Origin of the sequence: Streptomyces chiangmaiensis (genome assembly GCF_036281785.1) — a bacterium.
GTDB classification, from domain to species: Bacteria; Actinomycetota; Actinomycetes; order Streptomycetales; family Streptomycetaceae; genus Streptomyces; species Streptomyces chiangmaiensis.
On record NZ_JAYWVC010000034.1, the window covers coordinates 1 to 53,103 of the forward strand.

The following is a 53,103-nucleotide window of genomic DNA, read 5'->3' on the forward strand; positions in this document are numbered from 1 at the left end:
TCCTCGGTGCTTTCCAGGATTCCGCTTTCGCGTTTACCTTTCCGGCGAACCCGACTTTATCAGAGTTCTTGGGGCCGATTGACCGGCGACCATTTCTGAATCATCGGGACGGGCTTCTCGGGATCAGTACCCCGGAAGCGGCTAGACGCTCACTGTTGCCGGTGGACCACGCCACCTCTAGGCAACTGTTCAAATCTACCTCCCCACTCGCTCCGTGTCAACGGCTCTCGTGGGGCGATGAGGAGACTAGCAGGCCAACGCAGGATGACGCACATCCGGCAGGACTCTCAGCGCGCTGATCGGGTCACGCCGCCGTCGGCACCGTCGCGCTGCGTTCGGTCTCCTCCAGGTCGCCGGTGTCGCCGGCCCGCGTCGCCCGCCCGCCGAGAACGAAGACATACGTGAGAAAGGCCAGCTCCGCGAGGATGCCGGTGCTGATGCGGGCCCAGGTCGGAAGGCCCGACGGGGTCACGAACCCTTCGATGGCACCGGAGACGAACAGCACCAGCGCGAGGCCCATCGCCATGCCCAGGGCCGCCCGGCCCTCCTCGGCGAGTGCGGCGCGCCGGGAGCGGGGACCCGGGTCGATGAGGGTCCAGCCGAGCCGCAGTCCTGTGCCGGCGGCCACGAAGACGGCTGTCAGTTCCAGAAGACCGTGAGGGAGGACGAGGCCCAGGAAGGTGTCCAGGCGGCCGGCGGAGGACATCAGGCCGATGCCCACCCCCAGGTTCAGCATGTTCTCGAAGAGGATGAAAAGGACCGGGAGGCCCAGGAAGATGCCGAGAACCAGGCAGAGCGCGGTGGCTTGGGCGTTGTTCGTCCACACCTGGGCTGCGAACGAGGCGGCGGGATGACTGGAGTAGTACGTCTCGTACTCACCGCCGGGGCGCGTCAGGCTGCGCAGGTCGCCGGGTGCCGCGATCGACGCCTGAACCTCGGGATGAGTGCTTATCCACCCGCCGAGGAGCGCCGCCACGAGCGTGGAGATCAGCGCCGTGGGTATCCACCAGCGGCGGGACCGATAGACCGCGGCGGGAAAGCCGTACGCGAGGAACTGCGTGACATCACGCCACGAGGCCCGGCGCGTGCCGGTGACGGCACTGCGCGCGCGTGCCACCAGTTGGCTGAGCCGACCCGTGAGCTGGGGGTCCGGCGCGCTGGACTGGATCACGGAGAGATGGGTGGCGGTGCGCTGGTAGAGGACGACGAGTTCGTCCGCCTCGGCTCCGTTCAGGCGGCGCCGGCGTCGGAGCAGGGCGTCGAGGCGGTCCCACTCGGCGCGGTGGGTGGACACGAACACGTCGAGGTCCATGGGATGGGCTGCTCCTCGTCCTCTCGTACTGCGTGTCAGCTTGTCGTACTGCGGCGCGATGTGCCCTCAGCTTGGCAGACTGGCGTACCTCGGGGCAGGCCAGGGGAAGGACGGCGGGCGTGAGTGAGCTAGTGACGGGTGAGGCGGTGGCGCTGGAGCTGCGCCCCGCGAAGCTCCCGAGCCGAGTGCTGGCCGTATTGCTCGACCTGGCAGTAACCATGACCGTCTACATCCTCGTGACGATCGCGCTGGTGGCGTCCACGTCCGGGTTGGACGAGGCCGCCCGGACCGCCCTTTCGATCGCGACCTTCGTCCTCGTGCTGGTGGGCGGGCCGATAGCGGTGGAGACACTCAGCCACGGTCGTTCGCTCGGCAAGCTGGCCTGCGGACTGCGGGTGGTGCGGGACGACGGGGGGCCGATCCAGTTCCGGCACGCGCTGGTCCGGGGTGCGGTCGGTGTGATCGAGATCCTGATGACCTTCGGAGTCATCGCGTGCATCGCCTCGCTTGTGTCCGCACGGGGCCGGCGGCTCGGTGACGTGTTCGCGGGCACGCTGGTGGTACGGGAGCGGGTGCCGGCGGGACGCGCGGGTCTCGTGCCCCCTCCGCCGCCCTGGTTGGCCGGACGGTTCTCCCAGCTGGACCTTTCGGCGGTTCCGGACGGGTTGTGGCTGGCGATCCGGCAGTACCTGACGCGGATGCAACAGCTGGACCCGCAGGTGGGCTGGTCGATGGCGGAACGTCTCGCCTCGGATCTCGGGGCGTGTACGGGGACGCCTGCGCCGCACGAGGTGCCGCCGGCGGCGTATCTGGCGGCGGTCATGCAGGAGCGGCAGGCGCGGGAGGCGCGGCGGGCGTTCGTCGCTCCGGCAGCGGGTCAAGTCGCGGGCTTGGATCCGACGGCCCCCGGCATCCCGGGCGGGTATGCCCCGGCGCCGCAGAAGGGGCCTGCACCCTCGCCCGGGAGCGCGCCGTGGTCGGCTCCGGTACCGGCGGTCGGGGGGAGCCCCTGGTCGGCTCCGGGCTCGAGCTCCGGGGACGATCGGTCCGGGGCCGCGGGGCACGTTCAGCCGTATGCGCATCCCGGGCACGGACCGTCGGCTCCCGACGCCCCGCAGGAGCGGGAGCCCGCGGCCTCGCGGACCGAGCCGTCGGAGCGCCGCGGCACCGGGTTCGTGCCGCCTGCGTAATCGACACGGGCACTGTCGGCCGGGGCCGGCGCGACCGTTCCCCGTCCGGATCCCGGTTTGGCCGAGGTGACACTCAGCGCCCCCGGACCTCCCCGTTCATTGCGTTGTTCGTTCTCCTGACCACCGCGGGTCCCACCGCGGCACCGGTTCCTGTCACGTGAACACGGACGGCGGCGACTCGAGGTGCTCCAGCTCGATGCCGGGCGCCTCGAGCACCACGTCGCCGGAGATGTGGACGGTGTGCTGCTCCCCCGTGTCCAGGGCTGTGACCTGGTATGCGTCCACGATCAAGGGGGCGTTGTCAGTGGCGTGTGCTTCTCTTTCGATCAGGGCCCAGGACTGGTCCACGGTGCGGGGGGCGAGGACCGGATCGGTGAAGGCGACGAGGCGTACGCGCGTCGTGGAGGACGAGGGGGTGAGGCGCAGCAGTCGGGTGGTGGCGACGAGGAACGCCGGAGACGTGCCGGTGAAGGCGTGGGCACTGACGTTGCCTTCGGTGGCATGGGTACCGGTGGGGTCGGTGCGGACCCAGGTGACGCCGTCGAGGGCGGCGCCTCGCACCTGCCAGCTCGCGGCGTGCAGTTCCAGGCGGATGGGGCGGCCGAGTTCGTCGAGGGCGAGATCGACGGAACCGGCGTGCTCACCCGAGGGAGAGATCAGCTGGGAGACATAGCGCCAGCCGGAGGGGCCGGGCGCGCAGTGGAAGTGTTCCTCGGCGAGGAGGGTGTGGTCGTGCGGGTCGTGAAGCGAATATCGGCCGCGGGGCATGGACGTCCTGGGTCGTGACGGGGTGGTCCGGCCAGTCTGCCTGGTCGGACCCAAGGGGCAGGCCCCCGGCACGGGGGTGCGGGGGCCTGCCTCGGGACCTGCTGCTGGAGGGGCGCGTCAGCGCGCGGATGTGCTCACCTCGTGGTGCGCGGCGGATGCGCGCATGACGGCGCCGTCCGTGTTCAGTAGCGGTAGTGGTCCGACTTGTACGGGCCGTCGACGTCGACGCCGATGTACGCCGCCTGCTCGGGGCGGAGCGTGGTGAGCTTCACGCCGAGCGCGTCCAGGTGGAGGCGGGCAACCTTCTCGTCGAGGTGCTTGGGCAGCGTGTACACGCCGGTCGGGTACGCGTCGGGCTTGGTGAACAGCTCGATCTGGGCCAGCGTCTGGTCCGCGAAGGAGTTGGACATCACGAACGACGGGTGACCGGTGGCGTTGCCCAGGTTCAGCAGGCGGCCCTCGGAGAGGATGATGATCTTCTTGCCGTCCGGGAAGGTCCAGGTGTGGACCTGCGGCTTGACCTCGTCCTTGGCGATGCCGGGGACCTTGGCGAGACCGGCCATGTCGATCTCGTTGTCGAAGTGGCCGATGTTGCCGACGATCGCCTGGTGCTTCATCTTGGCCATGTCCGCGGCCATGATGATGTCCTTGTTGCCGGTCGTGGTGACGAAGATGTCGGCCTTGTCGATGACCTCGTCGAGGGTCGTGACCTGGTAGCCGTCCATGGCCGCCTGCAGCGCGCAGATCGGGTCGATCTCGGTGACGATCACCCGGGCGCCCTGTCCGCGCAGGGACTCCGCGCAGCCCTTGCCCACGTCGCCATAGCCGCAGACGACGGCGGTCTTGCCGCCGATGAGGACGTCGGTGGCGCGGTTGATGCCGTCGATCAGGGAGTGGCGGCAGCCGTACTTGTTGTCGAACTTCGACTTGGTGACGGCGTCGTTGACGTTGATCGCCGGGAACAGGAGGACGCCGTCGCGCTGCATCTCGTACAGGCGGTGGACGCCGGTCGTGGTCTCCTCGGTGACGCCGCGGATCTCGGAGGCCAGCTGGGTCCACTTCTGGGGGTTCTCGCCCAGCGTGCGGTGGAGCAGCTGGAGGATGACGCGGTGCTCCTCGGACTCGGCGGTCTCGATCGCCGGGACCTTGCCGTCCTTCTCGTACTCGACGCCCTTGTGGACGAGGAGGGTGGCGTCACCACCGTCGTCGAGGATCATGTTCGGGCCACCGGTGGGGCTCTCCGGCCAGGTCAGCGCCTGCTCGGTGCACCACCAGTACTCCTCCAGGGTCTCGCCCTTCCAGGCGAAGACGGGGACGCCCTGCGGGTTGTCGGGGGTGCCGTTCGGGCCGACGGCGATGGCGGCGGCCGCGTGGTCCTGGGTCGAGAAGATGTTGCAGGAGGCCCAGCGGACCTGCGCGCCCAGGGCCACCAGCGTCTCGATGAGCACGGCGGTCTGGACGGTCATGTGCAGGGAACCGGTGACGCGGGCGCCGGCCAGCGGCTGTGCCTGGGCGTACTCCTTGCGGATCGCCATCAGGCCGGGCATCTCGTGCTCGGCGAGGGTGATCTCCTTGCGGCCGAACTCGGCCAGGGAGAGGTCGGCGACCTTGAAGTCCTGTCGGTTGTCGACAGTCGTCATGACGAGCTGCTCCTCGGGGTTGGGGCGAGGTGGGTACGGCTGGTCTGCGCGGCGGCGGACACAGGGGTGCCCGAAGAGGACACAGGCATGCCCGCGTGCGCGCAGCGCAGTCCGTCGGAGGCCCTCTCTCCCTCGGCCGGTCCCCGGGGGACCGCCCGACCGCCATCAGCAGCGACGTCTGGCTCGGCCTCCAAGCTACACCGGGCGGCCCCGGGCTCCCCAGTCCGCCTCCGACAACGTCCGGTTCCCGTGCCGGTGCAGCAGCCGGCTCAGTGACCGGCAGTCTGGCCCGGCCCTCCAGGCGTCGCCTTGGGGTCCGGGCCCTTGGCCGCCTCCGTCTCGCTGTAGATGTCCGGTTCCAGATAGATGACACGGGCGATCGGGACGGCGGCGCGGACACGGGCCTCGGCGGCGTCGATCGCGGAGGCGACCTCCGCGGCCGTGTCGCCGTGCTTGACGTCGATCTTCGCGGCCACCAGCAGTTCCTCGGGGCCGAGATGCAGCGTGCGCATGTGGATGATGCGGGGGACCGTGTCGCCGTCGACGATCGCGGCCTCGATCTTCTTGACCACCTCGACGCCCGCGGCCTCGCCCAGGAGCAGCGACTTGGTCTCGGCGGCGAGCACGAGGGCGATCGACACAAGAAGCACACCGATGCAGACGGTGCCAATGCCGTCCCAAACGCCGTCACCGGTGATCAGGGCGATACCGACGCCGCCGAGGGCGAGGATCAGACCGATCAGCGCACCGAAGTCCTCCAGGAGGACGACCGGCAGCTCGGGCGCCTTGGCCCGGCGGATGAACTGTGCCCAGGACTGCGTGCCGCGCAGTTCGTTGGACTCCTTGATGGCCGTGTGGAACGAGAAGCCCTCGGCTAGGATCGCGAAGACGAGCACGCCGACCGGCCAGTACCAGTTCTCGACCTCGTGCGGGTGGCTGATCTTCTCGTAACCCTCGTAGATGGCGAACATGCCACCGACCGAGAACAGGACGATCGAGACGAGGAAGGCGTAGATGTAGCGCTCGCGTCCGTAGCCGAAGGGGTGCTGCGGCGTCGCCTCACGCTGGGCACGTTTGCCCCCGATCAGCAGCAGGAACTGGTTTCCGGAGTCGGCGAGCGAGTGGACGCCCTCGGCGAGCATCGAGGAGGAGCCGCTGAAGGCGAACGCCACGAACTTCGATGCCGCGATCGCGAGGTTGGCGCCGAGTGCCGCCACGATCGCCCTGGTGCCGCCTGACGCGCTCATGTGTTCGCGTTGTCCCTTCGTAGCCGTCCCGCCCCGGACCCTCGCACCTTGCATACGCGTCCTGGGCTTTGCCCGTCCTTTGCCGGTGGGCCATTGTTGCAGCCGGGTCCGGCACCGCTGCGCCGGACCGGCAAGACGACGGCGAACCGCCCGGGTCAGGCGGCGACCGTGGCCCTGAAGACCGTGCCGGTCCCGGACACCTCGGCCGCTTCGCCCGCCGGTACGAAGACCGACTGGCCGGGGGCGAGCAGGTGTTCCCCTGCGCGAACGGTACCCGCGGTGCACAGCAGGATCTGCGGGGTCGCGCGGGTGAGGTCGTGCGAAGCGGCGTCCTCCGCAAGGACATACCGGGACAGACGGAACTCGTCGATGGGGGTCTCGTAGACCTCCTCGCCGTCGGGGGACGCCTCCGGGCGCAGGACGCCCGGGTCGCTCGCCTCGAAGCGGACGATCCGCAGCAGCTCGGGAACGTCGATGTGCTTGGGGGTCAGTCCGCAGCGCAGGACGTTGTCGGAGTTGGCCATGATCTCGACACCGAGGCCGTTGAGGTAGGCGTGCGGGACGCCGGCGCCGAGGAAGAGAGCCTCGCCGGGCTGGAGCTGCACGTAGTTGAGCAGCATGGCCGCGATCACACCCGGGTCGCCGGGGTAGTGGTGAGCGATGTCCGCGTACGGGGCGTAGGCGCCGCCGAGGCGGGCGCATGCGGCCGCGGCCTCACCGACCGTGTGGGCCATGGCCTCGGGGTCGGCGCTCAGGACCGCGGTGAGGACCTCCCGCAGGGCGGCGTCTTCGGGATGTGCGTGCAGCAGGTCGACATAGGGCTTGAGGGAGTCGACGCCGAGACCCGCGAGCAGTTCGGCGGCCTCGTCGGGCGCGCGGAAGCCGCACAGGCCGTCGAATTCGGTGAGGGCGCAGATCAGCTCGGGCTTGTGGTTGGCGTCCTTGTAGTTGCGGTGGGGTGCGTCGATCGGGATGCCGCGGCGTTCCTCATCGGCGTAACCCTTCTTCGCCTGCTCCAGGTCGGGGTGCACCTGCAGGGAGAGCGGGGCGCCCGCGGCGAGGATCTTCAGCAGGAAGGGCAGCCTGGGGCCGAATCGGGCGACCGTCTCGCTGCCCAGCTCCTCCTCCGGCGCTTTGTCGATCACCTCGTTCAGAGGGCCGCGCGGGGTGCGCGAGGGGGCGCCCGGGTGGGCGCCCATCCACATCTCCGCCTGCGGCTCACCGGTCGGCTCCACGCCCAGGAGCCGGGGGATGGCAGTGGTCGAGCCCCAGGCGTAGGGGCGGACGGTGTTCTCGAGGCGATCCATGGGTGTCTTTCTCCGTACGTGCGCTGTTCGGCGGGCGCTGGTCAGTGGGCGAGAGCCAAGATCAGGCCCCTGAAGCGAGCGCCACATAAACAGCGGCGAAATCTGTGATGGCGATCAGCTCGGCGAGGGTCTCCAGTTCGCTGCCGTCCTCGGGTTCGAGTTCGCTGATCGCGGTGTCGTGGCTGAGGGCCAGTTCTCGTGCGGCCGGGGCCGCGCTCAGGCCGCCGATCGGACGGTCGCGCAGGAGCACCACGCGCGCGTGCAGGGCCTGTGCCTCCTCGACGCGGTCACGGAAGAAGTCGTCCGGGTCGGCTCCGGCGGCGAGTGCGCCGGACAACAGGACGCTGTGCGAGGCGAGCGCCTCGGGCAGTTGCGCGGTGAGCGCGGGGCGGCCGGCGAGCTCCGCGAGCGCGGCGGCGAACCGCTGGCCGGCCGGTGCGGCGGAGACGCCCTCCGTCCAGATCACGGGGAGAGACTCGGCGAGCTCGGCGGCGAGGTTCTTCGCTGGGTTGCTGTAGGTGGCGATGGCCGGGCCGCAGCGCTCGGCGACCTGGTCGAGCCGGTCGGCGACCTTCTCCAGGGCGCCCGCCGGAGCGGACAGCAGCCCGGTGCGGTCGAGAAGGGCGAGCAGCGGGGTGAGCAGGGCCCACAGCACGCCCGGCGCGGACGCGGTGAGGGGTTCGTCCTGCTCGTACGGGGCGGTCGCCATCGGGACGAACAAGCCGTGGGCGCCGACCACGGCGTCCGTGACCGGCGAGCGGTCGGGGGCGACGGCGACGACCGTGCAGCCACGACGGTAGGCCTGCTCGACCAGGATCGACAGGCCCGGTTCGGTGCCGTCGGGCGTGGCGATCAGCAGCAGGTCCACGGGGCCCGCCCAGCCGGGCAGGTCCCAGCGCAGGGCTCCGGCGGCCGGGGCGACGCCCGTGGGGTGGATCCGGGTGACCGGGCAGGCGGCGCCCGCGAGGGTGCCGAGCAACTCGGCGACGCCCACGGAGGCGGTGCCGGGACCCGCGATGAGGAGGGCGCGCGGACGGCCGTCGGGCTTCAGGTCGTTGACCCCGGCCTCAGCAACGTGCCGCACGGCGGTTCGCACCCGCGCGCCGGCCTCGGCGGCACCACGCAGCAGTGCGCGGCGATCGGCGCGCGCGAGCGCGTCGGGGTCGTCGAGCAGCGATTCGTCCAGCATGGGCGGCAGCCTCCGATCCGCGGGCCGTTACGCGGGGCGGCGGGCCTCGTCGACGAGCAGGACCGGAATGCCGTCCCGCACCGGGTAGGCGAGGCCGCAGTCCTGGCCGATGCAGACCAACTCGCTCTCCTCCTCCTTGAGGGGGGCGTGGCACGCCGGGCAGGCGAGGATCTCCAGGAGGCCGGCTTCGAGCGGCATGAAAGGTCCCTTCGGGCGGATGCGCTGTGCCTGGTCAGCGTACCGCTGCGGGGGCCCGCATGCGGTGGTTGGGCAGGTCCGGCTCCTCCCGCCCGGGCAGGAGGGGGAAACGAAGCCGGGGGCGAGACGTCAGCCCCGGATGATCGCCAACACCTCGTCCCGGATCTTCGTCATGGCCGCCTCGTCCTTCGCCTCCGCGTTCAGGCGGAGCAGCGGTTCCGTGTTGGAGGGACGGACGTTGAACCACCAGTCGGCGGACGAGACGGTCAGGCCGTCCAGCTCGTCCAACTCGACGCCCCCGGCGCCCTGGTACGCCGCCTTGACCGCGGCGAGGCGGCCCTTCTGGTCCTCGACCGTGGAGTTGATCTCGCCGGAGCCCACATAGCGGTCGTACGCGGCGACCAGTCGCGACAGCGGCCCGTCCTGGCCACCGAGGGCCGCAAGGACGTGGAGGGCGGCCAGCATGCCCGTGTCCGCGTTCCAGAACTCCTTGAAGTAGTAGTGCGCCGAGTGCTCGCCGCCGAAGATCGCGCCTGTGCGCGCCATCTCGGCCTTGATGAAGGAGTGGCCGACGCGCGTGCGGACCGGCGTGCCGCCGTGCTCCCGGACGACCTCGGGCACCGACCACGACGTGATCAGGTTGTGGATCACCGTGCCCTTGCCTCCGTGCTTGCCGAGCTCTCGCGCGGCGACCAGGGCCGTGATCGCGGACGGCGAGACCGGGTCGCCCTGCCCGTCGACGACGAAGCAGCGGTCGGCGTCGCCGTCGAAGGCGATGCCGATGTCGGCGCGCTCCTCGCGCACCCGCTTCTGCAGATCGACGATGTTCGCCGGGTCGAGGGGGTTGGCCTCGTGGTTGGGGAACGTGCCGTCCAGCTCGAAGTACATCGGGACCAGGTCGATCGGCAGGCCGGCGAAGACGGTCGGCACGGTGTGCCCGCCCATGCCGTTGCCCGCGTCGACGACGACCTTCAGGGTGCGGATGGAGGTCAGGTCGACGAGGGAGCGCAGGTATGCCGCGTAGTCCTCCAAGGTGTCGCCCTGCGTGATCGTTCCCGGCGTCTGCGCCGGCTGCGGCGCGCCCGAGTCCAGCCACTGCTCCACCAGTTCGCGGATCTCGGCCAGACCCGTGTCCTGGCCGACCGGCGTGGCTCCCGCGCGGCACAACTTGATGCCGTTGTACTTCGCCGGGTTGTGCGAGGCGGTGAACATCGCGCCCGGCAGGCCGAACGCGCCCGACGCGTAGTACAGCTGGTCCGTCGAACACAGGCCGATCTCGGTCACGTCGACACCGCGCGCGGACGCGCCACGTGCGAACGCCCGCGACAGGCCCGGGGACGAGGGACGCATGTCATGGCCGACCACAATGGCTCCCGCGCCGGTCACCTGGGCGAAGGCAGCCCCGAAGAGCTCCGCGAGCGACTCGTCCCACTGGTCCGGAACGACACCGCGTACGTCGTACGCCTTCACGATCTGCGACAGATCAGCAGCCACGGCCTACCCTCCTGAGGTCTCAGCAATGGCCCCAAACTACCCGCTGGAACGAGGGCTCGTAGGCAGGTCCGGCATCTCGGGCGAACAGTTCCCACGGAGTTCATACCGGGTCTCACCCGACACATGGACTCACCGTCGTCGGAACCCGACGGACACGGAACGCTTGAGGAGCCGGGAGCGCCGGCTGCCGTGGCCGACCGCGGGGAAGCGGGGCTGCCTGAGGGACGGAAACCGGTAACGCCGGGCGCCGGCCGCTCAGTTGTCCGGCGAGCGCAGCACCCGCAGATGGCCGCGGCGCGCGACCTCCATCGGGTCCGCCGCGCGTGCGCTGCCGCCGCCCGCCCCGGCCGCGCGCCGCTGCGGACGGGCGGCCTCGCGCACCGCGTTGGCGAGTGCTTCGAGATCGTCACCGCTGGGGCGGGCCGGGGTCGAGCCGTCCAGGAGGCGGACGACCTCCCAGCCGCGCGGTGCGGTCAGGCGCTCGGAGTGCTCGGCGCACAGGTCGTAGCAGTGGGGTTCGGCGTAGGTGGCGAGCGGGCCGAGGACCGCGGTCGAGTCGGCGTAGACGTACGTCAGCGTCGCTACGGCAGGACGGCCGCAAGCGGTGCGCGAACAGCGACGTACAGGGCTCACGACGTTGGACGGTACCGCACTCTTGAGCGGGCCGCGACGACTCTCCCCCAGGTCACTCCACCGTGTCGTGCTGCGACACGCCCCACAGGCCCCGGCCGGGCCCGCCCGGCTGACCTGCGAGGACCCGCCATGCGCAGGTGCTGGACGCCCATGAAACCGGTCACCACTTGGTACAAACCTCGACAATTCTCATGAGGTCGGCGGTCCACGGGAGATACCGAATCGAGCCCAAGCTTGGCCGGAATGGTCATCATGCGACATGCCGTGCGCCTCGGGGCACCTCGCGGCCCCGGCCACGGCGAGCCGGTTGGACAGGACCGCCCCCGAGCGCACACGGGTGTGTGGACCGGGCGCGGCGTCCCGGCGGGGACTACGCTTCGACGGTGATGGACACCCCTGTAACGCCCCGCGCCGCCGCACCCGGGCCCCGTCGCCGCGACCGTCACGGCAGAGGCATGCGCGGCCCCGTCGCACCGCCCCAGGTTCCGCTCGCCGCGAGCCGCGCCGAGGTGTTCGCCGATCTGGTGCAGGACTCCGTGGAGCGTCTGGAGCGGCACTGGCCACAGCTCGCCGACATCGATTTCCTGGTCCTGGAGGTGCCGCGCCTCGACAGCACCCCCGACGCCTGGAGCGACGAGGCGGTGCCGCTCGGGGGCACGATCCCGGCCCGCGAGGGCCGACGGGCGCGCGTCGTCGTCTACCGCCGCCCGGTCGAGATCAGGACGAAGGGCCGCGACGAGCGCGCGGCCCTGGTCCACGAGGTCGTCGTGGAGCAGGTGGCGGAACTGCTCGGGCTGACTCCGGAGACGGTCGACCCGCGCTACGGCGAGGACTGATCCCGGGCGGTACCGGGATCGGCGGATCCCGGGGCCGGAGACCCCGGGAGGTCACTTCTTCAGCAGCACCGACAGGTCCTCGTCCGCCTCCGGCACCGCGACCGTCCCCCGGTCGTCCGGGAGGGTCTGCACCGTGAACGCCGGTACGCCCTCCAGGGTCGTCTGGAGGATGCGGGCGGCATAGACGGGGCCCCCCGAGACCGGCTCGACGGTGAGGGCATAGGTGCCCTTGAGTCCGCTCGGCACGGGCGCGTCCACGTTCTGCGTCGTACCGCCCTTGAGCGTGTACTCCTTTGTCACCGCGGTGCCGCCCTCGCTGCCAGCTGAGGCGGTCACCTTGACCGCGGCCGAGCCGCCCAGGGCGGTCAGTGTCAGGGTGGTGCCCTTGGCGTCGTTGTCCGCGACCGAGGCGCGCGTACCGACCGGCGCGGTCGCCGGGATGAACGCCGACTCCTGCTTGTCGCCCTTGCCCCGTACCACCCGCAGTGCGGCGACGACCGGCGCCGAGGCGTCACCGGGCGTCAGCACCAGGGAGCCCGCCTCGCCGCGCGTGAGTGCGCCGAGGTCCACGGCGGTGGTCATGCCGGCCTTCACATGCAGTGTCTCGTTCCCGGCCGGGGTGATCGCCCCGGAGGGCGAGGCGAGACGCACCTTCAGATCGGCGTCGGCGTCGCCGGGCGCGAAGGCGACCAGGCGGACGTCCGTGGCGTCCTTGGGGATGCCGGGCATCACGAGCGAGCTCGTGGGGTCCGTGGAGGCGGGCAGCCAGTCGCCGCCCAGCTTGTCGTCGAGTGCCTGTATCACGGCGGCGACGCGGCCGCTGCGGACGCTGACATGGACCGTGAGGTCGTTCTCCTTGGCGTCGCTGAGCGTGGACAGCAGAACCGGATCGCTGGAGTGCGGTGGGACGCTGATGCCTTCACCGTCCGTCGACTTGAGGTTGCCGTCCTTGCCGTACAGCTCGATGTCGACGACCGCGGCGGAGTCGTCCGGGTTGGTCAGGTGCACGTAGTCGGTGCGGGAACCGGCGATGCTGGCGCCCGGGAACCAGAACTCCGTGTCCGGCGCGGTGCAGCTGGTGCCGAGCAGCCCGCGGCCGGTGCCCGCGACGACCTGGGTCGTCTCCTGGACCGTCCAACCGGGTGCGAACCGGCCCGTGGCCGTACCGCTCAGCGCGGGCGTGTCCGAACCCGAAGCGTCTCCGGTGGCCGGCGTACCGGGTGCCTTGGGGGTCACGGTGGGCGCGCCGGACTGCTTCTTGCTGTTGCCGTCCTTGCCGTCCTTGCCGCTCTTTTCGCTCTGGGAGGAACCCGAGCCGTCCGCCGACTGCTCGCCAGCCGCCGCCTGCTGCTCGCCGGCCGCGACGAGTTCGGCCTTGCCGCTGCCGCTCGTGCCCTGCGAGGCGGGCGTGAAGGACGTGTACGTGGTGTCGGCGATGTCGGAGGTACTCGGCTCGGGACACAGCAGCCGGGTCTGCTCCACGGGCAGCCGGGCCGCCGCCTTCGCGGCGCCGCTGCCGGACGCGGACGGTGCCGTGAGCGCCGCGAATCCGGTGACGGCGGCGAGCGCGGTCGTGCCGGCGATCAGGGACAGGGTCGTGCGTTTCACTGCTGGCTCCCGTCGGGGCGCTCATTGTCGGTGCCGTGCGCCGGGTCGTACGGCATCGCGTAGCCCTGGGTGTACGTCGGGTCGTACGGCGCCGTGCTGCCGTAGGCGTAAGGGTCGTACTGGGCGCCCCGATAAGGGTCGGTCTGGTACGGCTGCTGCTCGTAGGTGCCCGGCGCGTACTGCTGTGGGACGTCCGGGTACTGCTCACCGCCGTATGCGCCGTACTCGCCGTTCCCGTAGCCGGCCGTGTCCCACTCGCCGTACGCCTGCTGCTGCGGGACGGCGGCGGGCTCGTCCTCCGAAAGCGGCGGTGACGCGTCGGTGTCCCGCGCCTGCTCTTCCGCCTCGGCCTGGGCGCGCAGCCGGCGGGCGCGGCGGCCCTCGCCCGTGGTGTCCTGCGCGGGCACGAACCGCTCCTCGGGGAGGTCGTCGTCGACATCGCGGCGACGGCCGGGCAGGGCCAGCACCATCACGACGACAGCGAGCGCGCCCTGTGCCCACAGCCATCCCGTGTGGCCGACGGGTGTCTCGTATGTGACGTCCAACCTGCCGCCGGAGGCGGGCAGTTCGAAGCCCTGGGCCCAGCCGTCGACCGTGGTGCGGGTCAGCGGCCTGCCGTCCAGGGTCGCGGTCCAGCCCGCGTCCGCGGTGTCGGCGATCCGCAGGACGCGGCCCTCGCCACCGGACGGGATCTCGGTGTGGATCTCGACGGGTCCGGCCGCGACGGCCTGCGGTGCGGCGGAGCCGCTCACGATCGCGGCCCGGGAGACCTGCCGGTCCACCCGCCACAGGGCGCTGCCGTCCTGCTGGCTCAGCCGGGTCAGTCCGGGAGTGGCGTCCAGGACACGGCTGATCTCACGCGGCGCGCCCTTGCGGACGAGGACGTAACGCACGGCGAAGCCGCCGAGTTCGTCGGCCTGGTCGGCACCGGAGCCCGCGACGAGATTGGCGACGACCTTGTCGAGGTTCTGGTTCTCACCGTCCTGCGCGGCGAGTTCACCGTCGCCGAGCCGGGCACCGGAACCCCGGACCAGGGTGTACCCGACGCGTGCGGTCGACCGGCTCTCCAGGACGAGGGTGCGAGCCTGGTCAGTGGTGCCGCCCTCCTCGGCGACGAACGCGGGCACCTGCACGGGGTCGCGCCGCTCCAGGGGACCGTCGGCACCGCCGATCATCCAGCCGGCGGCGATGAGCAGGGGACCGGCCACGGAGGCGAACGCGATGAGCGCGGCGACCGGCTGACGCCAGCCGAAACTCTGCTCGGCCACGCGGTCGCGTACGCCGTCCGCACCGATGACGGCGGCGGACAGGAGGGCGAGGCCGTAGACGAGGGTTGGGGGTCCGGCCCAGGCGGAGCCGTTGGACAGCACCGCGAAGACGAGGGCCACGAGGGCGACCGCCCACGCCGTGCGGATGCCGCCCGCTCGTTCGGTACGCATCAGGGCTGCCAGCGCGGCGAGCACGATCCCGATCAGCATCAGCCCGTTGACGGTGCCGGGGCCGCCCGGGCTCGCGCCGAGCAGGTCGGAGACGGAGGCCGCGCTCTTGCCGTAGGCGAGACCGGCCTCCTGGAAGAAGCCGAAGGGCAGCAGCGACAGCGACCAGGGGGCGAGGATCAGCAGCGGGGTGCCCAGCAGGACGAGCAAGCGCAGGCCGTAGGCGACGATGTCGTTCCTGCGCACCGCGAGCAGTGCGAGGCCCAGAACCAGGGCGATCGGCCACACGATGGGCGTGAACGCGGTGGTGATCGTCAGCAGCAGTGCGTAGGCCCAGGTGGCGCGCCAGCTGCCGCGGGCGCCCTTGGCATGGGCGAGCCCCCCGGCCGCGACGGCCGCGCGAGCGATGAGCGGCAGCAGGACCGCGAGGACCGCCGTGCCGATGCGGCCGCCCGCGAGCGCACCGGTGGCGGCGGGCAGGAAGGCGTAGGCGACGGACGCCCACGCACGCAGCAGCCGCGACTCGACGAGCGGTCGCGAGGCGAAGTACGCCGTGAACCCCGCCAGCGGCACCGAACAGACGAGCAGCACCGTGACCGCGAGTCCGGTGGAGCCGAACAGGATGCTCGCCAACAGGGCGACGAGGGCCAGGTAGGGCGGCGCGGACTGGGTGCCGCCCGCGCCCACCGGATGCCAGGCATCGAGATACCGCGACCACAGCTCGGAGGAGTCGGCGGGCGCGGGCAGCATCGCGCCGCCCGCGAGCGCGCCACCGCCGAGCAGGGCGCGGCAGGCGACGAGCGAGACGGCCAGGAGGACGACAAAGAGCACCGGCCCGGGCTTGCGGGCGATGCGCTTGAGCCGGCCGAACTGCTCGACCTCCAGGAAGTCGGCGTCGTCGCCGCCCGGTCCGGATTCCAGGCCCGCGCCGTGCCGGCCGGCCGAGGAGACCTCGGGGTCGGAGCGGCCCACCAGGTTGCTCGCGACCTGTTCGACGGTGGCCCTGAGGGTCGCTCCACGCGGGGGGAACAACGGCCGCAGCTCGTCCTTGTCGACCTGCGGGCGGCCACGCCTGCGGCGTCCGGCGATGATCCGCTCGGGCCGCAGCACCGTGCCCAGCAGGCCGCGGATCTCGTCGACGGCCTGCCCGGGCACCTTGCCGACGAGGTAGGCCATCGTGCGCAGCAGGGTGCCGAGCACCAGACGCAGCAGGATCCAGGGCAGCTGTGCCGTACCGGCGTTGACGAGGAGGGTGTAGACGGCGCCCGCCTTGTCGACCTTGTGCGGGGAGGCCGCGGTGCGGCCGACGCAGTCGACGGCGCGGCGCTCGCGGGAGGCCGCCTCTGCGTGGCGCACGACCGCGTCGGGGGCGACGAGGACGCGGTGTCCCGCCGCATGGGCGCGCCAGCACAGGTCGACGTCGTCACGCATCAGCGGCAGATGCCGGTCGAACCCGCCGAGCTCGTCGAAGACGTCGCGCCGGACGAGCATACCGGCCGTCGAGACGGACAGCACCGGGCGAATGTGGTCGTGCTGGCCCTGGTCCTGCTCGCGGCGGTCCAGACCGGTCCAGCGGCGGCCGGAGTTGGCGATGGTCACCCCGACCTCGAGGAGCTGCCGGCGGTCGTACCAGCCGCGGAGCTTGGGGCCGACGACGGCCACGTCGTCCCGGCCCAGCTCCCGTTCGTTCTCCACGACGCGCAGCAGCTCGGCCAGGGCACCGGGTTCGGGCGCGCAGTCGTCGTGCAGGAGCCACAGCCACTGCACCGGCTCGCCGTACGGCAGCTCCGGCATGTCGTACGCCTCGTCGCGCCAGGTGCGGGTGACGGGGTCCCAGCCGCTGGGGCGCTTGAGGTAGGGCAGATCGTCGGGGGTCAGTACGGGAGCGTTGCGGTTCGCCTCGTCGACGGCCTGACCGAAGCCGGTACGGCGGGCGAGGTGCAGGACACTGTCGGCGCCGAGGGCCTCGGTGAGCAGCTGTGCGGAGTCGTCCGCGCTGCCTGTGTCGGCAGCCACGGCGTACTGCACGGGGCGCTCCTGGCCGAGCAGCCCGGCGAGCGCGTCGGGCAGCCAGCGGGCGCCGTCGTGGGAGACGAGCACCGCGGTGACCACATGACGCGGGAACTCTGGCGTGGCGGCGTTGTGTTGGACCGCCGTATGGCTGTGCACGGACATCGAGGTACGGGCCCCGGTTCGATGGACTGCGGTGGACGCCTGTGCCCCGAGGGGGCAGCTGGGCGTCTCGGACGGAGGCCCACACTAACCGCTGGACAAGATCACGGCCCGCCGCCTGTGGACAACCCATCGTCGCCGGCCCGTTCGTTACGTATGGATGTGCGTCTTTCGTCGCTCGCCGAAGACCGGCCACCGGCACGCGCGCGACTTCTCTTATGACGTCCTCGAGGACGGTTCTCGGTCCGTGGGCGTCAGACGGCGGCCTTCTTGAGGCGCCGGCGCTCACGCTCGGACAGGCCGCCCCAGATGCCGAACCGCTCGTCGTTGGCGAGCGCGTACTCGAGGCACTCGGAGCGGACCTCACAGGCGAGGCAGACCTTCTTGGCCTCGCGGGTGGAGCCGCCCTTCTCGGGAAAGAAGGACTCGGGGTCGGTCTGGGCGCACAGCGCGCGCTCCTGCCAGCCGAGTTCCTCGTCCGCGTCGTCGACCAGCAGTTGCTGCACCAGCTCGGTCATGTGCGCCCCTCGTCAGTCTTTCGCGTCCCCGTGATGTAGCCGTTACCGATTTCGGCTGAACGACACGAGTGAAATTACAAGTGTGCCGATCCGGGCCAGTCAAGCCGAGATCTGCTATTGGGCCCCTTATTCACTCTGCGGAACCAAGGCTATGCGGAAAGTGTTCAAATCGGCATAAACCATGACACTCATCGAGGGTCCAAGCGAGCCTCCCGCCCCCACAGGGAAGGACGCCCACAAGTTCGATCTCGTTCCGGCAGGAACGGCGAACCGAACCGGATCACAGTCGGATCACGAGACGGCAACGGCGTCCACGCGTCCGGCGGTGCGCTCCATGTGTCCCCGACTCCCCCTGCACAAACCTTTCATCTGTCAGATGAACCGGATGGGGTGAAACAGCTCCCACATTCCGGGCCTCAAGTTGACAGCGAAGGGGTGAACCGGTGTCCTTGTGGGCATGCTCGCGAACTCGCTGCTCACCTCGACCCGCCCCGCCGGGTCCCATGGTGCTGCCCGCGCTCGCTGTAGCTGTTGCTGTTCCGGCTGTTGAGCCTGCCCCACCGCTCCGGCCGCCCCTGAGTCCACACGACTCGGCTGTTGTTCCCCCGTGCCCGTACCAGGGCCCGCGCCACGTCCGTGACCCGGGCGGACGGCACACGACACCCAGCCCCCCGCACCCTCCCGCCGAGGAACCCCCGCACCCATGAACAGCGACAGCGACCTCCAGATCGCCGGCGACATCCTCGAAGTACCGCATCTGCTCCAGCCGCCGCGCGAGCACCCGTCCACCGTGGCCGAGTTCGCCGGTCTCGCCCGCTCCATCGCCGCCGACCGTGCCCGGTGGGCGCCCCTCGTGCAGTACGACGCGACGTCGCGCTGGTACCACCGGCTGCACACCGGTCCCGGCTATGAGGTGTGGCTGCTGTCCTGGGTGCCCGGGCAGGGCAGCGGGCTGCACGACCACGGGCGCTCGTCCGGCGTACTGACCGTCCTGGACGGCGCACTGACCGAGCGCGCGGAGCGCGCCACCCGCGCGTTGAGTGCGGGGGCGCAACGCGTGTTCGCGCCGGGATACGTGCACGAAGTGGTGAACGACACGCTGGAGCCGGCCGTCAGCCTTCACGTGTACTTCCCGGGGCTGACCGAGATGCCGATGCTCACTCCGTCCCGGCTCGGTTCGGCCGCGGGGACCACCGTCTCGGCGTGCGCGACCCACTGCGGCGGGACGGCGGACGCGGTCACCGCCTGAGCCGGGACACACGGCGACCGATCCGGCACGGCCCCGCGCCGGGTCCGCGAAGGCGTCACCACCGGGTCACACGCTGTCCTGCCCGCCTGCAAGACTGGCTCCCATGCGCATTGTGGTTCTGGCAGGCGGCATCGGCGGTGCCCGGTTTCTGCGTGGTCTCAAGCGGGCCGTGCCCGACGCGGACATCACGGTCATCGGCAACACCGGCGACGACATCCACCTCTTCGGGCTGAAGGTCTGCCCGGACCTCGACACGGTGATGTACACCCTCGGTGGCGGCATCAACGAGCAACAGGGCTGGGGCCGGGCCGACGAGACCTTCCACCTCAAGGAGGAGCTCGCGGCCTACGGCGTCGGGCCGGAGTGGTTCGGGCTCGGCGACCGGGACTTCGCCACGCACATCGTGCGGACGCAGATGCTGGGCGCCGGTTATCCGCTCAGCGCGGTCACCGAGGCACTGTGCGACCGCTGGAAGCCGGGCGTCCGGCTCATTCCCATGTCGGACGACCGTGTGGAGACCCACGTTGCCGTCGAGTTGGACGGCGAGCGCAAGGCGATCCACTTCCAGGAGTACTGGGTACGGCTGCGGGCCTCCGTGCCGGCCGAGGCGGTGGTACCGGTCGGCGCCGAGCAGGCGAAGCCCGCCCCGGGTGTCCTGGAGGCGATCGCGGAGTCGGACGTCATCCTCTTCCCGCCCTCCAACCCTGTCGTCTCCGTCGGCACGATCCTCGCGGTGCCCGGCATCCGTGAGGCGATCGCGGACGCCGGAGTGCCGGTGGTGGGCCTCTCCCCCATCGTCGGTGACGCGCCCGTGCGCGGGATGGCCGACAAGATGCTCGCGGCGGTCGGTGTCGAGTCGACGGCCGCGGCGGTCGCCGAGCACTACGGCTCGGGGCTGCTGGACGGCTGGCTCGTGGACACGGTGGACGCGGCCGCCGTGGACCGCGTGGAGGCCGCCGGTATCCGCTGCCGCGCGGTGCCCCTGATGATGACCGACCTGGAGGCGACGGCCCGGATGGCCCGGGAGGCACTGGCGCTCGCGGAGGAGGTGCGGACGTCGTGAGCGAAGCACCCGGCTACCGGGTCTGGGCCCTGCCCGGGCTGCCCGAGGTACGTCCCGGGGACGACCTCGCCAAGCTGATCGCGGCCTGCGAGCCCGGTCTCGTCGACGGGGACGTCCTGCTGATCACGTCGAAGATCGTGTCCAAGGCCGAGGGGCGTATCGTCCGCGCGGACGACCGGGAGGCCGCCATCGACGCCGAGACGGTGCGCGTCGTGGCCCGGCGCGGGCCGCTGAGGATCGTGGAGAACCGGCAGGGGCTCGTGATGGCCGCAGCCGGGGTCGACGCCTCCAACACCCCTGCGGGGACCGTGCTGTTGCTGCCCGAGGACCCCGACGCCTCGGCACGGGCCCTCCGGGAGGGGCTGCGGGACACACTCGGCGTCGACGTCGGCGTGATCGTGACGGACACCTTCGGGAGACCGTGGCGCACCGGCCTCACCGATGTCGCCATCGGTGCCGCGGGCGTACGGGTCCTCGACGACCTGCGCGGCGGCACGGACGCGCACGGCAATCCGCTCAGCGCGACCGTCGTCGCCACCGCGGACGAACTGGCCGCTGCCGGCGATCTGGTCAAGGGCAAGGCCGACGCGCTGCCCGTCGCCGTCGTGCGCGGGCTGCCCCACCTGGTGGCCCGGGAGGACGGCGAGGGCGCCCGCGCCATGGTGCGCGTCGCGCGCGACGACATGTTCCGACTGGGCACGTCCGAGGCGGTCCGGGAGGCCGTGACCCAGCGGCGCACGGTGCGGGCCTTCACCGACGAGCCCGTCGACCCCGGTGCCGTACGACGCGCGGTGGCCGCCGCCGTGACCGCTCCGGCGCCGCACCACACGACGCCGTGGCGGTTCGTGCTCCTGGAGTCCGAGGAGTCGCGGACGCGACTGCTGGACGCGATGCGGGACGCATGGATCGCCGATCTGCGGCGGGACGGGAAGACCGAGGAGTCGATCGCCAAGCGGATCCGGCGCGGAGACGTACTGCGCAATGCGCCCTATCTGATCGTGCCCTGCATGGTCATGGACGGGTCCCACATCTACGGCGACGTACGGCGGGACGCGGCCGAGCGGGAGATGTTCGTGGTCGCCACCGGCGCCGGCGTGCAGAACCTGCTGGTCGCGCTCGCCGGGGAGCGGCTGGGCTCGGCCTGGGTGTCGTCGACCATGTTCTGCCGGGACGTGGTCCGCGAGGTTCTGGGGCTGGCGCAGAACTGGGAACCGATGGGCGCCGTGGCCGTGGGGCACCCCGCCGAGGAGCCCAGGCCCCGGCCGCAGCGGGACGCACAGGCGTTCATCGACGTGCGGTGAGCACGGCTTGGGGCCGGGCGTCGCCGGACCCCGGGCACTCGCGTGACGCGGACTCCCGCCCAGCGCGGGGCCCCGCCCTCTACCCTCGTAGGACAACCCAGCATCACCAGGACGTCATCCGTGGCCGGACGATTCGCTCAGCGCCCCACCCCCACCACCGCGCGCGGTGGGCATGTCGCCGTGCCCGCGGGTGTGCCGCGGCAGGCCGCCGCGCCGGGCCACCGACGGACCTGGACGCCGCCCGGGCCGCTCGACCTCGGACTGGTGCTCGGGCCGTTGCGGCGCGGCCCCGCGGATCCCACGTTCCGGGCGACACCGGACGGTTCGGTCTGGCGGGCCAGCCGTACGCCGACGGGCCCGGGCACCCTGCGGGTCGCGCTACGGGCCGGGATCGCCGAGGCGGAGGCCTGGGGACCTGGGGCGGAGTGGCTGCTGGAGCAACTGCCCGAGATGCTCGGCGCGTTGGACGATCCCGATGCCTTCGAACCGCGGCACCGACTGGTCGCGCTCGCGCGGCACCGGCGGCCGGGGCTGCGGTTGATGCGTTCGGGACTGGTCCTGGAGTCGCTGATTCCGTCGATCCTGGAGCAGAAGGTCACGACGGACGAGGCGTACCGGGCATGGCGGTTGCTCGTTCGCAAGTTCGGGGAACCGGCGCCCGGACCCGCGCCGGGGCGGATGCATGTGATGCCGGCGCCGCGGACATGGTCGCTGATTCCGTCGTGGGAGTGGCACCGGGCCGGGGTCGACAACAAGCGGGCCTCGACGATCCTGCGGGCGGTGCGGGTCGCCGCGCGCCTGGAGCAGGCGACGTCGATGGAGCCGGCCCAGGCACAGGCGCGGCTGGAGGTGGTGTCCGGGATCGGGCCGTGGACCTCCGCGGAGACCGTGCAGCGCAGTCATGGGGCGGCGGACTCGGTGACCGTCGGGGATCTGCATCTGCCGGGCATCGTGGGGTACGCCCTCGCCGGGGACCGGAACGCGGACGACGAGGTGATGCTGTCGCTGCTGGAGCCGTATGCGGGACAGCGGCATCGGGCGGCGCGGCTGATCCTGCTGAGCGGGCACGCGCCGCCGCGACGTACTCCGCGGATGCGGCGCGGGGACATCGGGCGGTTGTAGATGCAGGCGGGTGGTTGTCGGTGCAGGGGGTCCAGGGGCTGCCGGCCCGGCAGCCCCCCGCCCCGGACGGTGACCTACTGGTCCGACGAGAAGCGCACCGCGCCCGCGGGAATCCGCGCGTCGCACCAGACCCGTACGCCGTCGCGGAGTTCGTTGTCCGCGCCGACCACCGCGCCGTCGCCGACGACCGCGCCCGAGAGGACCGAGCGCTCACCGATGCGGGAGCGGGCACCGATCAGCGAGTCCGTGATGACCGCGCCGGGTTCGACGACGGCGCCCATGAGCAGTGTGCTGCCGGAGATCCGGGCCCCCTCCCCGACGAACGCGCCCTCGCCGACCACCGTGCCGCCCGTCAGCTTCGCGTCCGTGGCGACCGATGCCGTCGGCAGGATCAGGCGGTCGCCGCAGCGGCCGGGCACGGCGGGCGAAGGGGCCCGCCCGAGGACCAGATCCGACGACCCGCGGACGAAGGCCGCCGGGGTGCCCAGGTCCAGCCAGTACGTCGAGTCCACCATGCCCTGGAGATGGGCACCGGCGGACAGCAGATCCGGGAAGGTCTCCCGCTCGACCGAGACCGGCCGGCCCACCGCAATGGTGTCGATCACCGAGCGGCGGAAGACGTATGCCCCGGCGTTGATCTGGTCGGTGACGATCTCCTCGGGGGTCTGCGGCTTCTCCAGGAACGCCGTCACCCGGCCCGTCTCGTCCGTGGGGACGAGGCCGTAGGCCCTCGGGTCCGTCACCTTCGTGAGGTGGAGGGACACGTCCGCGCCCGTCGTTTCGTGGGTGCGGACGAGGGCACGGATGTCCAGGCCTGTGAGGATGTCGCCGTTGAAGATCAGGACCGGCTCGTCGGGGCCCGAGTGGAGACGGCTCGCCACGTTGCGGATGGCCCCGCCCGTGCCGAGGGGCTCCTCCTCCGTGACGTACTCGAGCCGGAGACCGAGGGCCGAGCCGTCACCGAAGTACGGCTCGAAGACCTCGGCCAGATAGGACGTGGCGAGCACGATGTGCTCCACGCCCGCCGCTCTCGCCCGCGCCAACTGGTGCGTGAGGAAGGGGACCCCGGCCGCCGGAACCATGGGCTTCGGGGTGTGCACCGTGAGCGGGCGCAGCCGGGTGCCTTTGCCGCCGACCAGGAGGATCGCTTCTGTCACCTGTCGTCTCTGCTTCCTGCCGGGACCCGCCGAGCTGTTCAATCGGCCGGCCAGTGTATGCAGACCGTGTTGCGAGGACCGCTAAAGGCGTTACGAGGACCGCCAGAGGCGCCTTCGATGACAGTGGGGTGTCCTTCGACGGCTGTGTGTGGGGGCGCCTCCGCACACCTTCGTGCGGAAGAACTCGTAGGGCGTATGCGGGGCGTCGTGCGGTGAGTGGCGGTCACCGCACGACATCGTGCGGGTGGTCGGTACAGCGTCGGGCAATGGCCCCCGTCCTCAGCGGCCCTGCAAGCGGGCCGCGGTGGAACGGGCCGAGCCGAGTTTGCCGTAGAGCAGCTTTCCAGGGCACTCCGTGGCGAACCCGTCGCGATGGCCGGAGATCACATTCAGTCGTACGTTCACTCCCTTTGGGTAGAGATTGCCACCGCCTGACGTCAGGTATGTCGTGCCACGCGGATCGATGCCGGAGAGGCCGAACTTCCATGCGGTGAGCGCGGCGACGGCGTTCACGGCGGCGGCCGACGGCTCGGTGCTGGTGTAGGTGCCGAGGACAGCGATCCCCGTGCTGTTGGTGTTGAAACCGAGGGTGTGGGCCCCCATCACGGGCTTGTCCACGCCGCCTGCACGCCCTTCGTAGATGTTTCCGCACTTGTCGATGAGGAAGTTGTAACCGATGTCCCGCCAGCCGCTGCTCACGACGTGGTAGCGGTAGATACTGCGGATGACGGAAGGCGCTTGCGAGCAGGTGTAGTTGTTGCCCGAGGCCGTGTGGTGCACGAAGGCCGCCTTCACACTGCCTGTGTAGACGAAGCCCGCCTCACGCAGGCTCTCGTCGGCGCCCCAGCCGCTGCGCGTGATGATGGACGGGCGCGGCGCGACGTACGGCTGCGCGCCCACCGGGAGCCCTCCGAGTACGTTCCCCGTCTGCTTGGCGGCGACGTCCTTCGCCGCCTCTTTGGACAACGCCGGGAGCACCGCGGCATTCAGGGGCGCGAGGCCGGCGCCGACGGCGGACGCGATGGCTCCCGCGCCGGTCTCGCTCGCGTACGCCCCCTCCTCCGACCGCTGCACCGAGTCGTCCTGCGAGGACGGGGCGCCGACGTCCGACGGCGGCTCCGCACCGGGGTCGACCAGTTCGACCCGCAGACCGTCGGGGAGGGTGGGCGCCCGGGTCCCGCCGGTGTGGTCCGCCTCCGCGCGAACCCGCACCTCCACACCGTCCGATTCGCCGACCCACAGCGGCGCGGTCGATCCGCGCATCCGGTACGAACGTCCCTCGTCCGAGGCCGGATCGGGGCCGTGGCCCTGATTGTGCGTCTCGACCTCCTGCCAGTCGGACCACTGGTCCGTGCCGCTCGCGCGGGTACGGATCTGGACGTGGCCGTACAGCTCGGTGCCCGGGTCGTCCCAGACGACGCCGACCAGTGAGAAGGACCGCACGGACTGGGGGGCGAGACCCGCTTCGGACGCCGTACCGGCGACACGATCGGGGTTGAGAGGTACGAGGGGGAGCGACTGGGTGCTGCCGGGGACGGCCTCGGTGAGTGGCCGGACAACCGATGGACGGTGCACGCCCGGCCCGGCCGCCGCGGCGGGGAGGGGGATGGACAGAGACAGTACGGTCGCGCACGTGACGCCGATCGAAGAAGCAATGTATCCACGCATGCTGCTGATCTTGAACACAGTCAGACATATATGTCCATCTAGGAATTGACGGACCGTCGGATCTGCTCGCCCGAACCGGTGGTCCGTTCACCCGCCCGCCGCCGAGCCCCTGCGACCGCTCCCGCGTACCCTTGCGCGCGTGAACGCCACCGACCCCACCCCTGCCGACCTGCTGCGATCCGCGCTCGCCGCGGACCCCGCACGCCCCCTGGTGACCTTCTACGACGACGCCACGGGTGAACGCGTCGAACTCTCGGTGGCCACCTTCGCCAATTGGGTGGCCAAGACCGCCAACCTTCTCCAGGGCGATCTCGCCGCCGAGCCCGGCGACCGCGTCGCGCTGCTGCTGCCCGCTCACTGGCAGACGGCGGTGTGGCTGCTCGCGTGCGCGTCCGTGGGCGTCGTCGCGGACGTCGGCGGCAATGCCGGCGCCGCTGGCGTGGTCGTCAGCGGACCCGACACACTCGACGCGGCGCGCGCCTGCTCCGGGGAGCGCGTCGCCCTCCCCCTGCGCCCCCTCGGCGGTCGCTTCCCGCAGACCCCGGACGGCTTCCTCGACTACGCGGTCGAGGTGCCGAGCCAGGGCGACCGCTTCCAGCCGTACGCGCCGGTCGACCCGGAGGAGCCGGCGCTGATCGTCGCCGGGGCGGAGTACACGGGCGCGGAGGTCGTGGAGCGGGCACGTGCGGACGCGCCCGACCTCGGCCTGACGGGACCCGGCTCACGTCTGCTGTCCGGGCTGCCGTACGACACCTGGGAAGGACTGAGCGCCGGGTTGTACGCCCCCTTGGCCACCGGGGCTTCGGTGGTTCTCTGCCGGCACGTGGCGCAGCTCGGCGAGGATGCGCTGGCCAAGCGGATCGAGAGCGAGCGGGTCACGGCGACGGCGCTCCGCTGAGCGGCGCCGGGAGTACCGGGCGAGGGGCCCTTCGGGCCGCCGCGGCTCGTCGGGGGCGGCCCGCCCGGTACCGCTCCCCGGGCGGGGCCGCTCCCGCCCCCCCGGCTCACCTTCCAGGGCTGATCCCACCCTTCACCGCGCCGCTCCCGGAGCGTGGCCCCATCCCCCGTTCGGCGTAGTACCAGCCGCCCCCGCGGCCCACCCGGGGCCATGGTCGTAAGAGCCCTGCACGCTCGTACGTCACAAGGCGGTGGACCCGGCAGTGACCAGCGAAGGCACCCCACGGCGGCCGAAGCGGGCCGCACCGGGCCCTCGCGCGCCCGTCGGTGCCTCCCCGACCGGCACCGGGCTCAGGCGCCGACGGCGCCGACGCTGGATACGCAGCTCCTCCCTTGTTTCGGCCGTACTGCTGTTCGGTGCCGCGGGGGCCGGATGGGCCGCGTACGAGAAGCTGAACTCGAACATCACCGCGGACAACGACGCCGCCGCCGAGCTCGCCCGCTACGAGAAGGAGCGGCCCACGGCACTTGTGCGCGGCGCGCTGAACATCCTGATCATCGGGTCCGACTCTCGGTCGGGTGCCGGCAACAGCCGATACGGGCGGGATTCCGGAACCGAGCGGTCCGACACCGCCATCCTGCTGCACCTCGCGGCCGACCGGCGCAGTGCCACCGCGGTCTCCCTCCCCCGCGACCTCATGGTGCACGTGCCCAGCTGCCGCCGGCCGGACGGCAGCCGCAGCGAGGCGACCTTCACGATGTTCAACCACGCCTTCGCGACCGGCGGTTCGGCGTGCACGATCCGTACCGTCGAGAAACTGACGAACATCCGGATCGACCACCACATGGTCGTCGACTTCGAGGGCTTCAAGAAGATGGTCGACGCGGTAGACGGCGTCGAGCTGTGCCTGAAGCAGCCGATCGACGACGAGGCCGCCGACCTGAAGCTGCCCGCGGGCCGGGTGACGCTCAACGGCGAGCAGGCACTCGGCTACGTGCGCGCCCGCAAGAGCCTCGGCGACGGCAGCGACACCGAACGGATGGACCGCCAGCAGCGCTTCCTCGGCGCACTGGTCGGCAAGGTGCGCAGCGACGACGTCCTGCTGAATCCCGTCAAGCTGTATCCCATGCTGGACGCGGCCACCTCGTCCCTCACCACGGACCCGGCCCTGGCGAGCCTGCGCGCGCTTTACGAACTCGTGCGCGGGCTGCGGAACCTCCCCACGGACGACGTGCAGTTCCTGACGGCACCGCGCACCCCGTACCCGTACGACACCGATCGCGACCAACTCGTGGAACCCGCGGCGCAGAAACTCTTCACGCGGCTGCGCACGGACCAGCCTGTCGAGGTCACGAAGGAAGTTGCAGACAATTCATCACCAAAAATGAACAACAAGGCACCTGGTGACGGTGACGGCACGGAGTCGTACGGCGACGGAAAGTCCAGTGGAAAGACATCCGTCAGTTCGGTTCTTCCTGACCGGCCCCCGACACCCCCGCCCACTTTCCGGGGAAACACGGCCGCCCAGGACGCCTGCGGGTAAAGCGCACACCAAGACGAGGGACGTGTGAGCTAAGAACTATCGCGGAATTAGGACGAATTGCCCGGTTGTATGGGAGTGGAATTTGTCACCGCCATCGCTCGACGTTGAACTGGGCGGATAGTGTGAGCGACCCGGTGCCATGCCCGTGAGATCCGTCTGGGTTCGCGCACTGACTGAAGAGACCCGAGCGCCTCGAGGGGGAAGGCGCCGCGTGGCCCCGACGGAGGATTCGGACAACCGTGGACGCGCAAGGCCGTGGGCGGGCGGACAACATCGACCCCGCAGACCAGTGGGTACTCAACCCGAACACCGGTGAATACGAACTGCGACTGAGCCCTTCCGCTCCGCATTCGGCCGTGCCGAGGCCGCGGCGGGGAACTCCGTCGGGGGGTGCTCAGGGGGGCGCTCGCACGGCCCCCGGCCCTCGAAGGCCGGCCCCGGACAAGGCAGCCCCGGACCGGGCGGCCCCGAACAGAGCGGTCCCCGACAAGGCGACCCCCGACACCCTCCCGGGGCAGCGCCGCCGGCGGGGGGCGCCCGAGGAGCCGCCGCCGGGGCGGCGCCGTGGGCGTACGAACCCCAAGAAGGGCAAGGCCAAGAAGGTACTGCTGTGGACCGGCGGCAGTATGGCCTTCATCCTCGTGGCGGTCTCCGCGGCGGGATACCTCTACATCAAGCACCTCAACAACAACATCACGTCCGTCTCGGACGACGGCGCGGGCACCGGTGGCTTCCAGAAGGACAAGCCGATCAACATCCTGCTGATCGGCACCGACAAGCGCACCGGCAAGGGCAACACGGGGTACGGCGACACCGGCAGCGTCGGGCACGCCGACACCAACATCCTTCTCCACGTCTCCAAGGACCGCTCGAACGCGACCGCGCTGAGCATCCCGCGCGACCTGATCGTCAACGTCCCGGACTGCCCGACGCAGCAGGCCGACGGTACTACCAAGACCATCCCCGGCACGCAGGACGTCCGTTTCAACACAAGCCTCGGCCAGGACGGCCGCACGCCGAGCTGCACCATGCGCACGGTCACCGAGCTGACCGGCATCACGCCGGACGACTTCATGGTCGCCGACTTCAACGCGGTCAAGACGCTGACGTCGGCGGTCGGCGGGGTCGAGGTCTGTCTGGGCAAGGACATAAACGACCCGGACTCGCACCTCAAGCTGTCGAAGGGCACGCACAACATCGCGGGTGAGCAGGCGCTCGCCTTCGTGCGGACGCGGCACTCCGTCGGGTTCGGCGGCGACCTGAGCCGCATCCAGCTCCAGCAACAGTTCCTCAGCGCGCTGATGCGCAAGCTGAAGTCCAACGCCACCCTCACCAACCCCACCAAGACGCTGGACGTGGCGGAGGCCGCGACCAAGGCGCTGACCGTCGACTCCAAGATCAACAGCATCGGCAAGCTGAAGGACCTCGGTCTGGAGCTGGGCAAGCTCAACCCCAAGAACCTGACCTTCACGACGGTGCCGGTCCTCGACAACCCGGCGGACGGCGTGGTCAAGAAGACGGTCATCGTGGACAAGAACAAGGCCCCCGGGGTCTTCGAGGCGATCAGGGGCGATGTCTCCTTCACCGAGGTCAAGCAGCAGCAGAAGCAGAAGCAGACCGCGGTGGACGACCGTCTCAAGGGCTCCCGCTCGGCCGCGTCCGACATCCGTGTCGACATCTACAACGGCGGTGCCCCGGGCGGCAGCGCACAGCAGACCCTCAACTGGCTGCAGAACAACCAGGGCGTTCTCAAGTCCAGCCAACTCGGCAACGCCGACGCGCCACTGAGCAAGACGACTCTTGAATACGCTCCCGACCAGGCCGACCAGGCACGCAAGCTGGCGGACATCATGGGGTTGCCCGCGGCGGCGATGAAGCCGGGCCAGAGCGAGAAGAACGCTCAGGGACTGCCCGCGATCGTGCTGACCTTGGGCAAGGACTTCAAGGAGGCCGGAGTGCCACTGACGGCGCCGACGAAGGCGCCGGACGTCGACAAGTCCACGGCGGACAAGGTTCAGTGTGCCAAGTGACCTCAGCAGCCACTCACGCGTCCTACTTAACGCAGTCGCGCCCGGTGGGATGCATCCTGTCGGGCGCGTCAGGCGTCTAGTAACTGAACGCGAGGCATATCCGGTGGGACCCGACATGCGGTCCGCCGAACTGCGAGGTACCGCAGGCGCGACGGGGCGTCTGCCGGATCGCGGGACGGACCCGTTGTCGGGCGCCGGGTGGGGAGGCAGGACTTGGTGCAGAGCGGTGTGCGTGGAAAGGGGGCGCGACCACATGTGCGGCAGGCCGGTGAACTGGGCTGGGACGACAGTCTCTACGACCAGCACGACGACGGCGTCCAGGAGGGCGGCGGCCGGCGGGGCGGGGGGCGAGGGAGCGGCGCCGGAAGCAAGGGCCACCCACGCCGCAGACGCCGGGTTCTGCGCTGGTCGGCGACCGTCCTGGCGGTCGTCATACTCGGCACCGCCGGCGCGGGATACCTCTATTACCAGCACCTGAACAACAACATCAAGAAGGACGATCTCAACATCGGCGACGCCAAGGACCGCGCGACGGCGCCGAAGCCGAACGCGGCGGGCCAGACACCGCTGAACATCCTTCTCATCGGGTCGGACGCGCGTGACTCCAAGGAGAACCAGGAACTCGGCGGCGCCAAGGACACCTTCGGGGGCGCACCCCGTGCGGACGTCCAGATGCTGCTGCACCTCTCGGCCGACCGCACCAACATGTCGGTGGTCAGCATGCCGCGCGACACGCTGCTGCCGCTCCCCAAGTGCACCGACCCCGTGACGGAGCACGTCTTCCAGGCGACGACGTCCCTGGCGATGACGAACGACTCACTCGGCCGCGGCGGCCCCGGCTGCACGGTGGCCACCTGGGAGAAGCTCACCGACATCCACATCGACCACTTCATCATGGTCGACTTCGCGGGCGTGGTCTCGATGGCCGACGCGATAGGCGGCGTTCCGGTGTGTGTGGACAAGAACATCTACTCGCACACCGCTTCCGGTCACGGCTCGGGCCTGAAGCTGGAGAAGGGCACCACCTATGTCAAGGGCAAGCAGGCCCTGCAGTGGCTGCGCACGCGCTACGGGTTCGAGGACGGCAGCGACATCGCCCGAACCAAGGCACAGCACCAGTACATGGGCGCGATGGTCCGCCAGCTGCGCGAGAACGCCACCCTGGGCAACCCGAACAAGCTCCGCATGCTCGCGGAGACGGCCACCCAGGCGCTCACCGTCGACAAGGGGCTCGGCTCGGTCACAAAGCTCTACGACCTGAGCAACGAGTTGAAGAAGGTGCCCGCGAACCGCATCACGCTGACAACGATGCCGTACGAGTACGCCGGTGCCCGCGTGGTACCGAAGCCGGGCGACGCGGAGCAGCTCTTCCGTCTGGTGCGCGAGGACATATCGCTGGACGGCAAGGGCACGAAGAAGAAGACCACCACCGAACCCACGACCGCCCCGACGGACAGCGACGACAAGATCGCCGTCCAGGTGCAGAACGGCACCCGGACGTCCACGCTGGCGCCGGTGAGCGGACGGGCCGGCACGGTGGCCCAGTTCCTCGGCGAGAAGGGCTTCACCGAAGCCAGGGCCGACTCCTCGACGCTCCTCTCCGAGGAGAAGTCGCTGATCCGCTATCCGAGCGCGGACCTGAAGGGCGACGCCCAGCGAGTCGCCAAGGTTCTGGGCATCCCGGCGAGTTCGGTGCAGCAGTCGACGGATGTCTCCGGCGTCACCCTCGTCGTGGGCTCCGACTGGCGGGCGGGCACCGCGTACAAGGGGCCGAAGGAGGACAACAGGACCCCGACGTCGGCGAACATACTCAATGGCGCGGCCGAGGAGTGCATGAAGGTGGACCCGAACTACACCTGGTGACCGCAACGGTCGGGGCCCCTCCACCCGGAGAAGGCCCCGACCGCGGCACGCAGGGGTGCTCAGTCGGAGACGACGACCGCCGGCCGCCGCGATGCGATGACCTTCTTCGCCAGCGTCTTGGGGCTGGTCAGGAAGCCCCAGCCCCAGGACATGTGCATGGCCGCAAGGGCGACGGGGATCTGCAGCCGCGCCCGCGACGGCAGACCCTTGCCCGCGGGAAGCGAACCGAGGACGATCGCTGCGAGATAGCCACCGGGGATCAGGAAGCCCCACGGGGTCAGCACGGCGCCCACGACGATACCCGCGGCGATCGTGCAGACCGCGGTCGGCGGGGCGAGGTAGCGCAGATTGATGGAGCCCTCGTGGTAGCGGGCCACGACATGCCGCCAGCGCCCGTAATCCTTGTACTGCTTGGCGAGGGCCCGCACCGAGGGCCTCGGGCGGTACGCCACCTTCAGCTCCGGAGAGAACCAGATGAGGCCGCCCGCCTCACGGATGCGGAAGTTGAGCTCCCAGTCCTGGGCGCGGATGAACTCCTCGTTGTAGCCGCCCTGCTGCTCGAGCGCCTCTCGTCGGAAGACACCCAGGTAGACCGTCTCCGCCGGGCCGGCGTCGCCGCCGGTGTGGAAGACCGCGTTCCCGACTCCTATCCTCGAGGTCATGGCCGCGGCGACCGCGTGCTCCCAGTCGCTCTCGCCCTCGGCGTGCATGATGCCGCCGACATTCTGCGCGCCGGTCTCCTCGAGGAGGCGCACGGCGGTCGCGATGTAGTTCGGCGAGAGCATGCCGTGCCCGTCGACACGGACCACGATCGGGTGGCGGGAGGCCTTGATCGCCGCGTTGAGCGCGGCGGGCGTACGGCCGGTCGGGTTCGGGACCGTGTGCACGCGCGGATCCTCGCGGACCAGTTCGGCCGCGATCTCGTCCGTGCGGTCCGTGGAGGGACCCAGGGCGATCACGATCTCCATCTCGCCGCCGTACTCCTGGGCGAGAATCGCTTGGACGGCTCCGCGCAGATGCCGCTCCTCGTTGAGGACGGGCATGATCACAGACACGGCGGGGAGCTGCACGTCGGGCTTGGCGTTCATAGGAACCTCACGTTACCGCGAACGGGGGACACCGATGCGCGCCACCCGAGAGCCGCAGATCGTATCGGCCTACCGTGCTCAGGGATCCCACGCCCAGCCCCGCGGAGGTCTCCCCCGTGCCCACGCCGACCCGCACGCCCGCGCGCCGTCAGCCGGCCCGCCGGTCTCACGCCCGGCGGCCGCCCGTACGGCGGAGGAAACCGGGCTGGCCCACGCGGGTGGTCACGACACTGTCCGTGGGGGTTCTGGCATCGGCCGGCATCGCGCACGCGGCACTCACCGTCCTCGACGGCGGCATCTCCCGTATCAACCCCTTCGGAGACATGAAGGACCGCCCCGCCGCGGGCCACGGCACGAACATCCTTCTGGTCGGCACCGACGGCCGGGACAAGGTCACGGAGAAGGAGCGACAGGCGTTCCGGCTGGGCGGAACCCCCTGCCACTGCACCGACACGATCATGATCGTGCACATCTCGGAGGACCGGGAGCGGGCGACCGTGGTCAGCCTGCCGCGCGACACCTACACAGAGGTCGCGGCCCACGCCGATCCCGCGACCGGGGCACAGCACCCGGCCCATCCGCTCAGGCTGAACGCGGCGTACGCGGAGGGCGGCCCCAGCCTGACCGTGCGCACGGTCGAGGACATGACGCACCTCAAGATCGACCATTACATGGAGGTCGACTTCATCACCTTCATGAAGACGGTGAATGTGCTCGGGGGTGTGCGGGTCTGTACCCCACAGCCGCTGAAAGACCGCTTCACCGGGCTGAATCTGCCCGCGGGCACGCATGTGCTCGGCGGCGGGCAGGCGCTGCAGTACGTGCGGTCCCGGCACGTCGACGGAGCGTCCGACCTGGGCCGGATGCAACGGCAGCAGAAGTTCCTTGCGGCACTGATCGACCGGGCGACGTCGTCGGGTGTGCTGCTGAATCCGATGAAGCTCCGGGACGTGACGCGGGCCGTACTCGGTTCGGTGCGGGCGGACCAGGGCTTCGGGACGGACGAGCTGCTCGACCTCGGCCGGGCGATGCGGAACTTCTCACCGCGCTCGTCGGAGTTCGCGACCGTGCCGATCGGGCAGATGACCTTCCAGGTCAAGGACTTCGGCTCGACGGTGAAGTGGGACGACCCGAAGGCGCGGGCGTTGTTCCAGTCGCTGCGCGACGACAAGCCGCTCGCCCCGTCCCGCCCGAAGACGAAGAGCCCGACCGTGGTGAGCGTCGACGTGCCCCCGCAGCAGATCCAGGTGCAGGTCGAGAACGGGACACCCACGGAGGGGCTCGGCCGGCGTGTGGACGACGGGCTGTCGGCCAGCGGATTCCACACGACGCGCCGGCCGGCGAACGCGACGGACCGGTCGGTGCGGCGCACGGTCGTCGTCTACGACCCACGCTGGGACCGCTCGGCGAAGTCGCTGGCGGCGGCCCTGCCCGGCAGCGAGCTGCGCCCCACACCGGGCCAGGGCCCGACGCTGAAGGTGATCGCGGGCACGGACTTCACACAGGTGCAACGGGTGAAGGTGGCGGAGCCGCAGAATCCGGAGCAGGTGGTGACCGGGGACCAGGTGGTGTGCCCGTGAGCCACGTCCTGGGCCCTCGGCGCCGTTGACCCTCGGGTCTCCGCCTCCGCCGCGCCTTCTCAGTCCCGGTGGCCCTCCGCCACCCGCTGCTCCCGAAGCTCCATGATCGCGCGCCGACGGGCCAGGCGGTGGGTGCGGCGGATCTGGGCCTCCTGGTAGCGGCGCTTGTCGCGCTCCGTCTCCGGGATGACCGGCGGTACCGGCCGGGGCTTGCCGTCGGCGTCGACCGCGGTGAAGACGAGGTAGGCGGAACCGACCTGGGTGGGCGGCGTCGACTCGTTCCAGCGCTCGGCGAGGACTCGTACGCCGACCTCCATCGAGGTCCGGCCGGTCCAGTTGACCTGGGCCTTCACATGGACGAGGTCGCCGACCCTGACGGGCTCCAGGAACGCCATCTCGTCCATGGACGCGGTGACGGCGGGGCCTCCGGAGTGCCGGCCGGCCACGGCGCCCGCCGCGTCGTCGACGAGTTTCATGATCACACCGCCGTGCACCGTGCCCAGAAGGTTGGTGTCGTTGTGGGTCATGATGTGGCTGAGGGCGGTCCGGGACGCGGAGGTGGGCTTCCCGTGGAAATCGCCCGTGGTTTGGCCCGGAATTTCTGGTTCCGGGGCTGGGGCCTGGTCTGTCATGGCGTCCACCTTATGCGGGCGCGCACTCGGGGAGACTTTGTGTCAGCTTCGCAACAGCCCTGACCCCGTTCTTCGCCGCCCCTTGTGGGGCCCATACCTCGACCCTGCACACTGGGGCCCATGAACGATTGGTCCGAGGGATGGTCCGACGACAGCCGCCGCAACCGCTACGGACGCGGCAGTGCCGGCGCACAGCCGGAGAGTGCGCGCGTGATGCGACAGGTCCGGCGCACGCCCGGTGCACCGGGCGGCCCTCAGGGCGCGCCGCCGTACGGCAGGGTGCCGCAGCAGCCGGCCTACCCGGGCGGTTACCAGGACGACCAGGGGTACGGCGACTACAACAGCGGCTACAACACGGGCCAGGTCTACGGCGGCGGCCGACGCGGCGGCTACATACCCAACGACGACGCCCCGGACGACGAGTTCCAGCACTATCGGCAGCGCCCCAGCTGGGGCCGCCGCATCAAGTGGACCGTGATCACGCTGGTCACCGTCCTGGTCGTGACCTCGGTGGCCACCTACTTCTGGGCCGACTCCAAGCTCCACCGGGACGTCGACCTCTCCAAGGTCATCGACCGGCCCGCCGCGGGCCAGGGCACCAACTACCTGATCGTCGGTTCCGACAGCCGCGCGGGCATGTCCGCCGAGGACAAGAAGAAGCTGCACACCGGGTCCGCCGAGGGCAAGCGGACGGACTCGATGATGATCCTGCACGTCGGGGACAACGGCGACACGCTGATATCACTGCCCCGTGACTCGAACGTGGAGATCCCGAGCTATGTGGGGTCCCAGTCCGGCAAGACGTTCAAGGGCACGGGCCGGCATGTGAAGCTGAACGCGGCGTACGCCGAGGACGGGCCGACGCTCCTGGTCCGCACGATCGAGTACAACACCGGTCTGCACATCGACCACTACGTGGAGATCGGTTTCGGGGGCTTCGCGAACATCGTGGACGCGGTCGGCGGCGTCGACATCACCATCGACAAGGGCTTCAAGGACAAGTACTCGGGCGCCGACTTCAAGGCGGGCACGCAGACGCTCAACGGTGAGCAGGCCCTGGCATTCGTCCGTACCCGGCACGCCTTCGCCACGAGCGACCTGGAGCGCACGAAGAACCAGCAGAAGTTCCTCTCCGCCCTGGCCCACCAGGTGGCCACCCCGTCGACGGTCCTGAACCCGTTCAAGCTCTACCCGACGATGAGCGCGGGCCTGGACTCCCTGTCCGTCGACAAGGACATGAGCCTGTGGAACCTGGCGACCATGTTCTGGGCGATGAAGAGCGTCAGCGGCGGTGACGGCAAATCGATGAACATGCCGCTCGCCGGCTCCTCCGGCGGCAACCTGCTGTGGGACAAGGCCAAGGTGAAGACACTGGTGAACGAGCTGAAGAACGACCAGACGGTGACGGTGTCGGGCAACTGAGCCCTGGGCGCCGGTACGCGAAGGGCCTCGCCGAGTGGTACGGCGGGGCCCTTCGCATACCCCCGAACGGTTCACCCACCAGGAATCCGTCGGGCCGCCGTGCGACCGTGAACCGAACCATGATCACGACCCACGGAGCCCGTCATGGCCGATCTTCAGGACGAACTGGACACCATCGCCGAGGCCGTCGGCGACCTCGACCCGGCGCCCGCACCACCGTCGCGGTCCGAGGACACAACAGCCGAGGCGGGTACCGACGCCCTCGACCGCGCCCGTGCCTTCCTCGCGGGGCATCCCGTGGCGGTCGGCTACAGCGGGGTGCCCTGGGCGCTGCGGCATCTGCCCCGGTACGACGTGGAGTTCGGCGAGGGTGCCGGGGACGCGGACGTGCCGCGACTGCGGCAGGGGTATGTGGGCGCGCTGTTCTGGTCGCTGCACCTGCCGGGGGAGCCGACGGGCGACCGGGCCGTGCTGGCCACTTTCGACCTGCTGGATCTGGTGAGGACCGCGGTACGGGCCCACCGTGAAGGGCTGCGGCTCGCCGACGACGCCGCGCAGATCACCGACCTGCGCAACCGCAGCCGTGTCTCCGTCGTCATCGGGCCCGCGGGGGCCTGCGCGCTCGGCGACTCGCTCGGCGTCCTGCGCATCCTGCGCGCCCTCGGGCTCAGACTTCTCACGCTCTCCGGCACGTCCTGGGCGGGTGGTGACGGGCTCACCCGTTTCGGAGAGGAGGTGGTGCGCGAGATGGACCGCCTCGGCGTCCTCCCCGACCTCTCGGGCGCCTCGGCGGCCACGGTCCACCGCACCCTCAAACTGTCCAAGGCGCCGGCCGTGTTCACCCGCTCCGGGGCCCGCGCTGTGCGCACGCACCCGGCCAACCTCCCCGACGACGTGCTCGCCGAGGTCGGCCGGGCACAGGGGCTGTGCCTGGTTCCGCTCGCCGCGGAGCAGACGGGCCCGACCGTGCGGGACGTCGCCGACCACCTCGACCACGTCCGGGCGCTCACGGGCCCGGAGTGCGTCGGCCTGTCGGGGGCCTACGACTCCGGGGCCGCGCACGCCTCGGACCTCGCGGACGCCTCCTGCTATCCGCGGCTGATCGCCGAACTCCTGGTCCGCGGCTGGACCGAGGCCGACCTGTCCCTGCTGACCTGGAGCAACGTCCAGCGCGTACTGCGCACCGCCGACTTCACGGCTCGCTCCGCACAGCAGCGCCGGGGAGCGTCCATGGCGAAGATCACCGATCTGGACGGCTGATCCGCCGGGCCGGCCCATCTACACGTGCTCGATCCGGCAGCGGCAGAACGGGTGCCCGGCCGGATCCGCGTACACCCGGAAGTCCCGTTTGCCGTTCGGGTGGTTCACGTCCAGCGGGCGGGCGCCGAGTGCGAGCGCCTTCTCCTGGGCCGCCTCCGATCGCCTCCATTCCGCGAGCACGCGGGGATCCGGGCGGTCCAGGACGACGGACGGCATACGGGCGACCGGCTGTGCCATGGTGACCGCCTCCGAGAACGGGCGTCCGGTTCAGCCGGCGCAGAGGCAGAACGGGTGCCCCGCCGGATCCGCGTAGACGCGCCACGTGCGCGAGCGGTCCGCCGCGTCCAGCGGCTCGGCACCGAGTGCGAGGACCTCCTTCTCGGCCGCGTCGAGGTCGTCGACGACGAGATCCAGGTGGAACTGCTGCGAGTCGTCGGGGGCCGGCCAGGCAGGCGGTACGTACCCGGGGGCGGCCTGAAAGGCCAGTGCCTGCCCGTCCGGTGCCTTCAGGTCGATCCAGTCGTCGTCGCCCTCCACCGTGCCGCCCAGCACCTCGGCGTAGAACCCCGCGAGCGAACGGGGGTCGGGACAGTCCAGGACGACGACGCCCAGCTTGGCGAGTGCCATGACTTCCTCCTCGGAGTCTGTGGTTCCGGTCTGTGTGATCCATGGTGACCATTCGTTACCTGTAGAGGCAGTTAACCGGTAACCGTTACCGCATGCTCCCGCACTGGAGGTAACGTCGCAAGGGGAATCGCGAAAGGTAACGTCGCCGCCATGAGGTCCCAGACATGAGTGACAGACCCCCCGCTCCCGGCGGTCTCGCCCTGGTGGAGGCCCTCGTCAACACCGTGGACCTGGAATCCGGCAGCGATCGCCTGGACACACCCGAGGGGCGCGCCGAGCTCGGCGTCACCGAACAGGAGCTGGCGGACGTGCGCGAGCTGCGCGAGTCCCTGCGCGCCGTCTGCCTGGCGCACGCGGGCCATCCCCCGCACCGCGAGGTGACACCCCTGGGCGAGCTGCTGGCACGGGCTCCCCTGTACGTGGCCGTCGACGAGCGGGACGGCTCGGCGCTCCTCGCCCCCGTCGACGAGCGGTCCCTGTTCTCCCGGGTGGCCGCGGCCGTCGCGGAGTCGCTCACGGCGGGCACCTGGCTGCGCCTCAAGGCCTGCGAACTGCCCGAGTGTCACTGGGCCTACTACGACCGCAGCCCGGCCGGGAAGGGCCGCTGGTGCTCGATGGCGGTGTGCGGGGCGCGCGCAAAAATGCGGCGGTACCGGGCGAAGTAGGCGTATCACCCGCAAGGTTGGGGACTCGCCACTCGCCCGTGACGACCGTGGGGCAGAATGCAACCCGACGCCGGTCCGGCCGACTGAGCCTCGGCCGGACCGGCGTCACCGGTTTCCTCACGCCGTGGGGCGGCCCATCGCCCGGTACGTCCACCCCTCCCGGCGCCACAGCTCCGGGTCGAGCGCGTTGCGGCCGTCCAGCACGATGCGGCAGGCGACCTCACGGCCCAGCTCGGCCGGGTCCAGATCACGGAACTCGCGCCACTCGGTGAGGTGGAGCACGACGTCGGCGCCGCGGACCGCCTGGAGCGCGGAGCCGGCGTATCCGAGCGTCGGGAAGAGGCGCCGGGCGTTCTCCATGCCCTTGGGGTCGTAGACCGTGACCTGACCGCCCTGGAGATGGATCTGCCCGGCGACGTTCAGCGCCGGCGAGTCGCGTACGTCGTCGGAGTCGGGCTTGAACGTCGCACCCAGCACCGCGACCCGCTTGCCGAGGAAGGAACCGCCGCCCAGCGCCTCGCGCGCCATCTCCACCATCTGACCGCGGCGGCGCATGTTGATGGAGTCGATCTCACGCAGGAAGGTCAGTGCCTGGTCGGCGCCCAGCTCTCCGGCGCGCGCCATGAAGGCCCGGATGTCCTTCGGCAGACAGCCGCCGCCGAAGCCGATCCCGGCCCGCAGGAACTTCTTGCCGATCCGGTCGTCGTAACCGATGGCCTCGGCCAGCCGGGCCACGTCGCCGCCCGCGGCCTCGCAGACCTCCGCCATCGCGTTGATGAACGAGATCTTGGTGGCGAGGAAGGAGTTCGCGGAGGTCTTCACCAGCTCGGCGGTCGGGAAGTCGGTGACGACGAAGGGCGAGCCCTCGGCCATCGGCGTCGCGTACACCTCGCGCAGCAGCTTCTCGGCCCGGTCGCTGCGCACGCCGACGACGATCCGGTCGGGGTGCAGCGTGTCCTGGACGGCGAAGCCCTCGCGCAGGAACTCCGGGTTCCAGGCCAGCTCGGCGTCCTCTCCCGCGGGCGCGTGCTCGGCGAGGTAGGCGGCCAGGCGGTCCGCGGAGCCGACGGGCACGGTCGACTTGCCGACGACGAGGGAGGGGCCCTTCAGGTGGGGGGTAAGAGAGGCGATCGCGGCGTCGACGTACGACATGTCGCAGGCGTACTCACCATGCTTCTGCGGGGTGTTCACACAGACGAAGTGGATGTCGCCGAACGCGGCCAGCTCGGCCCAGTCCATCGTGAATCTCAACCGCCCCGTGGAGCCCTCGATGCCCTCGACGTGCTTGCGCAGCAGCTCCTCGAGACCGGGCTCGTACATGGGGACCTCGCCCCGCTGCAGCATCTCGATCTTCTCCGGCACGACGTCGAGACCCAGCACCTCGAACCCGAGCTCGGCCATGGCCGCGGCGTGGGTCGCGCCGAGATAGCCGGTCCCTATCACGGTGATCTTGAGGCTCATGGGGTGCTCCAGGGGGGACGGCGGTGAATCGGTGCCCGAGCATAGCCGGGCCTCTCGGCGGGCAGGTTTCCCCGCTGTCGCCAAGCTCACGTATCACTCGGGTGGGCGTACCCCTAAAATTTGGGTTACTTAACGGTAATTAGCGTCGGCACCGCAGCTTCCTTGGAGCGTGAGAGACCTTGGCCGGATCGGCTGAATTCGACCTGTACCGCCCGTCCGAGGAGCACTCCATGCTCCGCGACGCCATCCGCTCGCTGGCCGAGGCGAAGATCGCGCCGTACGCCGCCGCGGTGGACGAGGAGGCGCGCTTCCCACAGGAGGCGCTGGAGGCCCTCGTCGCAAACGACCTGCACGCGGTGCATGTGCCCGAGGAGTACGGCGGCTCCGGGGCGGACGCGCTCGCCACGGTCATCGTGATCGAGGAGGTGGCGCGTGCCTGCGTGTCGTCCTCGCTGATCCCGGCCGTGAACAAACTCGGCTCCCTGCCGGTGCTCCTCTCCGGCTCCGAGGAGCTGAAGAAGAAGTACCTGGGGCCGCTGGCCAAGGGCGACGCGATGTTCTCGTACTGCCTTTCCGAGCCCGAGGCGGGCTCGGACGCGGCCGGCATGAGGACGAAGGCCGTCCGCGACGGCGACCACTGGGTCCTCGACGGCGTCAAGCGCTGGATCACCAACGCGGGCGTCTCCGAGTACTACACGGTCATGGCCGTGACCGACCCCGAGAAGCGCTCCAAGGGCATATCGGCCTTCGTCGTCGAGAAGTCCGACCCGGGTGTTTCCTTCGGCGCCCCGGAGAAGAAGCTCGGCATCAAGGGCTCCCCCACCCGCGAGGTCTACTTCGACAACGTCCGCATCCCGGCCGACCGCATGATCGGCGAGGAAGGCACCGGCTTCGCGACGGCGATGAGGACCCTGGACCACACCCGCATCACCATCGCCGCCCAGGCGCTCGGTGTCGCCCAGGGCGCCTTCGACTACGCCAAGGGCTACGTCAAGGAGCGCAAGCAGTTCGGCAAGCCGATCGCCGACTTCCAGGGCATCCAGTTCATGCTCGCCGACATGGCGATGAAGATCGAGGCGGCCCGCCAGCTCACCTACGCGGCCGCCGCCAAGTCGGAGCGCGGCGACAGCGACCTGACCTTCCAGGGCGCCGCCGCGAAGTGCTTCGCCTCGGATGTGGCGATGGAGGTCACCACGGACGCCGTCCAGCTGCTGGGCGGCTACGGCTACACCCGCGACTACCCGGTCGAGCGAATGATGCGCGACGCGAAGATCACGCAGATCTACGAGGGCACCAACCAGGTCCAGCGCATCGTGATGGCACGCAACCTGCCGTAACACGCGCGGCCGGTCGCGGCAGCGCACGGAAGTTTCCGGGGCACCCTGCGGGGTGCCCCTTTCCGTGCTGCGCGGCCTTCGCCCCCGACGCCGAGGGGCCGAGGCCCGCCCTCCTCGGCGTCAGCGGTCCAGCTCATCCAGCGTCGCGTTCGACGGGCTCCGCTTGCCCTGGAGGTCGCGGGCCACGTCCTCGGCCGCGCTCAGCACTCGCACCGCGTTCTGCCAGGTCAGCTTGGCCAGGTCGGACGTCGACCAGCCGCGTTCCAGCAGTTCGGCGATCAGGTTCGGGTAGCCCGAGACATCGCCGAGGCCGTCCGGGGTGAAGGCCGTCCCGTCGTAGTCGCCGCCGATGCCGAGATGGTCGACGCCCGCCACCTCGCGCATGTGGTCCAGGTGGTCGGCGACCGTCGCGACCGTCGCGACCGGGCGGGGGTTCCGCTCCTCGAAGGCGCGATGGACCTTCATCGCCTGCGGGGTCGTGTCGAGATGGTGGAAGCCGTGCGTGCGCATGTTGTCGTCCGCGGCGGCCGTCCAGTCGACCGCCGCGCGGAGCACGAACTTGGGGACGAACGTCACCATCGCCACACCGCCGTTGGCGGGCAGGCGCTCGAGGACGTCGTCGGGGATGTTGCGCGGGTGGTCGCAGACCGCACGGGCGGAGGAGTGCGAGAAGATCACCGGGGTGTCCGTCGTGTCCAGCGCGTCCCGCATCGTCGTCGCCGCCACGTGCGAGAGGTCGACCAGCATGCCGAGGCGGTTCATCTCGCGCACGACCTCGCGGCCGAAGTTCGTGAGGCCGCCGGCCGCCGGCCGGTCGGTCGCCGAGTCCGCCCAGGCGACGTTGTCGTTGTGGGTGAGGGTCATGTACCGCACGCCCAGCTCGTACAGCCCGCGCAGCGTGCCGAGCGAGTTCGCGATCGAGTGGCCGCCCTCCGCGCCCATGAGGGACGCTATGCGGCCTTCTGTGCGCGCCGCCTCCATGTCGGCGGCGGTCAGCGTCCGTCGCAGGTCCGCCGGATAACGCTCCGTCAACTGCCGTACGCAGTCGATCTGTTCGAGTGTCGCGGACACCGGGTCGGGCAGATCGCTGCGCACGTACACCGACCAGAACTGCGCACCGACCCCGCCCTCGCGCAACCGCGGCAGGTCGGTGTGCAGGTGCTCGTTCTGGTGGTGCGCGATGTCGCGGGCGTCCAGATCGTACCCGACCTGCTCACGCAGCGCCCAGGGCAGGTCGTTGTGCCCGTCGACCACCGGAAACTCACGGAGCAGGTTCCGGGCTGCCTCCAGCGAGGGCGAGGTCATCGGCGTCACTTCCCCGAGCCGAAGCCGAAGCCCGCCGTCGATCCCTCGACCTTGGAGCGCAGGCGCTTGCCCTTCTCGGTCGCCTGGTCGTTGAGGTCCTGCTGGAAGTCGCGCATCCTCCCGAGGAGGTCCTCGTCGTGCGCGGCCAGGATGCGGGCCGCGAGCAGCCCCGCGTTGCGGGCACCGCCCACCGAGACCGTCGCCACCGGAACACCGGCGGGCATCTGCACGATCGACAGCAGCGAGTCCATGCCGTCCAGGTACTTCAGCGGGACGGGGACGCCGATGACGGGCAGCGGGGTGACGGAGGCGAGCATGCCTGGCAGATGCGCGGCACCTCCGGCACCCGCGATGATCACCTTCAGACCGCGGTCCGCGGCGTGCTCCCCGTACGCGATCATCTCGCGAGGCATGCGGTGCGCGGAGACGACGTCGACCTCGTACGCGATTTCGAACTCGTCGAGGGCCTTGGCGGCGGCCTCCATGACGGGCCAGTCCGAGTCCGACCCCATGACGATGCCAACAACAGGGCTCATTCGGTGATGGTGCCTCTCAGGTAGCCGGCAGCGTGACGGGCGCGCTCCAGCACGTCGTCCAGGTCGTCGCCGTAGGTGTTGACGTGTCCGACCTTGCGGCCGGGCTTCACGTCCTTGCCGTACATGTGGATCTTGAGTTGAGGGTCGCGGGCCATGCAGTGCAGGTACGCGGAGTACATGTCGGGATAGTCGCCGCCCAGCACGTTGACCATGACGGTCCACTTGGCGCGTGGGCGCGGGTCGCCGAGCGGGAGGTCGAGGATTGCACGCACATGGTTGGCGAACTGTGAGGTGATCGCGCCGTCCTGAGTCCAGTGGCCCGAGTTGTGCGGGCGCATCGCCAGCTCGTTGACGAGAAGGCGGCCGTCGCGGGTCTGGAACAGCTCGACGGCGAGGTGGCCGACGACGCCGATCTCCTTGGCGATCGTCAGGGCCATCTCCTCGGCCTTCAGTGCCAGTTCATCGGCCAGGTCGGGGGCGGGCGCGATCACGGTGTCGCAGACCCCGTTGACCTGCTGGGACTCGACGACCGGATACGCCACGGCCTGGCCGTGCGGAGACCGTACGACGTTGGCGGCCAGCTCCCGTACGAAGTCGACCTTCTCCTCGGCGAGGACCGGGACACCCGCCCGGAACGGCTCGGCGGCCTCCTCGGCCGACCCCACGACCCACACACCCTTGCCGTCGTAGCCGCCACGGACGGTCTTCAGGACGACGGGGAAACCGTCGCCCTCCGCCGCGAAGGCGGCGACGTCCTGCGGATCGCTCACGATGCGGTGCCGCGGGCACGGCACCCCGATCGCGTCGAGCCTCGCCCGCATCGCCCCCTTGTCCTGGGCGTGCACGAGCGCATCCGGGCCCGGGCGGACGGGGATGCCGTCCGACTCCAGGGCTCGCAGGTGCTCGGTGGGGACGTGTTCGTGATCGAAAGTCATCACGTCACAGCCCCGCGCGAAGGCACGCAGGGTCTCCAGGTCGCGGTAGTCGCCGATGACGACGTCATGGACGACCTGCGCCGCGGAGTCCTGGGGGGTGTCACTGAGGAGCTTGAATCTGATGCCGAGCGGGATGCCCGCCTCGTGGGTCATACGAGCGAGCTGGCCACCGCCGACCATGCCGACTACCGGGAACGTCACGCACCCAGGGTATCGGCCACGCCACCACGGCCGGTTTCCGTCCCTGCGGGACGGCCGCCCGGTGGCCGGTCCGTATCCGGGCGACGCCCTTGCCGACCGCTTTCCTTCCGTCCTCGTGAACTGGCCCACAGGCGGGACTCACGGCCGCTGGTTAGCATGGCGGAGTTGACGGAACCGCTCGGCGCGTCCTGCCGGGCCGGCGAACGCGACCGATTCGACCGACAGGACCGACCCGACGGGGGCTGGCGACACGATGGGCAGTGGTTCCACAGGCCTGAAAAGCAGGTCCCCCGGCGCGGTGCGCCGGCAGTTCGACCAGCTCATACGTGAGGTCGCCAAGTTCGGCGCGGTCGGCGGTGCGGGGTTGCTGGTCAACCTGCTGGTGTTCAACCTGGTACGGCATGTCACCGGGCTCCAGGTGGTCCGTGCCAGTGTCATCGCCACCGTCGTCGCGATCGTCTTCAACTACATCGGCTTCCGCTACTTCACCTACCGGGACCGGGACAAGAGCGGCAGCACCCGCGAGATGTCGCTGTTCCTGCTGTTCAGCGCCGCGGGCCTGGTGATCGAGAACGGCGTTCTGTACATCGCGACGTACGGGTTCGGCTGGGACACCCCGCTGCAGAGCAACGTCTTCAAGTTCCTCGGCATCGGCCTGGGCACGCTGTTCCGGTTCTGGTCCTACCGCTCATGGGTCTTCCGGGCGCTGCCGGCCGGTGAGGCCGTGGCGGGCGCGGAGTCCATCCTCGAGGCGGCGGAGCGGCAGCGCCGTCAGGACCAGCGCGTCCACCGCTGAGCCGGCACCACACCCGCCGACGCCTCCACCGGGCTGTGTGCCTCGGGCGCTTCGGGCATCCGTCGACCCCCACCGGCTCCCGCTCGTCCCCGGCGGTCACCTGACCATGGGCCCCGACTCGTCCCCCTGTGGAGCCGTCCTCAAAGGCGTGCGGGACAGGAACAGACCGAACACCGGCGGCTTGGTCTGGAGCATCTCCAGGCGGCCACCGTCGGCCTCGGCGAGGTCACGGGCGACCGCCAGGCCGATGCCCGTGGAGTTCCGGCCGCTGATCGTACGCTCGAAGATGCGGGAGCCCAGCTCCGCCGGCACGCCCGGCCCCTCGTCCGTCACCTCCACCACGGCCTGGTTGCCCGTGACACGGGTGCGCAGGGCGACCGTGCCGCCGCCGTGCATCAAGGAGTTCTCGATCAGGGCGGCCAGCACCTGGGCGACCGCGCCCGGCGTGCCCACGGCCTGCAGGTGCCGCTTGCCGGAGCTGACGATCGCCCGTCCCGCGCTGCGGTAGGCGGGGCGCCACTCGGCAAGCTGTTGCTGGATGACCTCGTCGAGGTCGAAGGAGACGGCGGAGCCGGTGCGCGGGTCGCGGGCGTTGGTCAGCAGCCGCTCCACGACGTCCGTGAGCCGCTCCACCTGTGTCAGTGCGATGGTCGCCTCCTCCTTCACCGTGTCCGGCTCATCGGTGAGGGTGATCTCCTCCAGCCGCATGGAGAGCGCGGTGAGGGGGGTGCGCAGCTGGTGGGAGGCGTCGGCGGCGAGCCGGCGCTCGGCCGTGAGCATGCGCGCGATCCGCTCGGCGGAGGAGTCGAGGACGTCGGCGACCCGGTCCAGCTCCGGGACGCCGTACCGCTTGTGGCGCGGCCGTGGATCGCCGGAACCGAGGCGCTCGGCCGTCTCGGCGAGGTCGGTGAGTGGGGAGGCGAGACGGTTGGCCTGGCGGACGGCGAGCAGGACCGCGGCAATGATCGCGAGCAGGGCGACCAGAGCGATGATCAGCAGCGTGCGGCCTACTTCCCGGGTGACCGTGGAGCGGGGCTCCTCCACGCGGATCGTCTCGCCCTGCTCACCCTTGGCCGTGGAGTGGATGACGTCCCCCACGGGCTTGGTGCCGACCGCGATGGGAGGCCGGCCGGGGATGTCGATCAACGCGTACCTGTCGCCCGTGACCTGGGCCTTGAAGATCGTGGCAGTGACCTTCTCGTCGCCGATGAGCCGGCTGTCCACGATGCTGGCGAGCCGCAGCGCCTCGGAGTCGACACGTTCCTGCGCGCTGTTGCTGATCGTCCGGGTCTCGACGATGACGAGGGAGATGCCGAAGACGGCGATCACCACAAGGACGACGGCGAGGGTGGACTGGATGAGGCGACGACGCACAGGGCCCTCCGGGCAATGGCTCTACGACGACCAGTGTGCACCGGGCACGGCGGGTACCCCGGGCTCGGGGCAGCGCCCCGTGACGGACGCGGGGGCCTGCGCGACCGGCCACGAGCGACCGCAGGCTCACCCGCGCCCGCCCGCACGGACGTGACGCGCGTAGCGGCCCACACGCACCACGGCCGTCCCGGCCGGGCCCCGGCGGCAGCGCCTAGCTCTTCTCGAAACGGAAGCCCACTCCCCGTACGGTCGCGATGTAGCGCGGGTTCGCCGCGTCGTCCCCCAGCTTCTTGCGGAGCCAGGAGATGTGCATGTCCAGGGTCTTCGTGGACGACCACCACGTGGTGTCCCAGACCTCGCGCATCAACTGGTCGCGCGTGACGACCCGGCCCGCGTCCCGGACGAGGACCCGCAGCAGATCGAACTCCTTGGCGGTGAGCTGGAGCTCCTCGTCGCCCATCCACGCCCGGTGCGACTCGACGTCGATGCGCACCCCGTGCGTGGCGGGCGGCTGTGCGGGCTCGGTGGAACCGCGCCGCAACAGCGCCCGGACCCGGGCGAGGAGCTCGGCGAGCCGGAAGGGCTTGGTGACGTAGTCGTCGGCGCCCGCGTCGAGACCGACGACGGTGTCCACCTCGTCGGCGCGCGCGGTCAGGATCAGGATGGGAACGGTGTGGCCCTCGGCACGCAGCCGGCGGGCGACCTCGAGGCCGTCCATACCGGGCAGGCCGAGGTCCAGCACGACCAGGTCGACGCCGCCCTGCATTCCGGCGTCGAGCGCGGTGGGTCCGTCCTCACGCACCTCGACCTCGTAACCCTCCCGGCGCAGGGCGCGGGCCAGGGGCTCCGAGATGGACGCGTCGTCCTCGGCGAGCAGTACACGGGTCATGGGGGTGATGGTAGTCCGCGGAGGACAAGAGCAAAGGTGTGATCGCAGGTGTGACCGGCTGAGGGGATTTCTTACCTTCGTGTGCCACTCTGCGCCGCCGGCGGGCATGATCACGGAGCGCAGTCATGCCTGAGCCACTCACAGGTGTCATCAGGGGCGAGACCTTCGATTGGGCGTCCAGAGTTCCGGAATCACCTGTGATCCGTGTCTCAGGTGCTTCCGTCGGCGCCGCTGTCATGACGTATGGTGACCGGAACGCCTGTAGCACCACCTGGGACCTTTGGCGGGCACGTGACGCTGAAGGTCTCTTTTGCATGCGAGCTGGTTCCCACCAGCCTCGAAAGGAATGACCTATGGCCGGGCCTTCGGCGCGTTGACGCGCGTAGAGGCGTGGATCCCGGTGGTCGCCGTCCACCGCTTCGTGACGCGGAGCGGACACCCCGTGGGCGTGGGGTGGACGACCGATCCCGCCGGTGCCGGCCGCCGACCGGGCATGCGACTCCCGAGCTTCGGCCCCGCCCGAGCCGGGGACCCCCACGCGCACGCCCCGACCAGCAAGGAACGACCATGGCGTCCAGCCTGACGAAGGACTCGATCCGACCGGGCAACCCCGGTTCCGAGAAGACCTTCTTCGGCCACCCCCGCGGACTGGCCACACTTTTCCTGACCGAGATGTGGGAGCGCTTCTCCTACTACGGCATGAGGGCCCTTCTCCCGCTGTACCTGGTCGCCCCCGGCGGCCTGCACCTGAACGCGGCCACCGCGACCGCGATCTACTCGGTGTACGTGTCGCTCGTGTACCTGCTCGCCCTGCCGGGTGGCTGGTTCGCCGACCGTGTCCTCGGCCCGCGCAAGACGGTCGCCGTGGCCGGCTTCGTCATCATGCTGGGCCACCTCACCCTGGCCCTGCCGTCCGCCGGCACGTTCTACGCCGGTCTCGGTCTCGTCGCCATCGGCTCGGGTCTGCTGAAGGCCAACATCTCGACGATGGTCGGCCACCTCTACAACGGCCCGGGGGACGTGCGCCGCGACGGTGGCTTCACGATCTTCTACGTCGGCATCAACCTGGGCGCCTTCGCCGCACCGCTGGTCATCGGAACCGTCGGCGAGAACGTCAACTGGCACCTGGGCTTCGCGCTCGCCGCGCTCGGCATGGCGCTCGGCCTCGGCCAGTTCCTGCTCGGCGGCCGCCACCTGAGCGCGCGTTCCAACGAGGTCCCGACGCCGCTGTCCGCCGCGGAGAAGGCCTCGACGCTGCGCAAGTCGGCGCTGTGGGCGGCCGTCGCGATCGTCTTCTACGCGATCGTCGGCTTCTCCGGTGCCTACACCCTGAACTGGCTGCTGGTCCCGATCACCGTCGCCGGCCTGGTCATCCCGATCATGGTGATCGCCCGGATCAAGCGGGACAAGGAGCTCGACCGCGCCGAGCAGTCCCGGATGACCGCGTACATCTGGTTCTTCGTGGCCGCGGCCGTGTTCTGGATGATCTACGACCAGGGTGGCTCCACCCTGTCGATCTTCGCCGACTCGTCGGCCAAGAACACGATCTTCGGCTGGGACTTCCCCGTCTCCTGGTACCAGTCGGTCAACCCGGTCATGATCATGGCGCTGGCCCCGGTCTTCGCCTGGATGTGGCTGGCGCTGAACCGCCGCGGCAAGGAGCCGGGCACGGCGGTGAAGTTCGCCTCCGGTCTGGTCCTGATCGGCGCGTCCTTCTTCCTGTTCCTCGCCCCGCTGGGGATCGCCGACGGCGGTCACAAGGCCGCGGCACTGTGGCTGGTCGCCGTCTACTTCGTGCAGACCGTCGGTGAGCTGACGCTCTCCCCGGTCGGCCTCTCGGTCACCACGAAGATGGCACCGGCGAAGTACGCCTCCCAGATGATGGGCGTCTGGTTCCTGGCCGTCACCGCCGGTGACGCCACGACCGGTCTGCTCTCCATCGCGGGCGTCGACCTGAACACGACGGGCATCGTGACCCTGGAAGCGGCGATCGCCGTGGTCGCCGGTATCGCGGTGTGGATGTACCGCAAGAAGGTCAAGGAGCTCATGGGCGACGTGCGCTGACGTCGGTCCGGGGCCGTCGGAGGGCCGCCGCACCCGCATGGGTGCGGCGGCCCTCAGCCGTTTCCGGGGGTCAGCGGGCGCGTCGGGGCAGGAACGTGAAGACCGCTCCACCCAGCAGGATGACCGTCCCGGCCACCAGCCCCAGGGCCTTCAGGGCGCCGTGGTCCTCCGCGCCCGTCTGGGCCAGTCCGCCCGAGGATCCTCCCGACGTGGACGAGCCGCCGGACGCCCCGCCCGGCTGCTCTGAGGTGTCCAGGGTCAGCGACACCTCGCTCTTCGCGGGCGTGCAGGTCGTCGTCGTACCGAGGGCCTTGATGGTCAGTACGCCCGGCGACAGCGTCGACTTCCCGCTCGCACCCGGCTTGTAGGTGCCCGTCAGATCCGGGATCTCGATCGGGTCGCCCGACTTGATGTCGTTTGCGTTCGCGGGCCCCTCGACATGGACGGTGCCCTTGTCGGCGCCGCCCAGCACGACCTCCATCGACGGCTTCACCGAGCCCTTCGGGATGTCCGCGGGGCTGTTCATCACCGACTTCTTGAACTGGACCGTGAGATCGAAGCTCCCGCCGTCCTTCTTGGCGTTGATCTGCACGGGTGAGGTGGCGTTCTTGTCGCCGATGGGCGTCTTGCAGGCGTACGGGACCTGGACCTCCTTGCCCGTGAAGTCCGTCTGCCCACCGCTGCCACCGCCTGCGCCACCGGATCCGCCGCCTTCCCCGCCGGTCTCGCTGGCGCTCGCGGTCGGCGAGGAGGAGGTCGCACCGGTGGGCAGGCCCGTCGGCAGATTCGTCGGCAGATTCGTCGGCAGGCTGGGGACGACGGTCGGCAGCCCGCCTGTCGTACCGCCCGAACCCCCGCCGCCGTCCCACACCTTGATGGTCGCGGCCGGCTGTACCGTCTCCTTCGGGGAGCACTTGGTGTCCGTCGAGATGGGCTTGTTGACGTTGATGTTGTAGGCATCCGGCGTCAGCGTCACCTCGCCGGCCGCGGTCAGCTTCAGCTTGCCCGTCATGTCGGACAGCTTCATGTCGCTGTTCTTGGGGATCGGGGGGTTCGACCGCGGCCCCTCCATCACGATGTCCGCGGTCTGTGCGCCGCCCGCCTTCAAGGTCCCCGTCGGCTTGACCGTGTCCTTGCCCAGATCGAGCACATCGGGGTTCTTGGACGCGGCCTGCACGAACTTCCAGGTGATGGTCACCTCGTCGCCGATCTTCGCCTCGGCGGGTGCCGTGATCTCCACCTTCGTGGTGCCCTCGACCGGGGGCAGTCCCGAGATCGGCGGTGGGATGCACTCGGTCTTGTACGCCACCTCGGCGGCCTGCGCCGGTGCGGCGGCCACCGCGAGCAGTACGCCGGCCCCGCACAGCATGAGCGCCGCCCCGGCCGCGCCAGCTCTGCCGCTTCTGCTCCCTGCCGCAAGGACTCTCCGTTGCGTGCTCACGTGTTTCCCTCCGTCGGGGTCGTCGGACCGTTCTCTTGCGGTGCGGAGAGCCGACCGTTCACCGCGGTCCCCGGATCCGTGTCCGGGGTGAACCACGGCAGGGTCGAAGTCATGGGAGGCGCGGAGGAGGACGACGAGGCGCCCGGCCGCGGTATCCGCAGGGCGAGTTCGGGCAGCCGCAGGCTCCGGCGGCGTACCGCCCGCCCCGCCGGACCAAGGGGCCGCACCCGGTCCACGACGGCCATGCCCAGCCGGAACACGGCGGCCGGTACGACCAGGCAGACCAGGATCCAGAAGACGGTCACGCCCCAGGGACGCCCGACGCCCCACGGCTGTTCGGCCAGCACCTTCCCGCCGTACTCAAGCGAGACCGTGTAGTCGCCGTGGGCACCCGCCGACAGCTCCACCGGGAGCTTGATCTGCGCCTTCCGGCCGGGCGCGATGGTGCCGTGCCACTGCTGTTCGTCCCACTGCGGGGCGAACACGCCGTGGGCGGTGCCGACCCGGAAGACGGGGTCCTCGACCGGCGAGGAGCCGACGTTGCCGACGGTGAACACCAAGGTGCGGGACGGCGGCGCCCCGAACCACGTCAGCAGCCCGCCGGCCCCGTCCAGACGGGTGTCCGTCAGCACCGACAGGCGCCCGGCGGCGGACTCGGCGGGCAGCGGCTCCACGGCGTGCCCGGCGACCTGGAAGATCGCGTCGGCGTCCGCCTTCGCCCCGGTGACGGTGGCCACGTGCACCACGCAGGGACACGGCACGGGCGGCTCGGACACTGGCAGCTTCCTGCGGAAGGCCCCGTGCGCGTCGGTCGTGACGGCCCGTCCGTCGGCGTTGGCGCAGGAGTTGGTGCCGCCGATCACGCCCCGGGACGGCACGGACCGCCCACAGATCAGGATCATGAGCAGGGTCTCGGGGCGCCATCCGCTGCCGGTCACGGTGATCGAACCGCCCGTCCCCGCCTGGGAGGCGGACAGTGTGACGGCCGGTTTGTCGGCGGCCCGGGCCGGTGCCGCCACGAGTGCCAGAGCGAGCGCGAGAACCGCCGCCAGCGCCGTGATACGCCCCTTCACGTCCCCGCTCCCGTCAACTCGGCCTCTGTGCACGTCCGGTCCCCCGCGTCCCGTTCCGGCGGACGGCGCCGGCGGTGCCGTACGACCGCACCGGCGCCCACGGCCGCGAGCAGCCCGGCGGTGGCTGCGGCGACCGTCCCCCAGGGCACGAACCGTGCCGACGCGGAGGCCGAACCGCGTGCGCCGCCCGCCGCCGTGACGGTGAGCGTCACGTCCACCACGTCGAGCGCCGGCTGGTGCGGCCACGGTTCGGTGAGCCGGACCCTGCAGCCCGGCAGCAGTTCGAGGGGCAGGGCGCGCGGGGCGCGGTCCAGGACCCGGCCGAGCACTCCGTCGACGCGCACCGCGAGCCTCGGAGCCAGCACCGTGGTGCCGCGGTTGACCAGCTCGTAGGTGACGCGCCCCTCGCGTACCCGCACGTGCTCCACGGTCAGCGCGGACAACGCGAGTCCCCCGACGCGGAGTTGGACGCGTACGGCGGTCGAACGGCCCCCCGCGCTCGCCACGATCGCGCCGGGATGGTCGCCGGGTACGGCGCCTCCGGGAACCGTCAGGCTGAACGGCACGTCGGCGCGGGTGCGGGCGGGCACCGTGACCGAGACCGCGTGCACCGCGGCCCTCCGCCCGCCCGTCGTGCGTGCGAAGGCGATCCACGCACCGGTGTCCACCGGTCTCGTACGGACCGTGAAGCCGCCGTCCGCGGTGTCGTCCGCGTCGGCGCCGCTCAGCCGGACGGTCAGCGGTTCGCTGCCCGGATTGAGCACCGACACCGCGTCCTGCAGGACCGTACCGGGCTCGCCCTCCGCGTAGACGTACGGCCGCCCTCCCGCGCCACCCGTCGCGGGCTCGACGGACCAGCCGCCGTCCGCGGACGCGGAAGGTGCCGCACCCAGCAGGCCCAGGGTGGCGACGGAGAGACTGAGAGCGAGTCGAGCGTAGGGCATCGGCGGCTCCCGACGAATGACGAATCAGGGG

At 70.6% G+C, this 53,103-nt stretch carries 43 protein-coding genes and 1 pseudogene; 17 read left to right on the plus strand and 27 right to left on the minus strand.

Annotated features, from left to right (window positions below):
- Positions 1 to 304: 304 nt before the first annotated feature.
- Complete coding sequence (locus tag VXC91_RS13575) at positions 305 to 1,312, minus strand: stage II sporulation protein M (RefSeq protein WP_329507412.1); 1,008 nt, start codon at positions 1,310 to 1,312, stop codon at positions 305 to 307.
- 119 nt (positions 1,313 to 1,431) lie between these two features.
- Here VXC91_RS13575 and VXC91_RS13580 point away from each other — a divergent pair, with 119 nt between their 5' ends.
- Positions 1,432 to 2,502, plus strand: a complete 1,071-nt coding sequence (locus VXC91_RS13580; RefSeq protein ID WP_329507413.1) for an RDD family protein — start codon at positions 1,432 to 1,434, stop codon at positions 2,500 to 2,502.
- A 153-nt stretch (positions 2,503 to 2,655) separates the two neighbouring features.
- Here the strand turns inward: VXC91_RS13580 and VXC91_RS13585 are convergent, their stop codons facing one another.
- The 8 genes from VXC91_RS13585 to VXC91_RS13620 all read right to left on the minus strand — a co-directional run bounded on the left by VXC91_RS13585 (position 2,656) and on the right by VXC91_RS13620 (position 10,978).
- Positions 2,656 to 3,270 (minus strand): hypothetical protein, encoded by a 615-nt coding sequence (locus VXC91_RS13585; protein ID WP_329507414.1) that lies wholly within the window; start codon positions 3,268 to 3,270, stop codon positions 2,656 to 2,658.
- A 182-nt stretch (positions 3,271 to 3,452) separates the two neighbouring features.
- Positions 3,453 to 4,910, minus strand: a complete 1,458-nt coding sequence (gene ahcY / locus VXC91_RS13590) for an adenosylhomocysteinase (RefSeq protein ID WP_329507415.1) — start codon at positions 4,908 to 4,910, stop codon at positions 3,453 to 3,455.
- Between the two features lie 269 nt (positions 4,911 to 5,179).
- Positions 5,180 to 6,157, minus strand: coding sequence for a cation diffusion facilitator family transporter (locus tag VXC91_RS13595; RefSeq protein WP_329507416.1), 978 nt, complete (start codon positions 6,155 to 6,157; stop codon positions 5,180 to 5,182).
- A 155-nt stretch (positions 6,158 to 6,312) separates the two neighbouring features.
- A complete protein-coding gene (gene manA / locus VXC91_RS13600) occupies positions 6,313 to 7,464 on the minus strand; it encodes a mannose-6-phosphate isomerase, class I (protein ID WP_329507417.1) in 1,152 nt (383 codons plus the stop codon).
- A 61-nt stretch (positions 7,465 to 7,525) separates the two neighbouring features.
- Positions 7,526 to 8,653, minus strand: coding sequence for an SIS domain-containing protein (locus VXC91_RS13605; RefSeq protein ID WP_329507418.1), 1,128 nt, complete (start codon positions 8,651 to 8,653; stop codon positions 7,526 to 7,528).
- A gap of 27 nt (positions 8,654 to 8,680) precedes the next feature.
- On the minus strand, positions 8,681 to 8,851 hold the full coding sequence (locus VXC91_RS13610; RefSeq protein WP_329507419.1) for a Trm112 family protein: 171 nt from the start codon (positions 8,849 to 8,851) through the stop codon (positions 8,681 to 8,683).
- 129 nt (positions 8,852 to 8,980) lie between these two features.
- Positions 8,981 to 10,345 carry a phosphomannomutase/phosphoglucomutase gene (locus tag VXC91_RS13615; protein ID WP_329507420.1) on the minus strand — a complete coding sequence of 455 codons (1,365 nt, stop codon included), beginning with the start codon at positions 10,343 to 10,345 and terminating at the stop codon, positions 8,981 to 8,983.
- Positions 10,346 to 10,600: 255 nt separating this feature from the next.
- The gene (locus VXC91_RS13620) at positions 10,601 to 10,978 is read right to left on the minus strand and encodes a DUF3499 domain-containing protein (RefSeq protein WP_408057380.1); all 378 of its coding nucleotides are present in this window, start codon (positions 10,976 to 10,978) and stop codon (positions 10,601 to 10,603) included.
- A 386-nt stretch (positions 10,979 to 11,364) separates the two neighbouring features.
- Between VXC91_RS13620 and VXC91_RS13625 the strand changes: the two genes are divergently transcribed.
- Positions 11,365 to 11,814 carry a metallopeptidase family protein gene (locus VXC91_RS13625; protein ID WP_329507421.1) on the plus strand — a complete coding sequence of 150 codons (450 nt, stop codon included), beginning with the start codon at positions 11,365 to 11,367 and terminating at the stop codon, positions 11,812 to 11,814.
- Between the two features lie 51 nt (positions 11,815 to 11,865).
- Here the strand turns inward: VXC91_RS13625 and VXC91_RS13630 are convergent, their stop codons facing one another.
- From VXC91_RS13630 to VXC91_RS13640, 3 genes are all read right to left on the minus strand, one after another.
- Positions 11,866 to 13,422 (minus strand): DUF5719 family protein, encoded by a 1,557-nt coding sequence (locus tag VXC91_RS13630; RefSeq protein ID WP_329507422.1) that lies wholly within the window; start codon positions 13,420 to 13,422, stop codon positions 11,866 to 11,868.
- Positions 13,419 to 17,033 (minus strand): glycosyltransferase, encoded by a 3,615-nt coding sequence (locus tag VXC91_RS13635; RefSeq protein WP_329507423.1) that lies wholly within the window; start codon positions 17,031 to 17,033, stop codon positions 13,419 to 13,421. The genes VXC91_RS13630 and VXC91_RS13635 overlap by 4 nt, the downstream gene beginning before the upstream one ends.
- Before the next feature lie 251 nt (positions 17,034 to 17,284).
- A complete protein-coding gene (locus VXC91_RS13640; protein ID WP_003975777.1) occupies positions 17,285 to 17,548 on the minus strand; it encodes a WhiB family transcriptional regulator in 264 nt (87 codons plus the stop codon).
- A gap of 703 nt (positions 17,549 to 18,251) precedes the next feature.
- On the opposite strand from VXC91_RS13640, the gene VXC91_RS13645 reads away from it, so the two are divergent.
- The 4 genes from VXC91_RS13645 (at position 18,252) to VXC91_RS13660 (ending at position 22,283) form a co-directional block, all read left to right on the plus strand.
- A complete protein-coding gene (locus VXC91_RS13645) occupies positions 18,252 to 18,797 on the plus strand; it encodes a cysteine dioxygenase (RefSeq protein WP_329507424.1) in 546 nt (181 codons plus the stop codon).
- Positions 18,798 to 18,900: 103 nt separating this feature from the next.
- Positions 18,901 to 19,860, plus strand: a complete 960-nt coding sequence (gene cofD, locus VXC91_RS13650; RefSeq protein ID WP_329507425.1) for a 2-phospho-L-lactate transferase — start codon at positions 18,901 to 18,903, stop codon at positions 19,858 to 19,860.
- Positions 19,857 to 21,161: a coenzyme F420-0:L-glutamate ligase gene (locus VXC91_RS13655; RefSeq protein WP_329507426.1), complete on the plus strand. Its 1,305-nt coding sequence runs from the start codon at positions 19,857 to 19,859 to the stop codon at positions 21,159 to 21,161. The genes cofD and VXC91_RS13655 overlap by 4 nt, the downstream gene beginning before the upstream one ends.
- A gap of 120 nt (positions 21,162 to 21,281) precedes the next feature.
- Complete coding sequence (locus tag VXC91_RS13660) at positions 21,282 to 22,283, plus strand: DNA-3-methyladenine glycosylase family protein (protein WP_329507427.1); 1,002 nt, start codon at positions 21,282 to 21,284, stop codon at positions 22,281 to 22,283.
- 74 nt (positions 22,284 to 22,357) lie between these two features.
- Here VXC91_RS13660 and manB read toward each other — a convergent pair whose 3' ends face one another.
- Complete coding sequence (gene manB / locus VXC91_RS13665) at positions 22,358 to 23,440, minus strand: mannose-1-phosphate guanylyltransferase (RefSeq protein WP_329507428.1); 1,083 nt, start codon at positions 23,438 to 23,440, stop codon at positions 22,358 to 22,360.
- A gap of 279 nt (positions 23,441 to 23,719) precedes the next feature.
- A complete protein-coding gene (locus VXC91_RS13670) occupies positions 23,720 to 25,108 on the minus strand; it encodes a peptidoglycan recognition protein family protein (protein ID WP_329507429.1) in 1,389 nt (462 codons plus the stop codon).
- A 139-nt stretch (positions 25,109 to 25,247) separates the two neighbouring features.
- Between VXC91_RS13670 and VXC91_RS13675 the strand changes: the two genes are divergently transcribed.
- The 4 genes from VXC91_RS13675 (at position 25,248) to VXC91_RS13690 (ending at position 31,442) form a co-directional block, all read left to right on the plus strand.
- A complete protein-coding gene (locus VXC91_RS13675) occupies positions 25,248 to 26,006 on the plus strand; it encodes a TIGR03089 family protein (protein ID WP_329507430.1) in 759 nt (252 codons plus the stop codon).
- Between the two features lie 262 nt (positions 26,007 to 26,268).
- Positions 26,269 to 27,549, plus strand: a complete 1,281-nt coding sequence (locus tag VXC91_RS13680) for an LCP family protein (protein ID WP_408057381.1) — start codon at positions 26,269 to 26,271, stop codon at positions 27,547 to 27,549.
- Positions 27,550 to 27,788: 239 nt separating this feature from the next.
- Positions 27,789 to 29,579 carry an LCP family protein gene (locus VXC91_RS13685; protein ID WP_329507431.1) on the plus strand — a complete coding sequence of 597 codons (1,791 nt, stop codon included), beginning with the start codon at positions 27,789 to 27,791 and terminating at the stop codon, positions 29,577 to 29,579.
- Between the two features lie 213 nt (positions 29,580 to 29,792).
- Positions 29,793 to 31,442, plus strand: a complete 1,650-nt coding sequence (locus VXC91_RS13690) for an LCP family protein (protein ID WP_408057382.1) — start codon at positions 29,793 to 29,795, stop codon at positions 31,440 to 31,442.
- 59 nt (positions 31,443 to 31,501) lie between these two features.
- Here the strand turns inward: VXC91_RS13690 and VXC91_RS13695 are convergent, their stop codons facing one another.
- A complete protein-coding gene (locus VXC91_RS13695; RefSeq protein ID WP_329507433.1) occupies positions 31,502 to 32,530 on the minus strand; it encodes a glycosyltransferase family 2 protein in 1,029 nt (342 codons plus the stop codon).
- A 116-nt stretch (positions 32,531 to 32,646) separates the two neighbouring features.
- Here VXC91_RS13695 and VXC91_RS13700 point away from each other — a divergent pair, with 116 nt between their 5' ends.
- Entirely contained in the window at positions 32,647 to 34,110 is a 1,464-nt protein-coding gene (locus VXC91_RS13700; RefSeq protein ID WP_329507434.1) for an LCP family protein, read from the plus strand.
- Positions 34,111 to 34,169: 59 nt separating this feature from the next.
- On the opposite strand, the gene VXC91_RS13705 is transcribed toward VXC91_RS13700, so the two are convergent.
- Positions 34,170 to 34,742 carry an acyl-CoA thioesterase gene (locus tag VXC91_RS13705; RefSeq protein WP_329507435.1) on the minus strand — a complete coding sequence of 191 codons (573 nt, stop codon included), beginning with the start codon at positions 34,740 to 34,742 and terminating at the stop codon, positions 34,170 to 34,172.
- 120 nt (positions 34,743 to 34,862) lie between these two features.
- Between VXC91_RS13705 and VXC91_RS13710 the strand changes: the two genes are divergently transcribed.
- Entirely contained in the window at positions 34,863 to 36,164 is a 1,302-nt protein-coding gene (locus VXC91_RS13710) for an LCP family protein (RefSeq protein WP_329507436.1), read from the plus strand.
- 144 nt (positions 36,165 to 36,308) lie between these two features.
- Positions 36,309 to 37,424 carry a dipeptidase gene (locus VXC91_RS13715; RefSeq protein WP_329507437.1) on the plus strand — a complete coding sequence of 372 codons (1,116 nt, stop codon included), beginning with the start codon at positions 36,309 to 36,311 and terminating at the stop codon, positions 37,422 to 37,424.
- Positions 37,425 to 37,442: 18 nt separating this feature from the next.
- Here VXC91_RS13715 and VXC91_RS13720 read toward each other — a convergent pair.
- Both VXC91_RS13720 and VXC91_RS13725 read right to left on the minus strand, forming a co-directional pair.
- Positions 37,443 to 37,598 (minus strand): annotated as a pseudogene (locus VXC91_RS13720) (VOC family protein); the annotation flags it as partial.
- Between the two features lie 93 nt (positions 37,599 to 37,691).
- On the minus strand, positions 37,692 to 38,051 hold the full coding sequence (locus tag VXC91_RS13725) for a VOC family protein (protein WP_329507439.1): 360 nt from the start codon (positions 38,049 to 38,051) through the stop codon (positions 37,692 to 37,694).
- Between the two features lie 164 nt (positions 38,052 to 38,215).
- On the opposite strand from VXC91_RS13725, the gene VXC91_RS13730 reads away from it, so the two are divergent.
- The gene (locus VXC91_RS13730) at positions 38,216 to 38,716 is read left to right on the plus strand and encodes a CGNR zinc finger domain-containing protein (protein WP_329507440.1); all 501 of its coding nucleotides are present in this window, start codon (positions 38,216 to 38,218) and stop codon (positions 38,714 to 38,716) included.
- A 117-nt stretch (positions 38,717 to 38,833) separates the two neighbouring features.
- Here the strand turns inward: VXC91_RS13730 and VXC91_RS13735 are convergent, their stop codons facing one another.
- On the minus strand, positions 38,834 to 40,177 hold the full coding sequence (locus VXC91_RS13735) for a UDP-glucose dehydrogenase family protein (protein WP_329507441.1): 1,344 nt from the start codon (positions 40,175 to 40,177) through the stop codon (positions 38,834 to 38,836).
- A 179-nt stretch (positions 40,178 to 40,356) separates the two neighbouring features.
- Between VXC91_RS13735 and VXC91_RS13740 the strand changes: the two genes are divergently transcribed.
- A complete protein-coding gene (locus VXC91_RS13740; RefSeq protein ID WP_329507442.1) occupies positions 40,357 to 41,514 on the plus strand; it encodes an acyl-CoA dehydrogenase in 1,158 nt (385 codons plus the stop codon).
- A gap of 120 nt (positions 41,515 to 41,634) precedes the next feature.
- Here the strand turns inward: VXC91_RS13740 and VXC91_RS13745 are convergent, their stop codons facing one another.
- The 3 genes from VXC91_RS13745 to VXC91_RS13755 are packed head-to-tail and all read right to left on the minus strand — an operon-like array spanning position 41,635 to position 44,491.
- Positions 41,635 to 42,819, minus strand: coding sequence for a dipeptidase (locus tag VXC91_RS13745; RefSeq protein ID WP_329507443.1), 1,185 nt, complete (start codon positions 42,817 to 42,819; stop codon positions 41,635 to 41,637).
- A gap of 5 nt (positions 42,820 to 42,824) precedes the next feature.
- Positions 42,825 to 43,355 carry a 5-(carboxyamino)imidazole ribonucleotide mutase gene (gene purE, locus VXC91_RS13750; protein WP_329507444.1) on the minus strand — a complete coding sequence of 177 codons (531 nt, stop codon included), beginning with the start codon at positions 43,353 to 43,355 and terminating at the stop codon, positions 42,825 to 42,827.
- Complete coding sequence (locus VXC91_RS13755; protein ID WP_329507445.1) at positions 43,352 to 44,491, minus strand: 5-(carboxyamino)imidazole ribonucleotide synthase; 1,140 nt, start codon at positions 44,489 to 44,491, stop codon at positions 43,352 to 43,354. Before VXC91_RS13755 ends, purE begins: the two co-directional genes overlap by 4 nt.
- Before the next feature lie 253 nt (positions 44,492 to 44,744).
- Here VXC91_RS13755 and VXC91_RS13760 point away from each other — a divergent pair, with 253 nt between their 5' ends.
- On the plus strand, positions 44,745 to 45,287 hold the full coding sequence (locus VXC91_RS13760) for a GtrA family protein (protein ID WP_329507446.1): 543 nt from the start codon (positions 44,745 to 44,747) through the stop codon (positions 45,285 to 45,287).
- A 96-nt stretch (positions 45,288 to 45,383) separates the two neighbouring features.
- Here VXC91_RS13760 and VXC91_RS13765 read toward each other — a convergent pair whose 3' ends face one another.
- Together VXC91_RS13765 and VXC91_RS13770 are read right to left on the minus strand one after the other, a co-directional pair.
- Positions 45,384 to 46,661, minus strand: coding sequence for an ATP-binding protein (locus VXC91_RS13765; RefSeq protein ID WP_329507447.1), 1,278 nt, complete (start codon positions 46,659 to 46,661; stop codon positions 45,384 to 45,386).
- A 211-nt stretch (positions 46,662 to 46,872) separates the two neighbouring features.
- Entirely contained in the window at positions 46,873 to 47,550 is a 678-nt protein-coding gene (locus tag VXC91_RS13770) for a response regulator transcription factor (protein WP_059130771.1), read from the minus strand.
- 567 nt (positions 47,551 to 48,117) lie between these two features.
- Between VXC91_RS13770 and VXC91_RS13775 the strand changes: the two genes are divergently transcribed.
- Positions 48,118 to 49,614, plus strand: coding sequence for an oligopeptide:H+ symporter (locus VXC91_RS13775; protein ID WP_329507448.1), 1,497 nt, complete (start codon positions 48,118 to 48,120; stop codon positions 49,612 to 49,614).
- A gap of 70 nt (positions 49,615 to 49,684) precedes the next feature.
- On the opposite strand, the gene VXC91_RS13780 is transcribed toward VXC91_RS13775, so the two are convergent.
- The 3 genes from VXC91_RS13780 to VXC91_RS13790 form a co-directional block, all read right to left on the minus strand.
- A complete protein-coding gene (locus tag VXC91_RS13780; RefSeq protein WP_329507453.1) occupies positions 49,685 to 50,983 on the minus strand; it encodes a hypothetical protein in 1,299 nt (432 codons plus the stop codon).
- 68 nt (positions 50,984 to 51,051) lie between these two features.
- Positions 51,052 to 52,128, minus strand: coding sequence for a hypothetical protein (locus tag VXC91_RS13785; RefSeq protein WP_329507449.1), 1,077 nt, complete (start codon positions 52,126 to 52,128; stop codon positions 51,052 to 51,054).
- Positions 52,125 to 53,072, minus strand: coding sequence for a hypothetical protein (locus VXC91_RS13790; protein ID WP_329507450.1), 948 nt, complete (start codon positions 53,070 to 53,072; stop codon positions 52,125 to 52,127). Before VXC91_RS13790 ends, VXC91_RS13785 begins: the two co-directional genes overlap by 4 nt.
- Positions 53,073 to 53,103: the final 31 nt, after the last annotated feature.

Excerpts from the sequence above, each read along its gene's own strand:
- VXC91_RS13575 (WP_329507412.1), bottom strand. The coding sequence starts at position 1,312 with ATGGACCTCGACGTGTTCGTGTCCACCCACCGCGCCGAGTGGGACCGC.
- VXC91_RS13585 (WP_329507414.1), bottom strand. The coding sequence starts at position 3,270 with ATGCCCCGCGGCCGATATTCGCTTCACGACCCGCACGACCACACCCTC.
- ahcY (WP_329507415.1), bottom strand. The coding sequence starts at position 4,910 with ATGACGACTGTCGACAACCGACAGGACTTCAAGGTCGCCGACCTCTCC.
- VXC91_RS13595 (WP_329507416.1), bottom strand. The coding sequence starts at position 6,157 with ATGAGCGCGTCAGGCGGCACCAGGGCGATCGTGGCGGCACTCGGCGCC.
- manA (WP_329507417.1), bottom strand. The coding sequence starts at position 7,464 with ATGGATCGCCTCGAGAACACCGTCCGCCCCTACGCCTGGGGCTCGACC.
- VXC91_RS13605 (WP_329507418.1), bottom strand. The coding sequence starts at position 8,653 with ATGCTGGACGAATCGCTGCTCGACGACCCCGACGCGCTCGCGCGCGCC.
- VXC91_RS13610 (WP_329507419.1), bottom strand. The coding sequence starts at position 8,851 with ATGCCGCTCGAAGCCGGCCTCCTGGAGATCCTCGCCTGCCCGGCGTGC.
- VXC91_RS13625 (WP_329507421.1), top strand. The coding sequence starts at position 11,365 with ATGGACACCCCTGTAACGCCCCGCGCCGCCGCACCCGGGCCCCGTCGC.
- VXC91_RS13635 (WP_329507423.1), bottom strand. The coding sequence starts at position 17,033 with ATGTCCGTGCACAGCCATACGGCGGTCCAACACAACGCCGCCACGCCA.
- VXC91_RS13640 (WP_003975777.1), bottom strand. The coding sequence starts at position 17,548 with ATGACCGAGCTGGTGCAGCAACTGCTGGTCGACGACGCGGACGAGGAA.
- VXC91_RS13645 (WP_329507424.1), top strand. The coding sequence starts at position 18,252 with ATGAACAGCGACAGCGACCTCCAGATCGCCGGCGACATCCTCGAAGTA.
- cofD (WP_329507425.1), top strand. The coding sequence starts at position 18,901 with ATGCGCATTGTGGTTCTGGCAGGCGGCATCGGCGGTGCCCGGTTTCTG.
- VXC91_RS13670 (WP_329507429.1), bottom strand. The coding sequence starts at position 25,108 with ATGCGTGGATACATTGCTTCTTCGATCGGCGTCACGTGCGCGACCGTA.
- VXC91_RS13695 (WP_329507433.1), bottom strand. The coding sequence starts at position 32,530 with ATGAACGCCAAGCCCGACGTGCAGCTCCCCGCCGTGTCTGTGATCATG.
- VXC91_RS13705 (WP_329507435.1), bottom strand. The coding sequence starts at position 34,742 with ATGACAGACCAGGCCCCAGCCCCGGAACCAGAAATTCCGGGCCAAACC.
- VXC91_RS13710 (WP_329507436.1), top strand. The coding sequence starts at position 34,863 with ATGAACGATTGGTCCGAGGGATGGTCCGACGACAGCCGCCGCAACCGC.
- VXC91_RS13715 (WP_329507437.1), top strand. The coding sequence starts at position 36,309 with ATGGCCGATCTTCAGGACGAACTGGACACCATCGCCGAGGCCGTCGGC.
- VXC91_RS13725 (WP_329507439.1), bottom strand. The coding sequence starts at position 38,051 with ATGGCACTCGCCAAGCTGGGCGTCGTCGTCCTGGACTGTCCCGACCCC.
- VXC91_RS13730 (WP_329507440.1), top strand. The coding sequence starts at position 38,216 with ATGAGTGACAGACCCCCCGCTCCCGGCGGTCTCGCCCTGGTGGAGGCC.
- VXC91_RS13735 (WP_329507441.1), bottom strand. The coding sequence starts at position 40,177 with ATGAGCCTCAAGATCACCGTGATAGGGACCGGCTATCTCGGCGCGACC.
- VXC91_RS13745 (WP_329507443.1), bottom strand. The coding sequence starts at position 42,819 with ATGACCTCGCCCTCGCTGGAGGCAGCCCGGAACCTGCTCCGTGAGTTT.
- purE (WP_329507444.1), bottom strand. The coding sequence starts at position 43,355 with ATGAGCCCTGTTGTTGGCATCGTCATGGGGTCGGACTCGGACTGGCCC.
- VXC91_RS13760 (WP_329507446.1), top strand. The coding sequence starts at position 44,745 with ATGGGCAGTGGTTCCACAGGCCTGAAAAGCAGGTCCCCCGGCGCGGTG.
- VXC91_RS13770 (WP_059130771.1), bottom strand. The coding sequence starts at position 47,550 with ATGACCCGTGTACTGCTCGCCGAGGACGACGCGTCCATCTCGGAGCCC.
- VXC91_RS13775 (WP_329507448.1), top strand. The coding sequence starts at position 48,118 with ATGGCGTCCAGCCTGACGAAGGACTCGATCCGACCGGGCAACCCCGGT.
- VXC91_RS13780 (WP_329507453.1), bottom strand. The coding sequence starts at position 50,983 with ATGCTGTGCGGGGCCGGCGTACTGCTCGCGGTGGCCGCCGCACCGGCG.
- VXC91_RS13790 (WP_329507450.1), bottom strand. The coding sequence starts at position 53,072 with ATGCCCTACGCTCGACTCGCTCTCAGTCTCTCCGTCGCCACCCTGGGC.